Annotated in this window: 58 protein-coding genes, 1 pseudogene and 3 riboswitches (2 of these 62 cut by a window edge); of the genes and pseudogenes, 20 read left to right on the top strand and 39 right to left on the bottom strand. The window is 65.6% G+C overall.

Annotation, left to right across the window (positions count from 1 at the left end):
- The 3 genes in view from ACTTAI_RS13940 to ACTTAI_RS13950 are tightly spaced (at most 2 nt apart) and all read right to left on the bottom strand, a layout consistent with a single transcriptional unit that may run on beyond the window.
- A protein-coding gene (locus tag ACTTAI_RS13940; RefSeq protein WP_444455774.1) for a metal ABC transporter permease crosses the window boundary here: on the bottom strand, positions 1–746 show its 5' portion. 46 nt of this gene lie to the left of the window's left edge; only the first 746 of its 792 coding nucleotides appear in the window; it begins with the start codon at positions 744–746; its stop codon lies beyond the left edge, outside the window.
- Entirely contained in the window at positions 739–1,560 is an 822-nt protein-coding gene (locus ACTTAI_RS13945) for an ATP-binding cassette domain-containing protein (RefSeq protein WP_444452137.1), read from the bottom strand. Before ACTTAI_RS13945 ends, ACTTAI_RS13940 begins: the two co-directional genes overlap by 8 nt.
- Before the next feature lie 2 nt (positions 1,561–1,562).
- Positions 1,563–2,066, bottom strand: a complete 504-nt coding sequence (locus ACTTAI_RS13950; protein ID WP_444452138.1) for a Fur family transcriptional regulator — start codon at positions 2,064–2,066, stop codon at positions 1,563–1,565.
- Between the two features lie 83 nt (positions 2,067–2,149).
- Between ACTTAI_RS13950 and ACTTAI_RS13955 the strand changes: the two genes are divergently transcribed.
- The 3 genes from ACTTAI_RS13955 to ACTTAI_RS13965 are packed head-to-tail and all read left to right on the top strand — an operon-like array spanning position 2,150 to position 4,663.
- Positions 2,150–3,091, top strand: a complete 942-nt coding sequence (locus ACTTAI_RS13955; RefSeq protein WP_444452139.1) for a zinc ABC transporter substrate-binding protein — start codon at positions 2,150–2,152, stop codon at positions 3,089–3,091.
- Between the two features lie 53 nt (positions 3,092–3,144).
- Complete coding sequence (locus ACTTAI_RS13960; RefSeq protein ID WP_444452140.1) at positions 3,145–4,143, top strand: aldose epimerase family protein; 999 nt, start codon at positions 3,145–3,147, stop codon at positions 4,141–4,143.
- 10 nt (positions 4,144–4,153) lie between these two features.
- Positions 4,154–4,663 (top strand): GbsR/MarR family transcriptional regulator, encoded by a 510-nt coding sequence (locus ACTTAI_RS13965; protein ID WP_444452141.1) that lies wholly within the window; start codon positions 4,154–4,156, stop codon positions 4,661–4,663.
- Between the two features lie 6 nt (positions 4,664–4,669).
- Here ACTTAI_RS13965 and ACTTAI_RS13970 read toward each other — a convergent pair whose 3' ends face one another.
- The 23 genes from ACTTAI_RS13970 to miaB all read right to left on the bottom strand — a co-directional run bounded on the left by ACTTAI_RS13970 (position 4,670) and on the right by miaB (position 25,361).
- Positions 4,670–5,296, bottom strand: coding sequence for a helix-turn-helix transcriptional regulator (locus ACTTAI_RS13970; protein WP_444452142.1), 627 nt, complete (start codon positions 5,294–5,296; stop codon positions 4,670–4,672).
- Complete coding sequence (locus ACTTAI_RS13975) at positions 5,293–5,712, bottom strand: hypothetical protein (protein ID WP_444452143.1); 420 nt, start codon at positions 5,710–5,712, stop codon at positions 5,293–5,295. The genes ACTTAI_RS13970 and ACTTAI_RS13975 overlap by 4 nt, the downstream gene beginning before the upstream one ends.
- 71 nt (positions 5,713–5,783) lie before the next feature.
- The gene (locus tag ACTTAI_RS13980; RefSeq protein ID WP_444452144.1) at positions 5,784–6,464 is read right to left on the bottom strand and encodes a hypothetical protein; all 681 of its coding nucleotides are present in this window, start codon (positions 6,462–6,464) and stop codon (positions 5,784–5,786) included.
- Between the two features lie 197 nt (positions 6,465–6,661).
- Positions 6,662–7,285: a helix-turn-helix transcriptional regulator gene (locus ACTTAI_RS13985; protein ID WP_444452145.1), complete on the bottom strand. Its 624-nt coding sequence runs from the start codon at positions 7,283–7,285 to the stop codon at positions 6,662–6,664.
- 6 nt (positions 7,286–7,291) lie between these two features.
- Complete coding sequence (locus ACTTAI_RS13990; RefSeq protein WP_444452146.1) at positions 7,292–7,816, bottom strand: hypothetical protein; 525 nt, start codon at positions 7,814–7,816, stop codon at positions 7,292–7,294.
- Between the two features lie 437 nt (positions 7,817–8,253).
- Complete coding sequence (trpB, locus tag ACTTAI_RS13995) at positions 8,254–9,486, bottom strand: tryptophan synthase subunit beta (protein ID WP_444452147.1); 1,233 nt, start codon at positions 9,484–9,486, stop codon at positions 8,254–8,256.
- Positions 9,487–9,603: 117 nt separating this feature from the next.
- Positions 9,604–10,275 carry a phosphoribosylanthranilate isomerase gene (locus ACTTAI_RS14000; RefSeq protein WP_444452148.1) on the bottom strand — a complete coding sequence of 224 codons (672 nt, stop codon included), beginning with the start codon at positions 10,273–10,275 and terminating at the stop codon, positions 9,604–9,606.
- Between the two features lie 7 nt (positions 10,276–10,282).
- Positions 10,283–10,639, bottom strand: coding sequence for a lipopolysaccharide assembly protein LapA domain-containing protein (locus ACTTAI_RS14005; protein ID WP_444452149.1), 357 nt, complete (start codon positions 10,637–10,639; stop codon positions 10,283–10,285).
- A gap of 6 nt (positions 10,640–10,645) precedes the next feature.
- Positions 10,646–10,933 (bottom strand): integration host factor subunit beta, encoded by a 288-nt coding sequence (ihfB, locus tag ACTTAI_RS14010; RefSeq protein WP_110805943.1) that lies wholly within the window; start codon positions 10,931–10,933, stop codon positions 10,646–10,648.
- Between the two features lie 275 nt (positions 10,934–11,208).
- Positions 11,209–12,888: a 30S ribosomal protein S1 gene (gene rpsA / locus ACTTAI_RS14015; protein WP_110805942.1), complete on the bottom strand. Its 1,680-nt coding sequence runs from the start codon at positions 12,886–12,888 to the stop codon at positions 11,209–11,211.
- Between the two features lie 159 nt (positions 12,889–13,047).
- Positions 13,048–13,680 (bottom strand): NAD(P)H-dependent oxidoreductase, encoded by a 633-nt coding sequence (locus ACTTAI_RS14020; RefSeq protein WP_444452150.1) that lies wholly within the window; start codon positions 13,678–13,680, stop codon positions 13,048–13,050.
- Between the two features lie 78 nt (positions 13,681–13,758).
- The gene (locus ACTTAI_RS14025) at positions 13,759–14,346 is read right to left on the bottom strand and encodes a (d)CMP kinase (RefSeq protein WP_444452151.1); all 588 of its coding nucleotides are present in this window, start codon (positions 14,344–14,346) and stop codon (positions 13,759–13,761) included.
- A 94-nt stretch (positions 14,347–14,440) separates the two neighbouring features.
- Positions 14,441–15,784 carry a 3-phosphoshikimate 1-carboxyvinyltransferase gene (gene aroA, locus ACTTAI_RS14030; RefSeq protein ID WP_444452152.1) on the bottom strand — a complete coding sequence of 448 codons (1,344 nt, stop codon included), beginning with the start codon at positions 15,782–15,784 and terminating at the stop codon, positions 14,441–14,443.
- A 93-nt stretch (positions 15,785–15,877) separates the two neighbouring features.
- Entirely contained in the window at positions 15,878–16,603 is a 726-nt protein-coding gene (gene trmB, locus ACTTAI_RS14035; RefSeq protein ID WP_444452153.1) for a tRNA (guanosine(46)-N7)-methyltransferase TrmB, read from the bottom strand.
- Between the two features lie 159 nt (positions 16,604–16,762).
- Positions 16,763–17,215 carry a GNAT family N-acetyltransferase gene (locus tag ACTTAI_RS14040; RefSeq protein WP_444452154.1) on the bottom strand — a complete coding sequence of 151 codons (453 nt, stop codon included), beginning with the start codon at positions 17,213–17,215 and terminating at the stop codon, positions 16,763–16,765.
- A 290-nt stretch (positions 17,216–17,505) separates the two neighbouring features.
- Complete coding sequence (metK, locus tag ACTTAI_RS14045) at positions 17,506–18,672, bottom strand: methionine adenosyltransferase (RefSeq protein WP_110805936.1); 1,167 nt, start codon at positions 18,670–18,672, stop codon at positions 17,506–17,508.
- Between the two features lie 7 nt (positions 18,673–18,679).
- Positions 18,680–18,728: riboswitch (SAM-SAH riboswitch) on the bottom strand.
- Between the two features lie 7 nt (positions 18,729–18,735).
- Entirely contained in the window at positions 18,736–20,271 is a 1,536-nt protein-coding gene (gene lnt / locus ACTTAI_RS14050; protein ID WP_444452155.1) for an apolipoprotein N-acyltransferase, read from the bottom strand.
- A 16-nt stretch (positions 20,272–20,287) separates the two neighbouring features.
- Positions 20,288–21,193 (bottom strand): transporter associated domain-containing protein, encoded by a 906-nt coding sequence (locus ACTTAI_RS14055; RefSeq protein WP_444452156.1) that lies wholly within the window; start codon positions 21,191–21,193, stop codon positions 20,288–20,290.
- A gap of 29 nt (positions 21,194–21,222) precedes the next feature.
- Positions 21,223–21,735 (bottom strand): rRNA maturation RNase YbeY, encoded by a 513-nt coding sequence (gene ybeY, locus ACTTAI_RS14060; protein WP_444452157.1) that lies wholly within the window; start codon positions 21,733–21,735, stop codon positions 21,223–21,225.
- A complete protein-coding gene (locus ACTTAI_RS14065) occupies positions 21,716–22,735 on the bottom strand; it encodes a PhoH family protein (RefSeq protein ID WP_444452158.1) in 1,020 nt (339 codons plus the stop codon). The genes ybeY and ACTTAI_RS14065 overlap by 20 nt, the downstream gene beginning before the upstream one ends.
- Before the next feature lie 182 nt (positions 22,736–22,917).
- Entirely contained in the window at positions 22,918–23,250 is a 333-nt protein-coding gene (locus ACTTAI_RS14070) for a hypothetical protein (RefSeq protein WP_444452159.1), read from the bottom strand.
- Between the two features lie 11 nt (positions 23,251–23,261).
- A complete protein-coding gene (locus ACTTAI_RS14075) occupies positions 23,262–23,819 on the bottom strand; it encodes an OmpA family protein (protein ID WP_444452160.1) in 558 nt (185 codons plus the stop codon).
- Between the two features lie 222 nt (positions 23,820–24,041).
- On the bottom strand, positions 24,042–25,361 hold the full coding sequence (gene miaB, locus ACTTAI_RS14080) for a tRNA (N6-isopentenyl adenosine(37)-C2)-methylthiotransferase MiaB (RefSeq protein ID WP_444452161.1): 1,320 nt from the start codon (positions 25,359–25,361) through the stop codon (positions 24,042–24,044).
- Positions 25,362–25,488: 127 nt separating this feature from the next.
- Between miaB and ACTTAI_RS14085 the strand changes: the two genes are divergently transcribed.
- Together ACTTAI_RS14085 and ACTTAI_RS14090 are read left to right on the top strand one after the other, a co-directional pair.
- The gene (locus tag ACTTAI_RS14085) at positions 25,489–26,706 is read left to right on the top strand and encodes a hypothetical protein (protein ID WP_444452162.1); all 1,218 of its coding nucleotides are present in this window, start codon (positions 25,489–25,491) and stop codon (positions 26,704–26,706) included.
- Positions 26,707–26,770: 64 nt separating this feature from the next.
- Positions 26,771–27,643 (top strand): hypothetical protein, encoded by an 873-nt coding sequence (locus ACTTAI_RS14090; protein ID WP_444452163.1) that lies wholly within the window; start codon positions 26,771–26,773, stop codon positions 27,641–27,643.
- Between the two features lie 253 nt (positions 27,644–27,896).
- Here the strand turns inward: ACTTAI_RS14090 and ACTTAI_RS14095 are convergent, their stop codons facing one another.
- The 5 genes from ACTTAI_RS14095 to ACTTAI_RS14115 all read right to left on the bottom strand — a co-directional run bounded on the left by ACTTAI_RS14095 (position 27,897) and on the right by ACTTAI_RS14115 (position 34,390).
- Entirely contained in the window at positions 27,897–28,310 is a 414-nt protein-coding gene (locus ACTTAI_RS14095; protein ID WP_444452164.1) for a hypothetical protein, read from the bottom strand.
- Positions 28,307–29,578: a beta-ketoacyl-ACP synthase II gene (fabF, locus tag ACTTAI_RS14100; protein ID WP_444452165.1), complete on the bottom strand. Its 1,272-nt coding sequence runs from the start codon at positions 29,576–29,578 to the stop codon at positions 28,307–28,309. The genes ACTTAI_RS14095 and fabF overlap by 4 nt, the downstream gene beginning before the upstream one ends.
- A gap of 76 nt (positions 29,579–29,654) precedes the next feature.
- Positions 29,655–30,074 carry a MarR family winged helix-turn-helix transcriptional regulator gene (locus ACTTAI_RS14105; protein ID WP_444452167.1) on the bottom strand — a complete coding sequence of 140 codons (420 nt, stop codon included), beginning with the start codon at positions 30,072–30,074 and terminating at the stop codon, positions 29,655–29,657.
- Positions 30,075–30,164: 90 nt separating this feature from the next.
- The gene (locus ACTTAI_RS14110) at positions 30,165–33,281 is read right to left on the bottom strand and encodes an efflux RND transporter permease subunit (RefSeq protein WP_444452168.1); all 3,117 of its coding nucleotides are present in this window, start codon (positions 33,279–33,281) and stop codon (positions 30,165–30,167) included.
- Entirely contained in the window at positions 33,278–34,390 is a 1,113-nt protein-coding gene (locus ACTTAI_RS14115; protein ID WP_444452169.1) for an efflux RND transporter periplasmic adaptor subunit, read from the bottom strand. Before ACTTAI_RS14115 ends, ACTTAI_RS14110 begins: the two co-directional genes overlap by 4 nt.
- A gap of 82 nt (positions 34,391–34,472) precedes the next feature.
- Here ACTTAI_RS14115 and ACTTAI_RS14120 point away from each other — a divergent pair.
- The 4 genes and pseudogenes from ACTTAI_RS14120 to ACTTAI_RS14135 form a co-directional block, all read left to right on the top strand.
- A pseudogene (locus tag ACTTAI_RS14120) lies at positions 34,473–34,631 on the top strand (TetR/AcrR family transcriptional regulator); the annotation flags it as partial.
- A 595-nt stretch (positions 34,632–35,226) separates the two neighbouring features.
- Positions 35,227–35,559: a PaaI family thioesterase gene (locus ACTTAI_RS14125; protein ID WP_444452170.1), complete on the top strand. Its 333-nt coding sequence runs from the start codon at positions 35,227–35,229 to the stop codon at positions 35,557–35,559.
- A 97-nt stretch (positions 35,560–35,656) separates the two neighbouring features.
- Positions 35,657–36,472, top strand: a complete 816-nt coding sequence (locus ACTTAI_RS14130; protein WP_444452171.1) for an oxidoreductase — start codon at positions 35,657–35,659, stop codon at positions 36,470–36,472.
- Positions 36,473–36,517: 45 nt separating this feature from the next.
- Entirely contained in the window at positions 36,518–37,897 is a 1,380-nt protein-coding gene (locus tag ACTTAI_RS14135; RefSeq protein WP_444452172.1) for an MATE family efflux transporter, read from the top strand.
- A 207-nt stretch (positions 37,898–38,104) separates the two neighbouring features.
- Here ACTTAI_RS14135 and ACTTAI_RS14140 read toward each other — a convergent pair whose 3' ends face one another.
- Complete coding sequence (locus ACTTAI_RS14140) at positions 38,105–39,115, bottom strand: NADP-dependent oxidoreductase (RefSeq protein WP_444452173.1); 1,011 nt, start codon at positions 39,113–39,115, stop codon at positions 38,105–38,107.
- Positions 39,116–39,140: 25 nt separating this feature from the next.
- Positions 39,141–39,917: an SDR family NAD(P)-dependent oxidoreductase gene (locus ACTTAI_RS14145; RefSeq protein WP_444452174.1), complete on the bottom strand. Its 777-nt coding sequence runs from the start codon at positions 39,915–39,917 to the stop codon at positions 39,141–39,143.
- A 110-nt stretch (positions 39,918–40,027) separates the two neighbouring features.
- On the opposite strand from ACTTAI_RS14145, the gene ACTTAI_RS14150 reads away from it, so the two are divergent.
- The 5 genes from ACTTAI_RS14150 (at position 40,028) to ACTTAI_RS14170 (ending at position 43,814) form a co-directional block, all read left to right on the top strand.
- Positions 40,028–40,576 carry a TetR/AcrR family transcriptional regulator gene (locus tag ACTTAI_RS14150; protein WP_444452175.1) on the top strand — a complete coding sequence of 183 codons (549 nt, stop codon included), beginning with the start codon at positions 40,028–40,030 and terminating at the stop codon, positions 40,574–40,576.
- A gap of 102 nt (positions 40,577–40,678) precedes the next feature.
- Positions 40,679–41,137 (top strand): MarR family winged helix-turn-helix transcriptional regulator, encoded by a 459-nt coding sequence (locus ACTTAI_RS14155; RefSeq protein ID WP_444452176.1) that lies wholly within the window; start codon positions 40,679–40,681, stop codon positions 41,135–41,137.
- Entirely contained in the window at positions 41,134–41,583 is a 450-nt protein-coding gene (locus tag ACTTAI_RS14160; protein WP_444452177.1) for a MaoC family dehydratase, read from the top strand. Before ACTTAI_RS14155 ends, ACTTAI_RS14160 begins: the two co-directional genes overlap by 4 nt.
- A 72-nt stretch (positions 41,584–41,655) precedes the next feature.
- Positions 41,656–42,954, top strand: coding sequence for an MFS transporter (locus tag ACTTAI_RS14165; protein ID WP_444452178.1), 1,299 nt, complete (start codon positions 41,656–41,658; stop codon positions 42,952–42,954).
- A gap of 401 nt (positions 42,955–43,355) precedes the next feature.
- Positions 43,356–43,814: a hypothetical protein gene (locus ACTTAI_RS14170; protein WP_444452179.1), complete on the top strand. Its 459-nt coding sequence runs from the start codon at positions 43,356–43,358 to the stop codon at positions 43,812–43,814.
- 20 nt (positions 43,815–43,834) lie between these two features.
- Here the strand turns inward: ACTTAI_RS14170 and ACTTAI_RS14175 are convergent, their stop codons facing one another.
- The 3 genes from ACTTAI_RS14175 to ACTTAI_RS14185 all read right to left on the bottom strand — a co-directional run bounded on the left by ACTTAI_RS14175 (position 43,835) and on the right by ACTTAI_RS14185 (position 45,638).
- The gene (locus tag ACTTAI_RS14175) at positions 43,835–44,575 is read right to left on the bottom strand and encodes a hypothetical protein (protein WP_444452180.1); all 741 of its coding nucleotides are present in this window, start codon (positions 44,573–44,575) and stop codon (positions 43,835–43,837) included.
- Complete coding sequence (locus ACTTAI_RS14180; RefSeq protein WP_444452181.1) at positions 44,572–45,198, bottom strand: RNA ligase family protein; 627 nt, start codon at positions 45,196–45,198, stop codon at positions 44,572–44,574. The genes ACTTAI_RS14175 and ACTTAI_RS14180 overlap by 4 nt, the downstream gene beginning before the upstream one ends.
- A 68-nt stretch (positions 45,199–45,266) precedes the next feature.
- Positions 45,267–45,638 carry a hypothetical protein gene (locus tag ACTTAI_RS14185; RefSeq protein WP_444452182.1) on the bottom strand — a complete coding sequence of 124 codons (372 nt, stop codon included), beginning with the start codon at positions 45,636–45,638 and terminating at the stop codon, positions 45,267–45,269.
- 158 nt (positions 45,639–45,796) lie between these two features.
- On the opposite strand from ACTTAI_RS14185, the gene ACTTAI_RS14190 reads away from it, so the two are divergent.
- On the top strand, positions 45,797–46,006 hold the full coding sequence (locus tag ACTTAI_RS14190) for a hypothetical protein (RefSeq protein WP_444452183.1): 210 nt from the start codon (positions 45,797–45,799) through the stop codon (positions 46,004–46,006).
- A 158-nt stretch (positions 46,007–46,164) separates the two neighbouring features.
- Complete coding sequence (locus ACTTAI_RS14195) at positions 46,165–46,611, top strand: hypothetical protein (protein ID WP_444452184.1); 447 nt, start codon at positions 46,165–46,167, stop codon at positions 46,609–46,611.
- 65 nt (positions 46,612–46,676) lie between these two features.
- Here the strand turns inward: ACTTAI_RS14195 and cbbR are convergent, their stop codons facing one another.
- Positions 46,677–47,618, bottom strand: coding sequence for a LysR family regulator CbbR (cbbR, locus tag ACTTAI_RS14200; protein WP_444452185.1), 942 nt, complete (start codon positions 47,616–47,618; stop codon positions 46,677–46,679).
- 23 nt (positions 47,619–47,641) lie between these two features.
- Positions 47,642–48,784 (bottom strand): hypothetical protein, encoded by a 1,143-nt coding sequence (locus tag ACTTAI_RS14205; RefSeq protein WP_444452186.1) that lies wholly within the window; start codon positions 48,782–48,784, stop codon positions 47,642–47,644.
- Positions 48,785–48,869: 85 nt separating this feature from the next.
- A riboswitch (cobalamin riboswitch) is annotated at positions 48,870–49,073 on the bottom strand.
- Positions 49,074–49,257: 184 nt separating this feature from the next.
- A riboswitch (cobalamin riboswitch) is annotated at positions 49,258–49,445 on the top strand.
- A gap of 96 nt (positions 49,446–49,541) precedes the next feature.
- Between ACTTAI_RS14205 and ACTTAI_RS14210 the strand changes: the two genes are divergently transcribed.
- Genes ACTTAI_RS14210 through ACTTAI_RS14220 form a run of 3 tightly spaced genes read left to right on the top strand, consistent with a single transcriptional unit; the run spans position 49,542 to position 52,388 of the window.
- Entirely contained in the window at positions 49,542–51,572 is a 2,031-nt protein-coding gene (locus ACTTAI_RS14210) for a ribonucleoside triphosphate reductase (RefSeq protein WP_444452187.1), read from the top strand.
- Positions 51,573–51,589: 17 nt separating this feature from the next.
- Positions 51,590–51,778 carry an anaerobic ribonucleoside-triphosphate reductase gene (gene nrdD, locus ACTTAI_RS14215; protein ID WP_444452188.1) on the top strand — a complete coding sequence of 63 codons (189 nt, stop codon included), beginning with the start codon at positions 51,590–51,592 and terminating at the stop codon, positions 51,776–51,778.
- Positions 51,771–52,388, top strand: a complete 618-nt coding sequence (locus tag ACTTAI_RS14220; RefSeq protein WP_444452189.1) for an anaerobic ribonucleoside-triphosphate reductase activating protein — start codon at positions 51,771–51,773, stop codon at positions 52,386–52,388. Before nrdD ends, ACTTAI_RS14220 begins: the two co-directional genes overlap by 8 nt.
- A 12-nt stretch (positions 52,389–52,400) precedes the next feature.
- Here ACTTAI_RS14220 and ACTTAI_RS14225 read toward each other — a convergent pair whose 3' ends face one another.
- Entirely contained in the window at positions 52,401–53,783 is a 1,383-nt protein-coding gene (locus ACTTAI_RS14225; protein ID WP_444452190.1) for a short-chain fatty acyl-CoA regulator family protein, read from the bottom strand.
- A gap of 116 nt (positions 53,784–53,899) precedes the next feature.
- Between ACTTAI_RS14225 and ACTTAI_RS14230 the strand changes: the two genes are divergently transcribed.
- Positions 53,900–54,173: the 5' portion of an acyl-CoA thioesterase gene (locus ACTTAI_RS14230; RefSeq protein WP_444452191.1), read on the top strand. It continues 110 nt past the right edge of the window; only the first 274 of its 384 coding nucleotides appear in the window; it begins with the start codon at positions 53,900–53,902; the stop codon falls past the right edge of the window.

Consider the following 54,173-nt stretch of genomic DNA (forward strand, 5'->3'; position numbering starts at 1 on the left):
GCCGCTGCCACCGCCACGATCGACGGGCCTGCGGGCGTGTCCCAGGTGAGCGAGGCCTGCAACCCGCCCAGCACCGCCAAGGCACCGATCGCGGTGGCGCCCAGCGCCATCGTCTCGGGGCCGCGGGCCAGTTGCCGGGCCGCCGCGGCGGGCACGATCAGCAGCGCCGCGATCAGAAGCGCGCCGACAATCTTGATCGCCACCGCCACCGTCAGCGCCAGCGCCACCGTCAGCACCAGCCGCTCGGCCCGCGGGTTCAGGCCCGAGGCCTGCGCCAGTTCCTCGTTCACGGTCGCGGTCAAAAGCCCCTGCCAGCGCCAGATCAGCACGGCCGCCACCACCCCCGCGCCGCCCCAGATCACGGCAAGATCGGCACGGCTGACCGCCAGAATGTCGCCAAAGAGAAAGGCCGAGAGATCGACCCTGAGCCCCGAAAAGAACGAGGCCGCAACCAGACCGAAGGCCAGCGCCGAATGGGCGAGCACACCCAGAACCGTATCCATCGCATGGCCGCGGCCCGAGAGGCTCGCCACCGTCAGCGCCATGGCGAGCGCCACCGTGAGCGTGCCAAGATAGACCGAGACGCCAAAGCCATAGGCCAGCGCGACGCCAAGGATCGCCGCATGCGCCGTGGCATCGCCGAAATAGGCCATCCGGCGCCAGATCACGAATGACCCCAAAGGCCCGGTGGCCAGTGTCAGCCCCACGCCCCCCAGAGCGGCGCGGATCAGGAAATCGTCAAGCATCGTGGCGGCACTCCGGTCCATGCACATGCGCGTGCGTGCCATGCGGATGCGCCCCGTGCGGATGCGCCCGGTGCGGCGCGGCGGGATCGTGACCGTGGCCCTCGTCGCCCTCGTGGTCATGGTCGTGGATATGACGGTAAAGCGCGAAGGCCCCGCCGGTGCCCAGCCCGAAAAGCGCGCGATATTCCGGCGCGGCGGACACCACCTTGGGCGTGCCCTCGCAGCAGACATGACCATTGAGGCAGACCACCCGATCCGAAGCCGCCATCACCACATGCAGATCGTGGCTGACCATCAGCACTGCGGCGCCGGTCTCGGCCCGGACCTCGTCGATCAGGCGGTAAAAGGCGGCGGTACCGGGTTGATCAAGCCCCTGCGTCGGCTCGTCAAGGATCAGCACCTGCGGAGCGCCCAAGAGCGCGCGTGCCAGCAGAACGCGCTGGAACTGCCCGCCCGACAGCCGGGCCAGCGGGCGCGCCCCCAGACCCGGAACGCCGACGCGGGCCAGCGCCGCCTCGGCCTGCGCATCGCTGACGCGCTTGGGCAGCGACAGGAACCGGCGCACAGTCATCGGCAGACCGGCATCGATGTGAAGCTTCTGCGGCACGTAGCCGATGCGCAGGCCCGTCGCGCGGGTCACCTGGCCCGTCGCGGCGGGCTCAAGCCCGATCAGCGCCCGAATGAGCGTCGATTTCCCCGAGCCATTCGGCCCGACGACTGTGACGATCTCGCCCGGGGCAAGGGTGAAATCCACCCCCGCCAGCACCACCGCCTCGCCATGCCGCACCGACAGATTTTCAGCCGTAATCAGCATGTTCAAGCTCGACCTTCAGCGCGCGCCCGGCAGGCGGGGCACAGGCCCACCGCCTCGAAACTGGCGCGCTCGATGGCAAAGCCAAGCGCCCCCGCGACCTCGTCCAGAGCCGAGCGCACCGGCGCGGCCGCCGCCTCGGCCACGGCATCGCAGTCGCGGCAGATCAGGAAGACCGGCGCATGGACCTCGCCCGGATGCATGCAGGCGGCAAAGGCATTCAGCCCCTGCACCCGATGCGCCAGCCCCGCCTCGACCAAAAATTCCAGCGCGCGATAGGCCACGGGCGGCTGATTGCCGAAGCCCTCGGCCGAGAGCCGGTCGAGCACCTCATAGGCCCCCATCGCCCGATGCGCCTCGAGCAGGATCTGCAGCACCCGCTTGCGCACCGGAGTAAAGCGCAGCCCGCGCCGCGCGGTTTCCGCCTCGGCCCGCGCCAGCGTATCTCCCGCACAATGCGCATGGTCATGATGCGCAAAGGCGCAGCCCGGATCTTTCTCGCCGCCCATGTTACTCTATCACATTTTGCTTGACTTGTTATCTCATAACATAGAGAACCACCTCCCGACCCGCAAGCCTTGCCGAGGACATGATGAAGACACCCGCTATTGCCGCCCTGCTGCTGCTCCCCCTGCCCGCCCTGGCCGAGGTGCCGACGGTGGTGACCGACATTCCGCCGGTGCAATCTCTGGCGGCGATGGTGATGGGCGATCTGGGCAGCCCCTCGGTCCTGCTCGAACAGGGCGGGAATGCGCATTCCTATCAGCTCAAGCCCAGTCAGGCGGCGGCGCTACAAGACGCCGATCTGGTGCTTTGGGTCGGCCCCGAGATGACGCCCTGGCTCGATCGCGCGATCGACGGGCTGCAGGACCGCGGCACGGCGGTGACGCTGCTTGATGCGCCCGGAACGCTGCTGCAGGACTTTGGCGGCAAGCCGCATGTCGGCGGGCATGGGCATGATCATGCGCATGACGACCACGATGAAGGCGAAGGCGAGGAGCACCACCACCACGAGGGCCTTGACCCCCATGCCTGGCTCGCGCCCGCGAATGCCGAAACCTGGCTCACGCTGATCGGCGCGGAACTGGCGCGGCGCGACCCCGAACATGCCACCACTTACATCACCAACGCGGCGCAGGCGCGGATGCGGATCGCGATGCTCGATGCGAAGCTGATGGCAGATCTGGCGCCGCTGAAGGGCCGCCCCTTCGTCACCTTCCACGATGCCTATGGCTATTTTACTGCCCATTACGGGCTGAGCGCGGCCGGTGCCGTGTCGATGGGCGATGCCGCCGATCCGGGTGCCGCGCATCTGGCTGAGCTGCGGGACGGGCTCGCCGCCAAATCGATCGTCTGCGCCTTTCCCGAGGCGAACCACGATCCGAAACAGATCGACATCCTGCTGGAGGGCACCGGGGTGAGCCGCGGCGCGCCGCTCGATCCCGAGGGGTCGACCCTGACCTATGGGCCTGCGCTTTACGAAGATGTGCTGGCGGGACTTGCCCAAGCGATGCACGACTGTCTGGCACCGTAATCCCTTGTTCTTTTGGGCCTTCCGTGCTGGAGTATCGCCACGCGGGAGGCCCCATGACATCGACGATCCGCCGTTTCGGCACCACTTCCCTTGGCCAGACGGTCGAGGCGATCACGCTGCGCGCGGGCGAAGTAACCGCCCGCGTTCTGACCCTTGGCGCGACGCTGCAGGATCTGCGGCTGGCGGGCACGCCCTGGCCGCTGGTGCTGGGCTCGGACCTGCTTGGCGCCTATGAGCAGCGCCTGCATTGGTGCGGCGCGGTCGTCGGGCCGGTGGCGAACCGGCTGTTCCGGGCGCAGGTGACGCTTGAGGGCCAGCTGTGGCAGGCAGAGCCGAATGACGGCGCAAACCTGCTGCATTCGGGGGCCGAGGGGATCTCGCAGCAGGTCTGGACGATCGAAGACGCTTCCGAGGCGGCGGTGACCCTGCGCCTCGATCTGCCGCATGGCGCGGCGGCGCTGCCCGGCAATCGGGTGATCCGCGCCCTGTTTGCGCTCTCGCCTCCGGCGACGCTCGAGATCACGCTCTCGGCCGAGACCGATGCGCTGACGCTGATGAACCTCGCCCATCACCCCTATTGGAACCTTGACGGCACCGCGACGACGGCGGGGCATCGGCTGCAGGTGATGGCCGATCATGTCCTGCCGACCGATGCCGAGAACCTGCCGCTGCCGCCGGTGCCGGTTGTGCAACTTGACCTTGATCTGCGCAGCCCGCGCGCGCTGCCGGATCTGCCGCCCGTCGATCACAACTTCTGCCTGAGCGGCAGCGGGCTGCGCCCGGCGGCGCGGCTCACCGGCGCGAAAGGCGTGACACTCGATCTGCACACCGACGCGCCGGGGGTGCAGGTCTATGATGGCCGGGCGCTCAATTCCGGCCCCTTCCCCGGGCTGATGGGCGCACCTTACGCCGCCCATGCGGGCGTGGCGCTCGAGCCGCAGCTTTGGCCCGATGCACCCCGGCATGCGGATTTCCCGTCGATCCTGCTTGCGCCCGCAACCCCTTGGCGCCAACGTAGTCTTGTGCATCTGACGCGCGCGCCCGCAGAATGAACGAGGCCCCATGACCGCACCCGTCCCTTCGGAGCTGACGCAGCTCTTTGCCGATCTGGCCACCGCCTTCGGCCTGAGTCGCGCCGCCGGGCAATGCCTCGCCGCGATCTGGCGCGCGACCGACACCCCCTCGGCCGAGGATCTGGCAACGGGGCTGGGCCTCTCGCGCTCGAATGTCTCGGTGGCGCTGAAGGAATTGCGGCAGGCGGGGCTGGTTCAGGTCAGTCGCAAGCCCGGGCTGCGGCGCGACTTCTTTGTCGCCGATCCGAACCCCTGGGCGCTTCTGCGCGCGGGTCTGGCGGAACGGCACCGGCGCGAAATCGCGCCCTTGGTCGATAGGCTGACGACGCTCGCCAATGCCGAAGACGACGCCCGGATGCAGGATCTGGCCGAGACGGCCGGGGCGGCCTCGCAGTGGTTTTCCAAGCTGATCCGACGCGATCCGGCCGAGCTCATGCAGGTGATGGGCGCCGACCGGATCGAGAAAAAAGCGAAGAAAAAGCACAATCGCGAGAAATGAACCGGCTCAGCCCCGTTCGCGCAACCGCGCGACGCGGTCGGCAAAGGGGATCGCCGGCTCGGCCGGGTTGCGGCGCTCGGGCTCTGGCAGGCCGATCAGCAGTTCCTCGATGAACACCGACAGAAGCTGTGCGCGCCCCATCACATCGGCCTTGCGATAGATCGCCGCCGTCTGCGCCTTGACCGTGCCTTCCGAAGTCTTGCGCAGCCCGGCAATCTCGCCCGTGGTGAAGCCCTTGATCACGAACAGCGCCACGTCGCGTTCGGCCGCGGTCAGGCCCCATTCGGTGAAGCGCTCCTGCAGCAACGCCCCGAAATCACCCGCAACGCGGCGCAGCCGAGCCTCGGCCAGATGACGCGAGCGCACCGCATCGGCCAACAACCAGGCCGCAAGCCCAAGTCCGCCCAACAGACCGCAGGCGGCGCCGAGTTCCAGCATCTCGCGCACCGACCAGCTGATCGGGGTCGAGCGGAAATCAAAAAGCGACGACAGCATGTCGACCAGAAAGACGGCGGCACAGACGAGCTGGAACAGGAACAGGGCCAGCGTCCAGATCCAGCGGAGGCGAACCCGCGCAGGCAACCGCGCCGCAGCAAGATTCGGGTCGGCGCTCGGGCCGAAACCGGGGCTCATTCCCCCGCTCCGGTTGTCGATGTGCCGTCCAGACCGGACAGATCCGAGGTGCCAACCGAGGCACCGGCATCAACCGCAGCCGAGGTGCCGACATCGGGCGGGCTGGTCAGGCCGCTGTCCACCGACACCGAGCCAGAGGACGTTGTCCGATCCGATCCGGCATAGCGGCTGTCGCTGTCGGCGGCATCCGTATAGTCGCGCAAGATCTCGCCCGTTTTCGGATTCAAAACTATTTCCCTATGCAGATTAGGAGCTTGCGCCTCAATCTTCACGCGCCCCAGAAAGGTGCGGCTGACGTTGATCTGGCTGAAACCCTGGGCGCGCAGCTGCGCCACGATGTCATCCGCCTCGACCGCAAAAGCCGGCAGCGGCACCAGCAAGATCACGATCAGCATGAAGGATCGGATGCGTCCCATATTTCCCTCCTGCCCCGATCGGGGCTTCGTCGACAGGGGGCCGCACTGGCCCCCTGCGCAGTGTGACAGGATCATTTGCAGTTGCCACGGTCGAAGAACGACTTGCAGCCCTCGCGGCCCCAATCGGCGGCGGCGCCATTACGATGGACCTGAGCCTCGTCCCCCGAGATTGGCCCCGAAGCAACGCCGGTCGTGGTCATGTCCACCTGCGCCCCGCCGGTCATCGTCTGCACCTCGCCCAGCTCCGGATCGACCAGATCGCCCGGCATCGGATCATCGACAACGACATCGGGCGCCGAGGGCTCGTCGACCGGGGTGTCGCTCGGCGCGTCGATCGGGTCATCGATCGAGATCACACCGTCATCAGGAGAGGATCCGTTATCGGGGGGCGCATTGTCGGCGTCGCCCGAACCATCGTCCGAACCGCCATCGCTGCCATCTTCGGAGCCGTCGCCGGTGCCGCCAGCGTCGCCCGAGCCGTCATCGGTCGCCCCGTCGTCGCCATTGCCACCGTCGTCGGTCCCATCAGCGTCTGCCCCGCCATCCGCGCCATCATCCGACCCGCCAGCAGATCCGTCATCGTTCGCATCGCTGGCATCGGCAAGACGCAACAGTCCATCGCTCTCTTGCACCGCGGTCGCACGGGCGGGTTCGGACCAGATCGACACGTCAAGCGTCCGGGCCTCGGCCCGCGCCCCGAGCGCGACCAGCGCAAGGCCGATCGCAACGCTCGTCAGGTAGTCTCTGCGCATGAAACTCTCCGCTTCCATGGGTTGGTATCCGCCCGAACTCCGGCACGCGCCGCCGGGCGCCGAAAGGAGAGACCCAACCAAAGCAGGATAGCCATTTGCCTGCGGTTTATCCCCCTAAACTTCATGCGAAGCGGGGGTATAAACCACAGTTTAGGCAGAAACAGCGGGAAATGCTTGCGAAAACGGGGCGGCTCGGCTCAGCGGCCGCCCTGCACCGCCCGTTTCGGACTTTGCACCTCTGCGGTGCGAACCTCGGTAAAGCGGCTCGTCGGCTCGTCCATCAGATCCTCGATGAAGATCGACACCAGCTGGCTGCGCGTCGACACTCCGGCCTTGCGGTAGATCGAGGCCGTCTGCGCCTTGACCGTGCCTTCCGAAGTGGAGCGCAACCCGGCAATCTCGGCCAGCGTCAGGCCCTTGATCGCGAAAAGCGCCACTTCGCGTTCGGCGGCCGTCAGACGCCATTCGGCAAAGCGTTCGGACAGAAGCTCGGCAAAGGCGGTCGAGGCCCGACGCAGCTTTTCCGTCGCCACATGTGCCTCGTGCCGGGCCGACAATAGCGCCTGAGCCCCAAAGCCAAGGCCAAGCACCAGCCCAAGCGCCGCAGCGATTTCCAGCGCCTCGCGCAGTTTCCAGTTGATCGGCGTGACCTCGATTCCAAGCACCGAAAACACGATATCGGACACGAAGAACAGCGCCGCCACCGCCTGCACAAGGAAGAGCGGAACAAGCGCGACGCGCAGTGTCAGCCACCGCGGGCGCAGCAATCTTGCGGGAGAGGCGGGCGCGCTCGGCTTGTCGGTCGGATCGATCAGGGCCATGCTGGATCAGTTCCTGCCTGCATCGGGACCACCGCGGCCGCCGCCTGGCCCCCCGCCCCCCCCCGGTCCACCCGGATGATCATGCCCGCCGTGACCACCCGGATGGTCACGCCCGCCGGGACCGCCCGGATGATCACGCCCGCCGGGACCGCCCGGATGATCACGCCCGCCGGGACCGCCCGGATGATCACGCCCGTCGGGACCGCCGGGCGGCTCGCGCCCCGGAGATCCGGGGACGCCCTCCGAAACACGGGCCGGGGCGTTCCAGTCGGGCGGAGTCGGGCGGCTGAAGTCGCGCAAAACCTCGCCATTGCGGGGATCGATCACAACCTCGCGCGAGCCCGGGGCCCCCTCACCGACGATCCGCACCCGGCGCAGCCAGGTGGTCGAAACATCAATCGAGTTGTAGCCTTCGGCTTTCATCTGCGCCACGACCTCGTCCTGTGTCTCGGCAAGGCTGGCCGAAGCGGAGCAGACGAGGGCCCCAAGGGCCAGCGGGACAAAGCGGGCAAGACGGCGGGGAGATCGCATGATCCTACTCCGGAAAAAGCGCCCCCGACCCTTCACACGGATCAGGGGCGCGCAAAGTGACGCCTTGGCGCTGGCGCCGACAGCGTAGCAGTATAACGGTCCGATTTTCTCGACAACGGGCCAGATCGCATCGTGAGTGGCGGCTCGGTCCGGGGCCGCGTTCGAGGTCAGTCCGAAGCGGCCATCCGGCACGGGCGAGACGCCCGACACCGGAAGGCCTGCCACGTCTGGGGAACGTGACAGGGAAGAAATCACCCGTCGAAGCGCGAAAAACAATTGAGCGAAAGACATAAACCGTATCGAATTTGCCTGTCTTTTCACGCATAAACTTTGGTGTATGTGCAATTCCAGACGAGTTTTGGTCTGAAACGACAAGGCGGCGCCCTTCCCGGCGCCGCCCCATTCGGTCTTGCGGCAAGTCCTGCCGCGGCGACGGGTCAGACCTTCATCGTCACGCCAAGGTGCTTGGCCACAGTGAAGATGTCCTTGTCGCCGCGCCCCGAAAGGTTGACCACGATGATGTGGTCCTTCGGCAGGGTCGGCGCGATCTTCATCACATGGGCGAGCGCATGGCTGCTTTCCAAGGCCGGAATAATCCCCTCGGTGCGGCAGCAGAACTGGAAGGCGTCGAGCGCCTCCATGTCGGTGATCGACACATATTCCGCGCGCTTGATGTCATGGAGCCAGCTGTGCTCCGGCCCGATCCCCGGGTAATCAAGCCCGGCCGAGATCGAATGACCTTCGAGAATCTGCCCGTCTTCGTCCTGCAGCAGGTAGGTGCGGTTGCCATGCAGCACGCCCGGCCGCCCGCCGGTGAGCGAGGCGCAATGCTGCATCCGGTCGTCAACGCCAAGGCCCCCGGCCTCGACCCCGATGATGCGCACCGAAGCGTCGTCCAGGAACGGATGGAAAAGCCCCATCGCATTCGAGCCACCGCCCACGGCCGCAATGATCGTGTCGGGCAGACGGCCCTCGCCTTCCTGCTCTTCCAGCTGCCAGCGGGTTTCCTTGCCGATGATCGACTGGAAGTCGCGCACCATCGCCGGATAGGGCGCAGGGCCAGCCACCGTGCCGATGCAGTAGAAGGTGTCGCGCACATTGGTCACCCAATCGCGCAGCGCGTCGTTCATCGCGTCCTTCAGCGTGCCGCGCCCCGAGGTGACCGGCACAACTTCAGCGCCGAGCAACTTCATCCGGAACACGTTCGGCGCCTGCCGTTCAACGTCGGTGGCGCCCATGTAAACAATGCATTGCAGCCCGAACTTCGCGCAGACGGTGGCCGTGGCGACGCCATGCTGGCCCGCGCCGGTCTCTGCGATGATCCGGGTCTTGCCCATGCGCCGGGCGAGCAGGATCTGCCCCAGCACGTTGTTGATCTTGTGCGCGCCGGTGTGGTTCAGCTCCTCGCGCTTGAGGTAGACCTTCGCCCCTCCCAGCTCCTCGGTCATCCGCGGCGCGAAATAGAGCGGCGAAGGACGGCCGACGTAATGCTTCCAGAGCGCGTCCATCTCGGCCCAGAAGCTCGGGTCGGTCTTGGCATGCTCATACTGCGCCTCAAGCTCGAGGATCAGCGGCATCAGCGTCTCGGACACGAAGCGCCCGCCGTGAATGCCGAACCGGCCATTGTCATCCGGAGCCGTCCTGAAACTGTTGAGCCGATCTTCCGCCATCGCCATCCCCTTTGTCCGTCGCGCGCCCCCAGCAGATAGCGCGCCCCCCCCTCGGGGTAAAGTTCCTGTTTTTTCTTGGCACAAATACGCTCGGGGCGTGGGGGTGAAGCCCCCACCCTACCCCTGCGCCGCCGCGATAAAGGCGGCAATCCGGGCCGCCTCCTTGACGCCGGGCGCAGCTTCCACCCCCGAAGACACATCGACCTGACGCGCCCCTGTCAGCCGCACCGCCTCGGCCACGTTCTCGGGCGTCAGCCCACCGGCCAGCATCCAAGGCCGGTGCCACACCCGCCCGGCAATCAGCCGCCAGTCGAAGGCAAGCCCGTTGCCGCCCGGCAGCACCGCGCCCTTCGGCGCCTTCGCATCGACAAGGATCTGATCGGCCACGGCTTCATAGTCCGCAATCGCCGCCAGATCCGAGGCCTCGGCCACGCCCACGGCCTTCATCACCGGCAGGCCGAAGCGGGCCTTCACCTCGGCAACACGGGCCGGGCTTTCGCGCCCATGAAGTTGCAGCAGATCGAGCGGCACCGCATCGGTGATCGCCTGCAAGGTCGCATCGTCGGCATCGACGACCAGCGCCACCTTGGCCAGCCCGACCGGCGCCAGCAGCGCCAATTCGCGGGCCTGAACGATGTCCAGATGCCTTGGCGAACGCGGAAAAAAGACAAGGCCGATGTAGCCTGCCCCCGCTTGCGCGGCAGCCTCCACATCGGCCGGTGTCTTCAGCCCGCAGATCTTGCAGCGCACCCCGCCGGGGCGACCGCGATTGACGGCGACAGTGACCACGACGCCCTCAGGCGCGGGGCTTGTCGAGCAGCGCCAGGACCTCGTCCTTCGGGCCCTGCGTCTTTTCCTTCAGACGACCCAACTCGCGCTCCAGCGTCGCTGCCTGCTTGGTCGCCTTGCGGGCGGTCTTGCGGAAGCGATGCTCGCGCAGATATTCCCACACGAAGCCTACCGCCAGCCCCAGCACCATGCCGCCGAAGAAGACGAAGAACAGCGGCACCTTCACGGCCAGATTGAAGCCGACGAAGGCCTCGACCTCGGCGGTGAGCAGGCTCAGCGTCACCACCTCGCGGTTGGACATCGCCAGCGTCACCAGAATGACGATCAGGCAGAGCAGGAATAGGTAGCGGATCGCGCGGAACATCGGGTCTTACTCCTCTACCCCGTTCAGCCGGTCACGCAGAAGCTTGCCGGTCTTGAAAAAGGGCACGTGTTTTTCATCGACCGCGACCGATGTGCCGGTGCGCGGGTTGCGACCGGTTCTAGCGTCCCGTTTCTTCACCGAAAAGGCGCCAAAGCCGCGCAGCTCGACCCGATCACCGCGGGCCATCGCCTCGATGATCTCGTCGAAGATCGTGTTCACGATCTTCTCAACGTCACGCTGAAACAGATGCGGATTCTCTTCGGCGATCTTGGCGATCAATTCAGAGCGGATCATGCGTCATCTCCCCCGACATCCGGCTCGACCCGGACTGGTTCTTGCACCGACTATAGGGGGAAATCTTCACGACACAAACAGCAATGGCTTGGAAAGGCGGGAAATTATCGCTTGCCGTCACGGTTTCGCGACGGTTCTGCGGCGCTCGGACGCAGTCCCCCATCGGCTTACCCTGCGGAAAGCCCCTTGCCCGTGCGGAAATGACCCCTGCGGCGAATCGCACAAACGAAAAGGCCCCGCAAAAGCGGGGCCTTTCGCATCCCTTGCGGGATGGATTATTCGCGGCCCTTGAGGGCGGCGCCGAGGATGTCGCCGAGCGACGCGCCCGAGTCGGACGAACCGTATTGTTCCACGGCTTCCTTCTCTTCGGCGATTTCGCGCGCCTTGATCGACACGCCCAGCTTGCGGGTCTTGCTGTCGATGTTGACGACGCGGACGTCGACGTGATCGCCAACCTGGAAGCGCTCGGGGCGCTGGTCGGCGCGGTCACGGGCCAGATCCGAACGGCGGATGAAGGACTTCATGCCGTTGTATTCGACCTCGATGCCGCCGTCTTCGATCGCGGTGACGTTCACGGTGATGACCGAGCCACGTTTCACGCCATCAACCGCATCCGAGAAGGTGTCGGCATCGAGCGCCTTGATCGAGAGCGAGATGCGTTCCTTGTCGGTGTCGACTTCGGTGACCGCAGCGCGCACGACGTCGCCCTTGCGGTATTCCTGGATCGCTTCTTCGCCGCGCTTGTCCCACGACAGGTCGGACAGGTGCACCATGCCGTCGATGTCGTTTTCGAGGCCGATGAACAGACCGAATTCGGTGATGTTCTTGACTTCACCCTCGATCACGCTGCCGACCGGATGGGCATCCGCAAAGGCTTCCCACGGGTTGCGCAGGCACTGCTTGAGACCGAGCGACACGCGGCGTTTCGCGGTGTCGATCTCGAGCACCATGACGTCGACTTCTTGCGAGGTCGAAACGATCTTGCCGGGGTGCACGTTTTTCTTGGTCCAGGACATTTCCGAGACGTGAACCAGACCCTCGACACCGGCTTCCAGCTCCACGAAGGCGCCGTAATCGGTGATGTTGGTGACGCGGCCCTTGTGCACCGACCCGAGCGAGAACTTGGTCTCGACCGAATCCCACGGGTCGTTCAGCAGCTGTTTCATGCCGAGCGAGATGCGGTGGGTGTCCTTGTTGATCTTGACGACCTGGACCTTGACGGTCTCGCCAATCGTGAGGATCTCCGACGGGTGGTTGACGCGGCGCCAGGCCATGTCGGTGACGTGCAGCAGGCCGTCCACGCCGCCGAGGTCGACGAAGGCACCGTATTCGGTGATGTTCTTCACGACGCCGTCGACGATCTGACCTTCGGTCAGGTTGCCGATGACTTCGGCGCGCTGTTCGGCACGCGATTCTTCAAGGATGGCACGACGCGACACGACGATGTTGCCGCGACGACGGTCCATCTTGAGGATCTGGAACGGCTGCTTGAGACCCATGAGCGGGCCAGCGTCGCGGACCGGACGGACGTCGACTTGCGAGCCCGGCAGGAAGGCCACGGCGCCGCCCAGATCGACGGTGAAGCCGCCCTTGACGCGACCGAAGATGGCGCCATCGACGCGCTCTTCCGAGGCATAGGCTTTTTCGAGACGATCCCAGGCTTCTTCGCGACGGGCTTTCTCACGCGAGATGACGGCTTCGCCACGGGCGTTTTCGACGCGATCGAGGTAAACTTCGACCTCGTCGCCAACGGCGATCGAGGGAGCTTCACCGGGATTCGCGAATTCTTTCAGATCAACGCGGCCTTCCATCTTGTAGCCGACGTCGATGATGGCCTGGCCCGCCTCGATGGCGATGACCTTGCCCTTGACGACAGACCCTTCCTGGGGGGTGTCGATCTCGAAGCTTTCCTTCAGGAGGGCTTCGAATTCTTCCATGCTAGCTTTGGCGCACATGCGGTCTAGTTTCCTTTATGTGGGTTTTCTGGCCATGCGGTTGGCTCCGCCGGTCTTTCGTTGCGTATGTCGAAAGGGGCAGACCTGCGTCTGCCCCCCTCGGACGTGGCCCCTATAGGCGGGAATCGCCTGTGGGGCAAGGGTTTTCGGCCAAAGACCTCAGTCGATGCGGGTCACCAGCTCCGAAAGCGGCTTGCGCACCTTCTTCATGCCGGCGAGCCAGTCGCCCTCATTGGCGCGGTAGCCCAGCGGCATCAGCGTGACCGAGCGCAGGCCCTTGGCGCGCAGGCCGAGGATTTCGTCGACTTGCGCCGGATCGAAGCCTTCCATCGGGGTGGCGTCGACTTCCAGCTCGGCGGCCTGAGCCAGCGCGATCCCGAAGGCGATATAGGCCTGATGCGCGGCGTGGGCGGCGTTCACCTCTTCGGTGCGGGCCAGATACATGCCCTTGAGGTTGTCATAATAGCCCGCCAGCATCTCGCGCGGAATGCCACGTTCGTTGACATGCAGATCGACGACCGCATCAATGCGCTCGGCAGTGTAGTTGTCCCAGGCCGCGAAAACGACCAGATGCGAGGCATCTACGATCTGCGTCTGACCGAAAGCCGCCGCCGAGATCTGGGCGCGCAGGTCCTTGTTGGTGATCACCAGAATCTCGAAGGGCTGCAGCCCCGAGGAGGTCGGCGCCATCTGCGCCGCGGTCAGGATCTTTTCGACCTTGTCTTCGGACACGGTCTTGGCCGGGTCCATCTTCTTCGTCGCATAGCGCCAGTTCAGGGTATCAAGCAGCATCAGAGGCATCCTTTCGCGGTTGAGCGTATGGCGCCAAGATATGCGCACAGCCGCACGAAGCAACGAAAGCTTCTGCGCTTATCTGCACAGCCTTTCGGCCACCACCGCGCAAGCCGCCGCAACCGCCTCGTCAATGCTCAGTTCCGAAGTATCGATCACAACCGCATCCACCGCCGGTTTCAGCGGTGCGTCGGCGCGGTTCATGTCGCGATCGTCGCGTTCCTTCACCTCGGCCAGCACCTTTGCCGCGTCACCACCGACTTCCAGCCAACGGCGATGCGCCCGAACCTCGGGGCTGGCGGTGACGAAAAGCTTCACTTCGGCCGCGGGGCAAATGACGGTGCCGATGTCACGACCATCCAGCACCGCACCGCCTGCGCGCCGGGCAAACTCGCGCTGGAATTCCAGAAGCGCCTGCCGGACCTCGGGGATGACGGCGACCTTCGAGGCCGCCTGCCCGGCTTCCAGCGTGCGCAGATCGTCCCGCGCAAGATCCTCGGGCGTCAGGTTGCGGGCGGCCGCGACCGGATCGCCGCCCTTCACGCCAACGGCGCGATAAAGCGCCCCGGTATCCAGATGCGCAAAGCCGAACCGCGCGGCCACGGCGCGGGAAATCGTGCCCTTGCCGGCGGCAGCAGGCCCGTCGATCGCCACGGTGAACATCATCTTGAACCTCGCGCGGGTGTCAGCGTTGCAGTTGCGTATTTGAGCCAAGAAAAAACGGCGGGCTTTTTCTTGGCTCAAATACGCTCTTTCGTCCTCAGTCTCGGGTGATGGTGGCGCCAAGCTGGCGCATCAGATCCTCGAAGACCGGGAAAGAGGTGGCGATGGGCGAGCCATCATCGACCGAGATCGGCTGTTGCGAGGCAAGTCCAAGGACCAGGAAACTCATCGCGATGCGGTGGTCGATATGGGTGGCGACGGTGGCGCCGCCGGGGACACCCTCGCCACCAAGCCCGTGCACGATCAGCGTGTCGTCGTCTTCCTCGACGCGGACGCCGCAGGCTTCAAGGCCGCGCGCCATCGCCGCGATGCGGTCGCTTTCCTTGACGCGAAGTTCATGCACGCCGCGCATCACGGTGGTGCCGGTGGCGCAGGCGGCCAAAGCGGCCAGCACCGGATATTCGTCGATCTGGGATGCCGCACGTTCGGGCGGAACCTCGATGCCGGTCAGGGCCGAATGACGCACGCGCAGATCGGCGACGGGTTCGCCGCCCTCTTCGCGTTCATTCAGAAACTCGATATCGGCGCCCATCTCGCGGAGCGTCAGGAACAGCCCGTTGCGGGTCGGGTTCTGGCTGACGCCGGGCACAAGGATGTCCGAGCCCGGCACCAGAAGCGCCGCACAAACCGGGAAGGCGGCCGAGGACGGATCCCGCGGCACCGCTACCTTTTGCGCCTTCAGCTCGGGCTGGCCCTGAAGGGTGATCCGGTTGCCCTCGGGCGTGGCTTCCACCGTCACCTCGGCGCCAAAGCCGCGCAGCATCCGTTCAGTGTGATCGCGGGTCGGCGTCTTCTCGATCACCACGGTCTGCCCGGGCGCATTGAGGCCCGCGAGCAGCACCGCCGATTTCACCTGCGCCGAGGCCATCGGCGTCGTGTAGGTCACCGGCACCGGCTCGGCCGCACCGATCACCGTCATCGGCAACCGCCCCCCGGCCCGACCGTAAGAGCGCGCCCCGAAAAGCGCGAGCGGATCGGTCACCCGCCCCATCGGACGCTTCCGGAGCGAGGCATCGCCGGTGAAGGTCGCGGTGATCGGGCTCGTCGCCATGCAGCCCATGATCAGCCGCACGCCCGTGCCCGAGTTGCCGCAATCGATCACGTCGGCGGGTTCCGCAAAGCCGCCCACGCCGACGCCCTCGACCGTCCATTCGCCCTCGTCGGTGCGGGTCACGGTCGCGCCAAAGGCCCGCATCGCCTTGGCGGTATCGAGCACGTCCTGCCCTTCGAGCAGGCCCGAGATCTCGGTCTTGCCCACCGAAAGAGCACCAAGGATCAGCGCGCGATGCGAGATCGACTTGTCGCCCGGCACCTCGGCCCGACCCGAAAGCGGGCCGCCCTTGCGCGACGTCATGCGGATGGGGGAACCGTGACCGGACATGAAAGCCTCCCTGAATGTCAGCGCCCTGTTAGCGCACCGCGACCGAAGCGAAAAGCCCCTGCTTTTTCCTGGCGCAAATACGCCCTTGTGCCCTCAGGGCTTGCGGAAGGTGGCGTAATCGGGCACCCGCCCCTCGCGCAGCGCCTTTTGTTCGTAGCGGGTCGACAGCCAGTCGTCCCAAGGCGTGCCCGTGTGCGCGATCAGGGTGAAGCCCGCCTTCGGCGCCTCGATCAGCGCCTGTTCCATGTAATTCGGGATGTCGGTGGCGACGCGGAATTCGGCGCCCGGCGACAGGATGCGATGCAGCGCCTGCAGATAGCCCGGCGTGACGAAGCGGCGGCGATGGTGGCGGCGCTTGTGCCAGGGGTCGGGGTAATTCAGGAAGGCCTTGGCGATGCAGCCGTCGGGCAACACCTCCATCACGTCGCGCACATCGCCCGGCCAGATCGCGACATTCGAAACGCCCGCGGTGCGGATCTTGCCCAGAAGCATCGCGACGCCATTGATGAAGGGCTCGCAGCCAAGGATATTCACCCCCGGATTGCGGGCGGCCATATGCACCATGTGCTCGCCGCCGCCAAAGCCGACCTCAAGCCACAAAGGCGCGTCATTGCCGAAGATCGTGCCGGGATCGATGATTTCGCGGCCCGGGTTTTCCTCTTTCGAGATGCCCCCCGGCGTGAGCGAGCCCAGATCCTCGCTGATATAGGTCTTTTGCGAGGCCCGCATCGTCTTGCCCGAGCGGCGGCCATAGAAATTGCGCCACTCCGGTTGCGGGGCGGGCGCGGTGGTCTCGGGGGTGTCGGGGCTCTCGGTCATGGGGCTGCGCCTTAGGGCGCAAAGGGGCTCCCGGTCAAGGGGGGATGGGCTGCGATGATGTCGCCTCGGACAAGCCCGAGGCGACCCGCCGGGGGCTCCGCCCCCGGACCCCCGGGATATTTTAGGCAAGGCAAAAGGAGGGCAAACAAGGCCAGCAGACTAACCGCCGAGAGGGCCGCGATACATCGTGATCCGGCGAGAATCCTTGAAACCGAACTTCTCGTAAAATGCCGTAAGGTTCTGATCTCGCTGAGCTTGCGGCGTGATCACCAGAATGACTTCGGTTGCCCCCTGTTCAGAGGCCCAAGCCAGAACCGCCGCCACAAGATGCCGCGCCCAGCCCGCGCCACGCTTTGGGGGGATCACGTAAAGGTCTTCGAGTTCGGCCGCACAGCCGAACTCAACTCCGCGCGTCAGTGTTCCCGACGAAAATCCGATCACATGACCGCCGTCTTCGGCGATGAAGACGGCCGCGCGCGGATCGTCGAGCATGGCCTGCAGGTTTGCACGGATGGCGGCGGGTGGGGTTGCGATGTCATCTTCCTTGAAGAACGCAACGTAAAGGGGAACGAGGCTTTCAATGTCGCTCTGCGTTGCTTTCCGAATGGTCATCAATTTCCCCGAATAACATAGCAATGACTTCAAAGCGCAGGATTGTCGGCGCACCGCTCGTTGTCCAGCAGGGGGTTGTTTGACGCGAGCGAAATTGCGCCCATGGATGGGGATCAAGACCGAACGCGCGTCAGTCTTCCGCCCGAGCCATGTCCGGAGCACCGGGGTCGGGGGGTGCGGGGGGCCGAGCCCCCCGTCGGGTCGTCCCGGCGTAGCCGGGACGAAACACCTCTCCCGGAAAGAAAAAGGGGGCCCAAAGGCCCCCTTCCCTGTCATCTTTCGAAACCGGCTCAGACCGCTTTCTTGATCGCTTCGACCAGATCGGTGCGCTCCCACGAGAAGCCGCCATCGGCTTCCGGGGCGCGGCCGAAGTGGCCATAGGCCGAGGTGCGCGCATAGATCGGGCGGTTCAGATCCAGCTGCGTGCGGATGCCGCGCGGCGTCAGGTCCATGCATTCGGCCACGATGCGTTCGATTTCCGCATCCGGAACCTCGCCCGTGCCATAGGTGTCGGCATAGATCGACAGCGGTTTCGCCACGCCGATCGCATAGGACACCTGAATGAGGCAGCGCTTCGCCAGACCCGCGGCCACCACGTTCTTCGCCAGATAGCGCGCGGCATAAGCGGCCGAGCGGTCCACCTTGGTCGGGTCCTTGCCCGAGAACGCCCCGCCGCCGTGCGGCGCCGCGCCACCATAGGTGTCGACGATGATCTTGCGGCCGGTCAGACCGGCGTCGCCATCCGGGCCGCCGATCACGAAGGTCCCGGTCGGGTTCACCCACCATTCGGTCTTTTCGTCGATCCAGCCCGCCGGCAGCACCGCGCGGATGTGGGGTTCGACGATCGCCCGGATGTCATCCGAGGTCTGGGATTCGTATTTGTGCTGCGTCGAGAGCACGATCGAGGTGACGCCGACCGGCTTGCCATCCTCGTAGCGCACCGAGAGCTGCGATTTCGCATCCGGGCCAAGCGTCGGCTCGGCGCCCGATTTGCGCACCTCGGCCAGACGGCGCAGGATTGCATGGGCATACTGGATCGGCGCGGGCATCAGCTCGGGCGTTTCGTCGGTCGCATAACCGAACATGATCCCCTGGTCGCCAGCCCCGTCCTTGTCGACGCCTTGCGAGATATGCGCCGATTGCGGGTGCAGGTAGTTGGCGAAGTTCAGCGTCGCCCAGTGGAAGGCGTCCTGCTCGTAGCCGATATCCTTGACGCAATCGCGAACGATCCCGTCGATACGGCCCATGAACTCGGCCAGTTTGGCTTTGTCGGAAAGACCCACTTCCCCGCCGACGACCACTTGATTGGTGGTGGCAAAGGTCTCGCAGGCGACGCGGGCATTCGGCTCTTCGGCAAGGAAGGCATCCAGAACGGCATCGGAGATGCGGTCGCAGACCTTGTCGGGGTGACCCTCCGAGACGGACTCGGAAGTGAAGACATAGTTAGAACGTGACATGGGGAAGTGCTCCATTGATGTGTTCCCACCCCGCCAGGAAGCCGTTGGAGTGGTGAGCGGACGCTAGCCCCCGATTCTATGGCGGTCAACGCGCGATTTGCGCCCAAGCCCCCAAACGAGGGCCCCTGCGGCGATAAGACCTGCCAGAAGCGGTCCATCCCCCCAGCGGGCGTAAGGCGGCGTGGGAAGCGAGCCGGGCAGGAGCGCGTCGATCACACCCTGCTGGCCCATGGGCAGGCTTTCAAGCACCTGTCCGCGCGCGTCGATCAGCGCAGAAATCCCGGTATTGGCAGAGCGCGCCAAGGGCAGGCCGAATTCGATGGCGCGGAAGCGTGCTTGCGCCAGATGCTGCACAGGGCCCGACATCTCGCCGAACCAGGCGTCGTTGGTGATCTGCAGCAGCCAGTCGGGGCGGCGATCGGCGTGCATATCTTGCGGGAAAACCGCCTCGTAGCAAATGAGCGGCTGCACGAGACCCGCCTTGCCCAGATCCAGAAGCTTGCGCGTTTCGCCCGCGGAATAGCCGTTGCCCGCGCGCGCGGCAAAGGCGGTGATGCCGAACCGCGCCAGCTGATCGCCAAAGGGGATATATTCGCCAAAGGGCACCAGATGCACCTTGTCATAGACCGGGCCGATCTTGCCCCCGGCCCCGATCATCGCCAGCGAATTGAAATAGCGCGGGCCGTCCTCGCGCTGGATGCCGACGGCGACCGGCACGTCATGGGCCGCCTCGGCGATCATCGTCAGACCATCGCCGGGGCGGTCGAGCAGGAACGGCACCGCGGTTTCGGGCCAGAGGATCAGATCGGGCGCGGGCTTGCCGGGCGCGGGCGGCTGGGCGGTCAGATCAAGGTGGCGGAAGAAGAATTCCTCGGCATATTCGGGGCGCCACTTCAGATCCTGCGGCGCGTTCGGCTGCACGATGCGCAGATTGACCGGCGTGGCCCGGGGTGGAACCGGCTCGGCCAGCCGCAACGAGCCGCCGCCCCAGAGCGCCGCGACAATTGCCACGGAAACGCCCGCCGCAGGCAGACGCCATTTCGCCCGGGGCATAAGCCAGGGCAGCGCGGCGAGCGCCAGCGTCAGCGCGCTCAGCCCCATCGCGCCCACGAAAGCCGCGCCCTGCGCCAGCGGCGTGTCGATCCAGATATGGCCGAAAAGCACCCAGGGCAGCCCGGTGAAGATGTAGCTGCGGGCAAGATCGGCGCCGAAAAGCCCGACCGCTACGCCCGCCGAGCGCGAGATCACAGCCCCGCCCAGACGCGCGCCAAGGCTCATGCCCAGCGCCCAGAAGAGCCCCATGCCCAAAGCCATGAAGATCAGCGCGAAAGGCGCCATCCAGCCATAGACCTCGGGCTCGACGAAGAAGGGTTCGACGATCCAGAACATCGCAAGCGCCGCATAGCCGGTGCCCGCCGCCAGACCGACGCGGAAGGGCGAGGTCGCCTGCCCGAGCACGATCAGCAGCGAGAGCGCGACCAGCGCGATCCACCACAGCCCGAACGGCGCCTGACCCAGCGCCACCCCCAACCCCAGAAGCGCGGCCAGACCCCAGACAAGGAATTTGACCGCAGGATTGTAAAGCGGGGGCACGCGCATAGTATTTCCGTTCTGTTTATTCGGCGGCGACGCCCGGCAGCCGCACCCGCAGCCGCTTGACCCGGCGCGGATCGGCATCGACGACCTCGAATTCGACGCCGTTTTCCGCCACGATCACCTCGCCCCGGGTGGGCACGCGGTCGATCTGCATGAAGACAAGCCCGCCCAAAGTGTCAATCTCGGCGCCCTCTTCGGCATCAGCCAGCTTGACGCCGATCTCCGCCTCGAATTCGGTCAGCGGCGCGCGGGCCTGCACCAGCCATTGGCCGGGCTTTTCGAGCTTCCAGAGGCCGTCTTCTTCCTCGTCATGCTCGTCCTCGATCTCGCCGATCACCTGCTCGATCAGGTCTTCGAGCGTCACAAGGCCATCGACCCCGCCATATTCGTCAATGACCAGCGCCATGTGGATGCGCTGCACCTGCATCTTTTGCAACAGCACGCCAATCGGCATCGAGGGCGGCACATAAAGCAGCGGGCGCAACAGCTTGCGCAGCGAGAACCGGCCCGCGGCAGAGCCGAACCCATGCGCCAGCGCCAGATCCTTGAGCAGGACCAGCCCCATCGGACTGTCGAGCGTATCCTTGAACACCGGCAGGCGGGAATAGCCCTGGGTGCGGAAGACCTCGACCAGCTCGTCGCGGGTGGTGGTGACCGGAACGGCGACGATCTCGGCCTTCGGCACGGCGACATCGCCCACCCGCATCTTGCGCAGGTTGCCCAGCCCCGGCAGGCCCGCGGGGGCTGCGGCAGCGCCGGCAGATTGTGCCTCGGCGGGATCGGCCTCGCCCGGAGAAGCCCCGAGCGCGCCAAAAATGCGCCCGAAAAAGCCTCTAGGCTGAGGTTCGTTGCTACTCTCGCCGACTTCGGGGTCCGAAGCGGGCGCGGCGGCGGCGGAATTGCTTCCGTCTGCGACTTGTCCCATCTGTCCTTTCCAGTTGCGCCCCTGCGGGGCTAGACCTCGTAGGGATTTGCGATCCCCAGAGCGGCCAAGATACGCACTTCAATGCTTTCCATCAACTGCGCGTCTGCGTCGCGCACATGGTCATAGCCCAGAAGATGCAAAACGCCATGTATCACCAGATGTGTGACATGATCGTGAACAGACTTGCCCGAAGCTTCCGCTTCGCGCGCACAGGTCTGGAAGGAAATCGCGATGTCGCCGAGGGAATCGCGCTCGCCCGGCACGAAGGGCTCGGGGAAATACGGCTCGTCGCCATCGTCCTCGGCCGCCAGATCCTGCGCGGGCCAAGAGAGCACATTCGTCGGCGTGGGCTTGCCGCGGAAATCGGCGTTCAGTTCGGCGATGCGGGCATCATCGCAGCCCATCAGACTGATTTCCCAGTCTTTCGCCTCCATCTCCTGATCGGCGAGCACGGCCTGCGCCGCGCGTTCCGAAAGCCCGGCAAGGTCGATCCCCTGCCAGGCCGGTTCCTCGATCAGACAGTCAACCAGCGGTTCCTTCATCCGCCCGTTCATAAGCCCCAATGATCCGCGCCACAAGCGGGTGACGCACCACATCCTCGGCGGTGAAGTAGTTGAAGGAAATCCCCTTCACCCCGGCAAGGATGCGCTCGGCATCGGCCAGACCCGAGGCGGTGCCGCGCGGCAGGTCGATCTGCGTGCGGTCCCCGGTGATCACCATCCGGCTCCCCTGCCCCAGACGGGTCAGGAACATCTTCATCTGCATCGTCGTGGCGTTCTGCGCTTCATCGAGCACGACAAAGGCATTCGAGAGCGTCCGCCCGCGCATGAAGGCGAGGGGCGCGATTTCGATGCGCTTTTCCTCCATCAGCTTCGCCATCTGCTTGGCGGGCAGGAAGTCATTCAGCGCGTCGTAAAGCGGCTGCATGTAGGGATCGACCTTGTCCTTCATGTCGCCCGGCAGAAAGCCCAGACGCTCGCCCGCCTCGACCGCGGGACGCGACAGGATGATCTTGTCGACCAGCCCACCGATCAACATCGTCACGCCGACAGCGACGGCCAGATAGGTTTTCCCGGTGCCCGCCGGACCGATGCCGAAGGCCATCTCGTTTTCAAACAGCGCGCGCACATAGGCCTTTTGCGCATCCGTCCGCGGCTCAACCTGTTTCTTGCGGGTGCGGATTTCGTATTTGCCCGCCGCAAACATTTCGAGTTGCTCATCGACCGAGACCCCGTCATGGCCCAGATCCGACATCCGGATGGCCGCGTCGATCTCGCCCGCATCGATCGCCTTGCCCGCCTCAAGCCGCGCGTAAAGCGCATTCAACACCGAGGCCGCCTGCCCCTGCGCCTCGGCCGTGCCCACCACCGCCAGCTGATTGCCGCGGCGGATGATATGGACCGACAGCTTGTGCTCGATCTGGGCGAGGTTACGGTCGAATTCTCCGCAAAGATCGATCAGCAACCGGTTGTCAGGATATTCGAGAAGCGTCTCGTAAGCGTCCTGAGTGCGAGGCGGGGGTGTGATCGCGCTGAAGCCCAATAACGTCTCCCTTGGCTGGCGTGGGTCAAAGATATGGTGCACCCCACCCCCGGGCGACGCAAGCGCTGGTTTGCATCAAACGACGGCGGCGATAAAAAATTCATCTGAGTGACATGAAAGCAGCCGCGCAGTGCACCGCGCGGCTGCTTTGCTTAAAAATTAAGCAGGTGCTGCCTTCCCGATCAGAGGTAGTCGGGAACCGGCGAGCCTTCCTTGAACGGGCCGACGGCCGTGTTCGGCGGCGCCGCGCCCGAACAGATCGGCTTGCCGTAATCATCGACGCGCTCGGACATGTAGCCTTCGACGCCGTCATCGATGATCCAGTGATCGCAGCCCTCGGGATCAACCCAGATCCCGGCCTTGAGCGTGCTCAGATGGTGGGCGTTGATGCCGCGGTCGATCGACTTGTCGGGACCATAGCTGCCGGTGATCGGGCTGGCATATCCGCCAGCCTCTTCGCATCCGGCCAGCGCCAGAGCAGCCACTCCCAGAAGCAGAAGTTTCGTTCCGTTCATTCTCTGGCCCCTCACTTCACACAGATCACTTCGACGCGGCGGTTCTGCGCCATGCCCGCGGCCGTGGCATTGGTGGCTTTGGGCCAACGCTCGCCATACCAGTTCACCGCCAGCACCGGCGCCCCGATCGACTGCGCCACACCGGCAACAGCCTCGGCGCGACCTTTCGACAGGCGCATGTTGTATTCGTCCGAGGCGCGGCTGTCGGTATGACCGGTGATGATGAAGCTGCGCGCCTGCGCGGTGGAGAAGAACTGCCGCAGGTAGCTGCGCCCCGAGGCAGTCAGTTTCGCGCTGTCGGTGGCAAAAAGCGTGTCGGTCTGCAGCACGCCACAGACGTTGCGGTGACAGACCGGGCGGCCGTCGCGGGTCTTGCGCGCGTCCATATAGCCTTCGGTGCCGTCATCCATCGCCCAGTGTTCACAGCCATCGGGGTCGATCCAGATCGCCGGGATATAGGTTTCGGACCTTTGTTGCGCCGCAACGGGCCCCATCGACGCCGCAAGAGCGAGGGTCACCGCCCCAAGACCAGCCGCCACCGGTTTCAATCCTCGGGTCAATCTTGTCATCCCCACACAAGCCTCCTCGAATGGAACCACACCGGCGAACCGGCGCGTTAATGAATTTGGCACAGAGTAACAAACCCTTGAGACAAGGAAAGGGTTTTCACCCCGTTATTGTGGCGGAACCAAGAACAAACAGGGCGATAAATCGCGCGAATGGCCGGGGCATTGCCATAATTTCCCGAAGTTCGGGACTGCCCGAAGAGGTTTTCGCCCTGACCCAACGGGTCAGAGCAATTCGCCCGCCAGCGAGTTCGGCGCCGAGGCGGTGATTCTCACCTGCGCGAGCGTGCCCGGTCCGATCCCCTCGCCTTTCACATGCACGGCATGCAGGTAATCGGATTTGCCGACCCATTGCCCGGGCAGGCGGCCGGGTTTCTCGAACAGAACGCCAACGGTGCGGCCGACCATCGAGAGCTGGGTGGCCTTCTGCTGGGCGGTGATCAGCGCCTGTAATTCCTGCAGCCGGGCATCGGCCACTTCGGACGCGACGCCTTCGCGACCCGCCGCAGGCGTGCCCGGACGCGGGGAATATTTGAACGAGAACGCGGCGCCAAAGCCCACGGCGCGGATCAGATCAAGGCTCGCTTGATGATCGGCATCGGTCTCGCCGGGGAAACCGACGATGAAATCCGAAGAAATCAGGATGTCGGGCCGCGCGGCGCGGATGCGCTCGATCAGCCGCAGATAATCCTTGGCAGTATGCTTGCGGTTCATCGCCTTGAGCACCGGATCGGCGCCCGATTGCACCGGCAGATGCAGGTAGGGCATCAGCTTCGGCTCTTCGCCATGCGCGGCGATCAGGTCGTCGGCCATGTCGTTCGGGTGGCTCGTGGTGTAGCGGATGCGCTCGAGCCCCTCGATCCGGGCGAGTTCGCGCACCAGACGGCCAAGACCCCAGACCCCGCCCTGCCCTTCGCCGTGGTAACCGTTCACATTCTGCCCGAGCAGGGTGATTTCCTTCACGCCTTTCGCAACCAGCTTTTCCGCCTCGGTCAGGATGCGGGCCACGGGGCGCGAGTTTTCGGCGCCGCGCGTATAGGGGACGACGCAGAAGGCACAGAACTTGTCGCAGCCCTCCTGCACGGTCAGAAAGGCGGTCGGGCGCGCCTGCACCGGGCGCTCGGGCAGCTTGTCGAACTTGTCCTCGGCCGGGAATTCGGTGTCGACCGGACGCTCGCCGCGCGCTACCGCCGCCACCATCTCGGGCAGACGGTGGTAATTCTGCGAGCCCACGACCAGATCGACGAGCGGCATCCGCCGCATGATTTCCTCGCCCTCGGCCTGCGCGACGCAGCCCGCGACACCGATGGTCAGACCCGGCTTCGCCTCCTTAAAGGGGCGCAGACGACCCAGATCGGAATAGACCTTTTCGGCGGCCTTTTCGCGGATGTGGCAAGTGTTGAGCAGCACCATGTCCGCCTCGGCCGGATCATCGGTCAGGGTATAGCCCTGCACGCCCATCGCCTCGGCCATGCGCTCGCTGTCATAGACGTTCATCTGACAGCCATAGGTCTTGATATGCAGCTTTTTCGGCGCGTCGGACATGGGGGCCTCCCGGGGTTGGCGCCCGATACCGCAAACGGGCCGATGCCGCAAGTTTTGCGGGCTTGCGGGGCGGGATTTCGCGCGACAGGATGAGGGCCAGTGCAGTCCCCCCTTGCGTGGATCTCTGATGCTGACCCCGGAAGAGTTTTTGAAAGCCGACACGCCGCCCCGTTTCGAGATTGCGGTGGACAAGCTGCGCATTCGTGATCGCGACGTGGGGGCGGCCCGTATTCCGGTCAGCTATGACGCGGACTGGACCCCGGTCTTTCATCTGGGGGAGTTCGTCGAGTGGAGGGAGGCGTTCAATGTCGACGGCAACACCGACTTCAGTTTCGAGTGCGGCGGATACATCACCACGCTGTTTTTGAAGCGCTGCACCTTCCCTTTCCATGGCGAACCAAGCACAGTGGAAGCCCGGGCAAGGCGAATACCGATCCACCTTGGACAGGCGGCAATCTGCAGCAGCTTTTCCGCCGTCCTGCTGTCACCACCCGAGTTCCTCTCCCGCACTATCCGCCTTGTCCAGCCCGAAGGTGTAATCTTCGAAATCGTCCCATCCGGGGTTATGGGAAACCCCTGCCTGATTTCTTCAACGCTTGGGACAGGCTCAGATGATGTGGTTTCAGACATGGGGTGCCTTCACGGTTTCCTGACCTTCGTAAAAGGGAGCCATTGCGGGGTTGGCAATCTGATCGCGCATGACGCCAACGGCGCCGTTGCCTTCAGCCTGCTTGGCTTCACGCCGAACGACTCTGGCAAGATCGAACCGAACTGGCTTGATCGGGGCCTGCAGCAGGACTTGCCAACGATTTTCCTGGCCTTCTGCAGTGCTCATGCTGACAACCTCACCCGACGCGCACTGCTTCAAGGGATAGAGTATTATCGTGCGTCGAATGTTCTGCGATCGGCCTCGATCGAAATGGCGATCATCGCGGCCCACACCGCGCTTGAGGCGTTGGTGAACTACATTCTGGAACATCGCGCCGGATGGTCGAAAAGTCTGATGGCCGAAAAAGGGATCAAGTTCAGCGACAAGATGCGCGCGGCGGCAACCTTCCTGCGCATCGACTGTGATCTGCTCGAACAAAGCCCCGAACTGAGGGCGCTGTCAAAATCACGCAACAACATGGATGCCTTTGACCTGATCTCGTTCATCCGCAACAAGCTCGTGCATCAGGACGCCGCCTACCAGCCGCAGGGCCTTCAGATGCACGAAGCCTGGCTTCTGGCCCAATGGCTGGTCGAGGTGCTTATCTTCGGCATCATCGGATACCGGGGCAAGATCCGGGACCGACGCCTCTACAAAGGCTGGGGTGGTACGATGGAGCTTCCCTTCAAAGCGTGACAGAAAGGCCCCGCTTGCATTTGCCCGACCGTTCCGCGACGTTGCGCAAAAAGGGGCAGCAGGCATGGATTACGCGTCGCAGACCGAGTTCCTGAGCGTGGCAAAAGAGGTGCTGGCCAAGGCGCCGGTGGCGGTGATCCTGGTCGAGGATCTGGTCGAGGTCGACAGCACGATCCGCCATCATCTGAAGCTTGGCTTTCGCACCGTTCTGGTCTGCGCCCCCCCGACGCTCGAGCCGCCCGCCGATCTTGCCCCGCTGATCCACCGCATTCCCTGGATTGCCAATGGCCCCGAGGCTTTCCTTGATGCAGTGAACCCGCTGATTGCCGCTGCGCCGCCCGGCACCTGGATGTATTACGGCTTCAACGCCGAATATCTCTTCTACCCCTTTTGCGAGACCCGCTCGGTGCGCGAACTGCTGGCCTTCCACAGCGAGGAACGCCGCTTCGGGATGCTGAGCTATGTGATCGATCTTTATGCGGCTGATCTGGGCAAGAACCCCGACGGGGTGAACCTCGCCGAGGCGATGCTGGACCGCGCGGGCTATTATGCGCTTGGCCGCCCCGATCCGGCGAACCACAACCACCCGCGCGAGCGGCAACTGGATTTCTTTGGCGGGTTGCGCTGGCGCTTTGAAGAACACATCCCCCCGGCGCGACGCAAGATCGACCGGATCGCGCTTTTTCGCACCGCGCCGGGGCTGATGCTGCGGGCCAATCACACGCTTTCGGACGAGGAGATGAACACCTACGCTTGTCCCTGGCACCACAATCTGACGGCGGCCATCGCCTCGTTCCGGGTGGCCAAGGCGCTCAAGCGCAATCCGGGCTCGACCTATGACATTGCGACCTTCCGGTGGCACAATTCGGTGCCCTTCGCGTGGTCGAGCCGACAGCTGCTCGATCTGGGTCTGATGGAGCCGGGGCAGTGGTTCTGAGGGGCACGGGGTTTGATATTGAGCTGTGCCATTGAGACTTGCCGCAATGACAACGAAACGCCGCAAAATTGACACTTGCAGCTTCCGCAAGTGCGTCGAGAGGGTTTCTTGAGCCATATCCCCCGGTTTTGAAGCGGTTTTGGCCAAAGTACCTCGCCTGATCCGATCCTTCGGGCCCCTGACTTTCAGGATCGCTGCCCCGACGTTTTCAAGGCAAAGCAAGGAACCCAGAATTCCTCGCCGAACCCTGCCTTCAGCCCTTCCCCGCCTCCCCCTCAGGTTCGACCCCGCACCCGGCGAAGCGCCGGTCTCGTATCTGTCGCGCCTCGCCATGCGGAATGGCACAAATCTCGAAAGCTTTGCTGCCCTGATCCGGCTGGACCTTGGCCCGCTGACCCGCATCGAAGGTGCGGTCTTGTCCGATCTGGTCGATCATCACCTCCGCCTCGCCAAGGCGAAGATAACAAAATCCTTCCTCCGCGCGCTCATAGACGCAGTCGAAACCGAGCACGTCACAGTAAAACGACTTCGATTTATGAAGCGAACTGCGGGCGACAGCCCGTTCGCGCCACGCTGCAGCGCGTGAGAGGATGATGCCAATGTCGCGGCATGCGTGTTCGGTCAATGACGGACGTTCGGCGAGCGCGCGCAGAAAAGAAGATGTCACACCTCGACCCGACTGAAGACCAAGGCTGCATTGACCCCGCCAAAGCCGAAGGCATTCGACAGAACATGGCTCACCTCGGAGGCTCGCGCCTTGCCGCGCACCAGGTCAAAACCGGCGGCGGCCTGCATCGGATCCGCGATGTTGAGCCCGGCCGGCAACAATTGATCGCGCAGCGCCAGGACGGAGAATACCGCCTCGATCGCCCCGGCGGCCCCCAGCATGTGCCCGGTCGCCGATTTCGTCGAGCTGACCGGCACACCGCCGCCGTTCTGGCCGAAGACCTTCGTCAGCGCCGCGAGTTCCGCCGCGTCTCCCACCGGCGTCGAGGTGGCATGGGCATTCACATAACCGATCTGCTCCGGCTTCAGCCCGGCCATCGCCAGCGCCATCTCGATCGCGCGGGCGGCCTCACGACCGTCCTCCCAGCCGGCGGTGACGTGATGCGCGTCGGTGCTGGTGCCATAGCCGGAGAGCACGGCAAGCGGGGTCGCGCCGCGGGCCGTTGCATGGCTCAACCGCTCGATCACCAGCATCGCGGCCCCTTCGGACAGAACAAATCCGTCATGCGCCGTATCGAAGGGGCGCGAAGCCCGTGCGGGATCGTCATTGAAGCCGAAAGACAGCGCCCGCGCGGCCGTGAACCCGCCGATTGCGACCGGATCCACGCAGGCCTCGGCGCCGCCGCAAAGCGCAATATCGGCTTCGCCGCTGCGGATCAGGCGCATGGCATCGCCGATCGCCTGAGCCGAGGCGGCACAGGCCGTGACGGGCGCGCCCGAGGGCCCGTGGAAGCCGTAGCGGATGGCGACCTGTCCCGCCGCGAGGTTGGGCAGGAAAGACGGCACGACAAAAGGCGAAAGCCTGCGCACCCCTGCGGTCCGGATGGTTTCGGTGGCGCCGGTAATCGCGGGAATGCCCCCGACCCCGGTGCCGATCAGCGTCGCCGTGCGCGAGCGGGCCGTCTGATCCTGCGGGGCCCATCCCGCCTGACGCAGCGCCTCATCGGCGGCGGCCATGGCGTAATGGATGAACAGATCGGTCTTGCGCAGGTCCTGCGGTGACATCGCCGCCTCCGGGTCGAAGCCATCTTCCCGTTCGGCCTTTGACGGCACCTGCCCGGCGATCCGGCATTTCCAACCCTCGGTCTCGAAGCGGCGATTGCGCCGGATCCCGCTTTCGCCTGCCAGCAGACGCCGCCAAGTGGCTTCAACGCCGCAAGCAAGCGGCGTGACAGCCCCAAGACCGGTGACAACAATCGGATCCATCATGGCGAGCGCCCTTTTATGTGCATCTGCACAGTGCATATACACATAATTTGGTCGACACAACAGGTCTGTGTCGGCATCACTCCTCGGAAAGCGCTTTGGCCACGCGCAGATAGGTATCTGCATCGGCCTTTGTCACCCGAGTGAACATCTCCTCCTGCGCCGCCAGCCATTCGCCCTGCAACACCTCAAGCAACGCGCTTCCGGCCTCGGTCAGGGCGCAAAGTCGGGCATTGCCACTGCCCGCCACCCGGCCCACAAGGCCCTTCTTCTCCAGCAGATCGAGACTGCGGGTCAGGCTGGTGCGATCCAGCGCCACCTTTTGCGCGAAGGCCGCCACAGGTTCGGAGGGGGTATGCCTGATCGCGGCGAGCAGGGCGAATTGCTGCACCGTCACGCCATGGGGCTTCAGCCGCTGGTCATACCGGCGCAACAGCACGCGGGCGGCCGAGACGGTGTTCAGAACGAGGCATTTCGAAAGGGTATCGTCGCTGTCCATGGCGCCGGACCATGAAGAGCGACGGGGCCCCCGTCAAGAATGGAAGATCCTGCCGCTGAGAGACGGGGCACCGCAAGCCGGTGTGCCGCGTTACTCTGCGGCGAGGGGATCATGGACCTGCCGTTCTTCATCTTGCATCGGCGTCCCCCCGACAGATTGCGGGACAGGCCCGATGCGGAACCAGGCGGCATAAAGCGCGGGCAGGAACAGCAAGATCAGCACGGTTCCGGCCGCCGTCCCGCCGATCAAGGTATAGGCCATCGAGCCCCAGAACACCGAATGCGTCAGCGGGATGAAGGCCAGCACCGCGGCAAGGGCCGTCAGGATCACCGGCCTTGTGCGCTGCACCGTGGCTTCGATGACGGCCTGATAGGCGTCAAGGCCTGCGGCCCGGTTCTCCTTGATCTGTTCGGTCAGGATCAGCGTGTTGCGCATCAGGATGCCCGCCAAGCCGATCAGGCCAAGGATCGCGTTGAACCCGAACGGCTGGTTGAAGGCAAGCAGCGCGGGCACGGCGCCGACAAGGCCGAGCGGCGCGGTCAGCAGCACCATCGCCATCATCGAGAAGGACCGCACCTGCACCATCACGATGATGAGCGTCGCCGCGATCATCGCCGGAAAGATCTTGGCCAAGGCGGCATTGGCCTTGCCAGCTTCCTCGATCGATCCGCCCATCTCGATGCGATACCCGGCCGGAAGCGCGGCGATCAGCGGCGCAAGGGCCGTCATGACCTGCGTCGACACCTCCGGCGGCTGCATGGTCTCGTCGATGTCCGATCGCACGGTGATGACCGACATGCGGTCCCGGCGCTTCAGGATCGGTTCTTCCAGCCGGATCTCCGCATGCCCGATCTGGTCGAGCGGGATCTGCCGACCCTCGCGGCTGATCAGCGAGAAATCCCCCAGCCGCGCCGGATCCAGCCGCTCGGGCCCGGCGCTGCGGGCCACGACAGGGACGTTGCGGATGTCTTCGCGGACCTCGGTCACGGGAATGCCGGAGAGAAGGAACTGGAGTTGCTGGCTCACCTCTGCCGGAGACAGTCCAAGAAGGCTCAGCCGGTCCTGATCGGGCACGAAGCGCAGCACGGGCGCACGGTTGCCCCAGTCGCGGTTCGCGTCCCGCACCTCGGGGATCGTCCGCATGAGGTCGAGCGCCTGCCCGGAAAGCGCGTAAAGCTGCGCCGGATCCGGCCCGATGATCCGGAACTCGACCGGAAAGACCGAGGGCGGACCGAAGACGAACTGGGTGGCGCGGACATGGGCCTCGGGCGCCAGCCCCTCTGCCACGGCCGCGCGCAGTCGCAGCTTGAGCGCGTCGCGCGCGGCGGCATCGGGTGTCAGCACCACGATCTTGGCAAAGGCGGGATCGGGCAGTTCCGGGGACAGCGCCAGATAGAACCGCGGCGCCCCCTGACCGATATAGCTGGTGACGATCTGCGCTTCGGCCTGCCGATCCAGCCAGTGTTCGATCTTTTCAACCGCCGCAGTCGTCGCCGCGATGCTGGTCCCTTCGGGCATGCGGACTTCGACGAGGACCTCTGGGCGGTCGGATGTCGGGAAGAACTGCTGCTTGACACCGCCGAGGCCGACAACCGAAGCGGCAAATGCGAGCCCGATCACCGCACAGGTCAGGAATTTGTGGCGCACGGCCAGAACGATGAGCCGCCGCAGGCGCCGGTAGTTCGGGGTGTCGTAGATCGCGGCATGACCACCCGCGACCGGCCTGATCTCGGGCAGCAGCTTCACCCCGACATAGGGCGTGAAGACCACCGCGACCACCCAGGACACGATCAGCGCAAAGCCCACGACCCAGAAGATGTTGCCCGCATATTCCCCCGCCGTCGAGGGCGCAAAGCCGACCGGCAGGAAGCCCGCGACCGTCACCAGCGTGCCCGAGAGCATCGGCGCCGCGGTGTGGCTCCACGCATAGGCCGCGGCCTTCACCCGGTCCATGCCCTCTTCCATCTTCACCACCATCACCTCGATGGCGATGATCGCATCGTCGACAAGCAGCCCAAGCGCAAGGATCAGCGCGCCCAGCGTGATCCGGTCGAAGAACCGCCCCGTCTCCAGCATCACGAAGAACACCGCGGCGAGCGTCAACGGGACCGCCGCCGCCACGACGATGCCGACGCGCCATCCCATGCTGACAAGGCTCACCAGCAGCACGACCCCCAGCGCCATGGCGAATTTCAGCATGAACTCGTCCACGGCCGTGTGGATGTTCACCGCCTGATCGGTGACCTTCTCGAGCGACATCCCAAGCGGCAGGGCCGCGGCGATGGTCCCGGTCCGGGCTTCCAGCGCCTCGCCGAGCGTGAGACCGTTCCAGCCGTCCTGCATCACCGCCGCCAGCATCAGCACAGGCGCGCCCTGATGCCGGATCAAATAGGTGGGCGGATCCTCATACCCGCGGCGCAGCTCGGCGATGTCGGACAGCTTCAGCACCCGCCCGCCTGCGGCGATCGGCGTATCGGCGATCGTCTGCAAGCTGTCATAGGCGCCGTCCATCCGGATGAAGACCTGCGGGCCACGCGTCTCGATCGACCCGGCAGAGGTGACGTTGTTCTGTCGTTGCAGCGCCGAAACGATGTCCTGCACCGAGATGCCAAGGGTCGCCAGCCGCGCAAACGAGAACTCGACAAAGATCTGTTCCGGGCGCTCGCCCAGAATATTGACCTTCTTCACGCCGGGCACATGCAGCAGATCCTGTCGGATGACCTCGGCCTGCCGGGCCAGATCCCGCATCGGCAATCCCTTGGCCTTGAGCGCATAAAGCGCGAAACTGACATCGGCATATTCGTCGTTGATGAACGGGCCATGTACACCCGGCGGCAGGCTGCGGGCCTCGTCGCCCAGCTTCTTGCGCGCCTGATAGAACTGCTCCTGCACCTCCGAGGGCGGCGTGTCGTCCTTCAGCGCCAGCGTCATCAGCGCCAGACCCGGGCGCGAGGTGGTATCGACCCGGTCGTACCAAGTCAGCTCCTGCAGCCGTTTTTCGAGCGGTTCGGCGACAAGATCCTGCATCTCGCGCGCCGTCGCGCCCGGCCAGACCACCGTGAGCGTCAGGGTCTTGATGGTGAAGCTCGGATCTTCGGCCCGCCCGAGATTGAGAAAGGCAAAGACCCCGGCGGCCACGATCAGGCAGATGAAGAACAGGGTGACGGCGCGTTCGCGCACCGCAAGGGCGGAGAGATTGAGGCTCATGGCGTGACGCCCTTGCCGAAGGCGGGGACGACGGCCGCGCCGTCCCGCAGCAGATGGGCGCCAAGCGCCACCACCGGCTCCCCGGGGGCGAGACCCGACACGACTGCGGTTTCGCCGTCCAGACCGACCAGCGTGACGGGCCGCAGATGCACGGTCGAGCTGGCGCGATCCAGACCCCAGACCCCGGTTTGCGTTCCGTCATCCAGCACCGCCCCAAGCGGCACGGCAACCTCGGATGTGCCGGGATCAAGGGGGATCCGGACGGTGACCGTCGCGCCAAGGGGCGCAGAGGCCGCCGGACCGTCCATCACGAAGCGCGCCTCGTAGGTGCGGGTCTGTGGGTCAGCTGCGTCGGAGAGTTGCCGCAGATGCGCCGTCTGGCGGCGATCCCCGTCCCCGAAGACCGAGACCTCTGCCCGTTGACCGATCCGGGGCCGTACCGTCTCGGGCAGCGCGACCACCGCCTCCCGCGGGCCGGAGCGGGCGATGCGAACAACCGGCTGACCGGCCGAAACGACCTGCCCGGGCTCACCCAGCGTCTCGATCACCGTGCCTTCTGCATCGGCGGTCAGGACGGAATAGGCGGTTTCGTTTCCGGCAAAGCGCGCGTCCGCTTCGGCGGCGGCAAGATTGGCCAAGGCGGCATCACGGGCGGACCGGGCCTGTTCGTAGCGCTGCCGGGTGACCCAGCCCGCCGCGAGCAATTCGGCGTAACGCTTTTCATCGGGCGCAAGCTGCGCGACGGCGGCCCGTGCGGCCTTGACGGCATTCTGCCGTGCCGCAAGTGCAAGGCGCAGGTCGGTGTCGTCGATCCGCATCAGAGGTTGGTCGGCGCGGACCTGCTGGCCGATATCGACCAGCCGTTCGGTGATCTTGCCCGCAACGCGAAACCCCAGATCGCTTTGCACCCGCGCCCCGATGACGCCGGTAAAGCGCCGCTCGCGCCCCTGCACTGGCGCGGCCTGCGCAATCAGGACGCGCGGCGGGCTCTGCCTCGGGTCGGCTGGCGCCTCGGCACCCTGAGGTGCGGGCAGGAAGGTCGCCAGGGCCGCCACGCCCGAGGCGGTGACAAGCCCCCCCGCCACCAGCACGGCGCGTCTGATTTTCATGCCTGACCCCTCCAATTTGGATTGCACTCGAACGCTATCTAGCGTATTTAGATTTCATCTGCAATCCAAATGGAGGCCCTCAATGCGTGTGAGCCGTGTGCAAGCCGAACAGAACCGCCAGTCCGTGATCACGGCGGCCAGCCGCCTGTTTCGCGAACACGGGTTTGACGGGATTGGCCTGAAAGACCTGATGAAGGGCGCGGGGCTGACCCAGGGGGCGTTCTACAAGCAGTTCGACTCCAAGGAGGATCTTGAGGCGCAGGCCTCTCGTCGTGCTTTCGAGAGCGCCGCGCAGCGGTGGCGGGGGGCGATCGGGGCGTATCCCGATGACCCGCTCGGGGCGGTGCTGTCGCACTATCTCAGCATGGAACATTGCGCGCAGACGATGGACGGTTGCCCGATCGTGGCGCTTGCGGCGGATGCGGCGCGGCAGGGGGAAACCGTCAAGGCCGAGTTCGAAGCGGGCATCCGGGCGAGCCTTGCAGCAGTTGGCGACCTGCTATCGGGGGTGCGCGCGGCGCCGCGCGACACCGAGGCGATGGCGGCGCTTTCGATGATGGTGGGGGCGATGCTGTTGTCGCGTGCGGTCAACGACCGGGAGCTGTCGCGCCAGATCCTGACGGCGGCGGCCGACGGCGTGCGGAGCCTGTCCGCAGCCGATCAGACCGACGGGGGGCCCCGTGCAATGACCGCGGAGGCACGGACAGAAGCCGGGGACGCAGGCCCCCGGATCGCGGATCTCTCCGGTTTCGAGATCGTTTCGGCGCTGGCGGCGGGGCGGTTGCCACCCCCGCCGATGGCGCAGATCCTTCCCCTTCACCCTCTTGCCGCCGGACATGGGCCGGGTGGAGTTGATCGCCCTGCCAGAGGCGCGGTTCCTGAACCCCGCGCAAACCCTTCATGGCGGCTGGATCATGACCCTGCTCGACACCGCCATGGCGCTGGCGGCGCAAACCACCTTGCCGCCCGGAGAAATCTGCCCCTCGCACGAGAGCTCGGCCAAGTTCGTCCGTCCGATCACGGTGCAATCCGGCCGGATGCACATCCATGGCCATGTGCTGTCGCGCGGCCGGACGGTGATCACGCTGGAGGGCCGGATCGAAGACGACAGCGGCAGGCTGCATGCCCATGGCACATCGACCTGCCTGATCCTGCGCCGAAGCGCCTGAGCGCCTGGGCCGCGCCGCAAATGCCCCTTTTGCCCCGTGCCGCCGCAGACTGCGGTGCGGCCGGACCCACACCGCGCCTGCACGAAGGAGAAACGACATGTCCGACACATCCCCCAGGGTTGCCCTGATCACCGGCGCCTCCTCCGGCATCGGCAGGGCTGCGGCCCTGGCCCTCGCCAAACAGGGGTTTCGCGTCTTCGGGACCAGCCGCCGCCCGGACGCGCCCGCGCTTCCGGGGGTCACGATGCGCAGCTGCGACGTCACCGACGACGCCTCGGTGGCGGATCTGGTCAGCGGCCTTCTCGCCGAGGCCGGTCGCATCGACCTTCTTGTCAACAATGCGGGGGTCGGCCTTTTCGGCGCCGCAGAGGAGACGTCGCTGGAGCAGGCAAAAGCGCTGTTCGAGGTGAACCTCTTTGGCGTGATCCGCATGACCAATGCGGTCTTGCCCACCATGCGCCAGCAGCGACAGGGCAGGATCATCAACCTGAGCTCGGTCATGGGGTTTGTTCCGGCGCCGTTTTCCACGCTTTATGCGGCCAGCAAACATGCCGTGGAGGGCTATTCCCAATCGCTGGATCATGAACTCCGCACCCTGGGGATCCGGGTCAGTCTGGTTGAGCCGGGCTTCACCCGGACCGCTTTCGAAGAGAATCTGATCCGGTCGGACCGGCCGATCGCGCAATACGCGCCCGCGCGCTCCGAGGTTGAAGCGGCCACCGCCCAAGGGTTGCAAACCGGCGATGCGCCGGAGATCGTTGCGGACTGCATCGTCCGGGTGGCCACCGCCGCAAAGCCCCGGCTGCGGTATCCCGCCGGGGGCACGGCTCGCCGGGTCGATCTGCTGCGCCGCTTTGCCCCCGTCGCGGCCTTCGACGCGAACCTGCGCAAGATGTTCCGCCTGCCGGTCTGAGCACCGCGCCTGCATCCAAGATGCCCTTTCGAGAAGGATGGTCCCATGACCTCCCCAACCCGCGCGCCGCTTTCTCGCGGCCCTGCATCGGAGCGCAAGCTGTCCGTCCTGCTGTCAGGGCCGATCCTTCCGACCCTGCTGCGTCTCGCGGTGCCGACCGTTCTGGTGCTGCTCGTCCAGACCTTCGTGGGGGTGGCCGAGACCTATTTCGTCAGTTTTCTCGGAACGGAGGCGCTTGCCGGGGTGACCCTGGTGTTTCCGGTGCTGATGCTGATGCAGATGATGGCGAACGGCGGGATCGGCGGCGGGGTCAGCGCGGCCATCGCCCGGGCCGTGGGGGCTGGCCGCAGGCGCGAGGCCGATGCCCTGCTCTGGCATGCGCTGGTGCTGGCCTGCGGGTTGGGAGCCGTCTTCATGGTCATCGCCCTGCTTTGGGGCCCGGCCCTTTATCGCGCGATGGGCGGCACGGGGGAGGCGCTGACAGCCGCCATAGCCTATTCGGGCGTCGTGTTCGCGGGGGCGATCCCGATCTGGATCACGGCGCTGCTGGCCTCGGCCTTGCGCGGCGCGGGGAACACGACGGTGCCGGCCCTTGTCGTGCTCGGCGCAACCGCCATTCTGCTGCCGCTGTCACCCGCGCTGATCTTCGGATGGGGGCCCTTGCCGCGGCTCGGCGCCGCGGGCGGCGGGGCTGCCGTGCTCGTCTATTATGCCATCGCGATGCTTGCGTTCATCGGCTATCTGCGATCCCCGCGCAGCCCCCTCACGCTCCGCGCCGCCCCGCTGCAGGCCGATCATTTCAAGGACATTCTCGGCGTCGGGCTGCTGTCCGCGGTGGGCACGGTGCAGGCCAATCTCACGATCCTCCTGATTACCGTCGCGGTGGGCCATTTTGGCACCGATGCCATCGCAGGCTACGGCATCGCCTCCCGGCTTGATACCCTCCAGATCCCGCTCCTGTTCGGCCTTGGAACCGCAGTCGTGACGATGGTCGGGATCAACATCGGCGCCGGAAACGCCGCGCGGGCGCGCCGTGTCGCCTGGGCGGGCGCGTTTCTCGCCCTTGCTCTGAGCGAGATCATCGGCCTCGCTGCGGCGCTCTTTCCGCAGCTCTGGATCGGTCTGTTCAGCAAGGATCCCGAGGTGATCCGGTTGGGGGCGCTTTATCTTCACATCGTTGCGCCGACCTATGGGGCGGCCGGGCTGGGTCTCGTTCTCTACTTTGCGAGCCAGGGGGCGAACCATGTCCTGTTTCCCGTTCTGGCGGGCACGGCGCGCATGATCATTGCCGCCTTGGTGGGCTGGTCGGCGGTCATCCTGTTCGGCGCGCCGCTTCATGCCCTGTTCGCGATCGTGGCCCTTTCGGCTTTGGTCTACGGCGCCCTTACGGCCGCAGCGATGCAGGGCACCTGGGGAAAGGCATGATTTCAGCAGGATCCGCTGGTGGCCGCCTCGCAGCACGGCAGGGACCCGAACAGCCCCGGGAAAGTCACACCCATACTGATTGAAAGGTTTCTCCGGTGCCCCGTCGCGCTGGCAAAACCCCTCTCGGGGTGCCAGACGCGACCTGAGAAACCCTGACGCCGACAGGGCCGAACGGTGCTTATTGCAGGCGATTCTTGCCGTTCCGGTTTACCGCCCGGGTTGAAGGTCGACAACGACCTTACCCTTCGCCCGCCCGGTCTCGAGATAGGCGAAAGCCTCGTTCGTCTGGTCGAACGGAAAGATGCGGTCCATCACCGGGCGGATGGCACCCGCCTCGATCAACGCGCCGAGTTGTGCCAACTGCCCGCCATCGGCGCGCATGAACATGAAATCATAGCGGATACCTTTTGCCCGCGCCCTCCGGCGGATGCCGAGGCTCAAGACCCGCATCACCTGCTGCAGGACCCAGTTCAGCCCCTGCGCCCTGGCAAATTCGACCGTCGGCGGGCCAGAGATCGAGATCAGCCTGCCGCCGGGCTTCAGCACCGTCAACGATCTGGCCAGCGTATCGGCATCCTGACCGCAGATGACAAGGTCGTAGTCGGAAAGGATCGTCTCGAACCTCTGGCTACGGTAGTCGATGACCACGTCGGCCCCAAGCGCGCGCACCATGTCGGTACTGGCGCCGCTTGCCGTTGTGGCCACAGTTGCACCCAGATGCTTGGCCAGCTGGATTGCCACGCTGCCAAATCCGCCCGAACCGGCATGGATGAGCACCTTCGCGCCCGGCTGCACGGCGGCCAGTTCGACCAGCGCCTGCCATGCGGTCAGCGCGACAAGCGGCATCCCGGCGGCCTCGGCCATGGTCAGGCCGACGGGTTTGAGGGCAAGATCGGCCTCGTCCACCGCGATGCGCTCTGCCAAGGTGCCGATGCGGCCGTCGCGGGGCCGGGCGAAGACAGCATCGCCGGGGGCAAAGCGGGTGACCGCGCTGCCGACGGCCTCGACCACACCGGCCAGATCGTGACCGAGGATCAGGGGCGGCTTGTAAGGCAGCAGCGGTCTGAAGGCGCCGTTGCGGATCTTGCTGTCGAGCAGGTTCAGCCCTGCCGCATGGATCCGCACCAGCACGTCGCGCGGGCCGGGCTGCGGGTCGGGCAGGTCTGCAAAGCGTAGCTTTGTGCCCTTGCCATAGGCGTCAAGAAGGAAGGCTTTCATCGCGATGTCCTCGGGCGCGATGGGGTCAGGCGCGATAGCGCGCAGCGGGTCGGGTATTGCCAAACTCGGGCAGCATGGCGCGGCGGGCGGCCTGATAGGCGTCCCACAGACCCGCGTCGCGCAGAGCGGGGATGGTGATCGCCTCGCGCGCGTCAAACCCAGCGAGGGCCGCATCGACCAGATCGCCCACCTCCATCATCGGCGGCAGCTCGGCAGCTTCTGCGCCCGCGCGTTCCCAGATCTCGGTCCGGGTCGCGGCGGGCAGAACCGCCTGCACATAAACCCCTTTGGGACCAAGCTCGAAGGCCAGACCCTGCGACAGGAAGATCGCAAAGGCCTTTGTGGCGCCATAGGCGGTCTGGCCGAACTCGGGCACCAGCCCCACGACCGAAGCGATGTTGATGATCGCGCCAGCTCCTTCGCGGGCAAATCGGGCCGCGGCGGCATGGGCCAGCAGGGCAAGGCTGGTGGTGTTCAGGGCGATCAGCCGGGCCACGTCGGCACTGTCCTGTTCGGCATAGGCCCCCTTCAGCGCCGCCCCGGCGTTGTTCACAAGGATGCTGATGTCGGCGTCGTCGCGCAGCCGGGCAGCGACCTTGGCCACATCGGTCTCCCGCGTCAGATCGGCGGGCAGGATCTCGATCGCCACGCCTGTTTCGGACCGCAGCCGGGCGGCCAGCGTCTCCATCCGGGCGGCATCGCGCGCCACCAGCACCAGATCGTGCCCGCGCCGGGCAAGCCGATCTGCATAGGTGGCGCCGATGCCCGATGAGGCGCCGGTGATCAGGGTTTTCGGGGTCATCTGCTTGTTCTCCTGCCAGATGTCGCTATTATCATGATGGCCGTCATCATTGCTGTGGATATATGATGGCCATCATGATTGAGTCAAGCCCCCGGGCATGAGGTGCAGAAATGAAGGTTTCGCGTGAGCAAATGGCCGAAAACCGCGGTCGTATCCTGTCCGAAGCGGCGCGGCTGTTTCGCGACAAGGGGTTCGAGGCGGTCTCGGTGGCCGAGGTGATGAAGGCCGCCGGTCTGACGCATGGCGGCTTTTACGGGCATTTCGCGTCAAAGGATGACCTGATTGCACAGACGCTGGCCCATGCGCTTGCCGATGACCGGAGCACGGGCGATCTTGACGCCTTCCTGTCGGCCTATCTGTCGCCCGCCCACCGCGATGCACCGGCGACGGGGTGCCCGACGGCGGCCTTCGCTTCGGATGCGCGCCGTCAGACGCCCGAGGCGCGGGCCGCGATGGCCGCAGGGCTTGCGGCGCAGATTGACCGGCTGACGGCGACCCTGCAAAGCGAGGGCGTGCCGGAGGCCCGAGGCGCCGCCATCGGGTGCTGGTCTGCGGCGGTGGGCGCGATGATCCTGGCGCGTGCGGTCGAGGATCCGGCGCTGTCGGACGACATTCTGGCCCAGACCAAGACCTGGATATCGGCGTCTTTGAAGCCCTGACGCGCGCGACCGGATGTCTGGCAAAAGATGTATATGCATCACGTTCGCAATGATGCATATACATCTAAAGCCTGATTCCTTCTTTCGCCGACAGGACGCCGCATGCCAACCGACAGCGACCGCCATCGCATCCTGTGCGCGGGCACCAATCTGAAGATCGCCGCCCGCGCGACGGGGCGGCTTTATGACCGCGCGTTTGCGCCGTTCGACCTCAACACCATGCAATACGCGATCCTTGCCAATATCGCGCGAGCGGGCAGCATCCCGACCATGGCGCTGTCGGACAAGCTTTCGATCGAGCGCACGGCCCTTTACCGCGCGCTGGCCGTGCTGGAACGGCGCGGTCTGATCCGCACCGAGGCCGGGCGGGGGCGAGAGCAGATCCTGTCCCTGACCGACACGGGCGATGCCCTGCGCCTGCGGGCGAAGGCCGCATGGGCGCTCACGCAGGAGGCCTTCGTGGAGGCGTTCGGTGAGGACTGGCCAAAGTTTCTGGGGATGCTGGAGCGCGCCCGGGCGATTTCGGAGCGCCTGAGCGAGCAAGGGGAGTGTGCGCCATGAGAAATGCCTATCTTGAGGACCTGTCGGTTGGCCAGCGCTTCGGCTCCGGCACTGTCCGGGTCAGCGCAGAAGACATCGTCCGCTTTGCCCAAGACTTCGATCCGCAGCCCTTCCACCTCGACCCCGCCTTGGCAGGGCAGACCCTGTTCGGCGGTCTCGCGGCCAGCGGATGGCACACCGCCGCACTGACCATGCGCCTTCTGGTCGACGGAGAGTTCGTGCCTGCAGGTGGGTTCATCGGCGCGGGCTTCGACGAACTGGCCTGGCCCGTTCCGGTGCGCCCGGGCGACGAGTTGCATGTGACGTCCGAGATTCTGGCGCTGCGCCGATCCCAAAGCCGCCCGATGCAAGGCGTGATCAAGGTGCGCAATCTGACGATCAACCAAAACGGCGAGACGGTCCAGCGCGCGGTCGGCAATCTGATCGTCCAGGCGCGCTCGGCCTAATCCTGAAACAGGGCCGCGACCGGTTGCGGCCTGTTGCCAAGCACTGATTTCCGCCCCACGAAAGGCCGCCCCATGCTTTCCGACCGCCTCGCCCAAAACCTGGCCTCTCGAAACATCCATTACGGCTGGCTGATGGCGGCCGTCACCTTCCTGACGATGCTCGCAACGGCGGGCGTCATGGGGTCTGCAGGCGTCCTCATGGGACCGCTGGAACAGGAATTCGGCTGGACGACGGAACAGATTTCCAGCGCCATCGCCATTCGCCTGGTCTTCTACGGTGTCTTCGCCCCCTTCGCCGCGGCATTCATGAATTATTGGGGCGTGCGCAAAGTGACGCTTTGCGCCCTGGTGATGATCCTTGTCGGCATTGTCGCCTCGTATTTCATGACGGAACTCTGGCATCTTGTCGCGCTGTGGGGCGTCATCATCGGCATGGGCACAGGGATGACCGCGCTGGTGCTGGGGGCCACGGTCGCCACCCGCTGGTTCGCGGCGCGGCGCGGACTCGTCGTGGGCTTCATGACGGCTGCCAACGCAACGGGATCCTTGCTCTTCCTGCCGCTGCTGGCACGCCTGGCCGAGACCTTCGGTTGGCGATCCGCCCTGATCCTGCTGATCTGCGTGCTGGTGTTCACTTTGCTGTTGATCCTGATGCTTATGCGCGACCGTCCGGCGGACGTTGGCCTGCCCCGCTTTGGTGAAGATCAAATCGCTCCCACACCGCCGCGCGCCGCCAATGTCGGCAAGTTGCTCGTGCAACCGCTGCAGACCTTGCGGGCCGCTGCGACCGAACCGGTGTTCTGGATCCTGTTCGGAACGTTCTTCATCTGCGGCTTCAGCACCAACGGGTTGATCCAGATGCACTGGGTCTCGATCTGTGGCGACTTTGGCATCGCGGCGGTAACGGCTGCCAGCATTCTCGCGCTGATCGGCGTGTTCGACCTGGTGGGCACCATCGGGTCGGGCTGGTTGTCGGACCGCTTCGACAATCGCCACTTGTTGTTCGTCTTCTATGCCCTGCGCGGCCTCTCGTTGATGTATCTGCCGTTCAGCACCTTCTCGATCTATGAACTGTCGGTGTTTGCGATCTTCTATGGGCTGGATTGGGTGGCCACAGTGCCGCCGACAGTGAAACTGGCGGCCGAGAAGTTCGGGGCCGAACGCGCGCCGATGGTGTTTGGCTGGGTGTTCATGGGCCACCAGATCGGGGCGGCGCTGGCGGCTTACTTTGCGGGTGCGGTCCGGACAGGGCTCGACACATACATGCCAGCGCTCTTCACGGCCGGGGTGTTGTGCATCATGGCTGCGCTGTCCGTTCTGGCCATCGGACCGAGGCCAATCAAATCCTCAAGCGCGACGACGCTGGCTTGAAGGCCGCAAAGTGTCCGGCCTTGCGGCTCTGCTAAACCCGATAATGCAGGCCCCTTATTCGCGAGACTTGCAGCAAGGCCGCTCAGCTTTCTGCTCACGCCAAACGGGTTCGCCGCCATGCCGCCGGAGATCGGATTCGGTCTTTTTCCAAGGGATCGTGACGCGGCGGGACCCGGGCGCTATGGAAGGTCGTGTTACCTTTGCGCGGCGGAGGCCCGAACCCGATGCAGTGGATCTTGCAGCCCTTCGACGACATGGAGAAACTGGCCCACGCGCTACCGAAAGCGGCTTGAACCTGCTAGAGACGAATTGCATCAATGCGGCCGGGTTATATGCGGCCGATGTGATGAAGCTGGCGGCGGCGATCGACGCGCTTGGCTGAGCGGTCCGGGAGGGGCGAGATGAGCTTTGTCTTGCGGCATCTGCTGCTGTTCTTCCTGCCGATCGCGCTTGGGTTTGCGCTCCATTTCGCCACTTTCCCGCTCAGGGCCGAGTTTCATCGGCAGTCGGCCGAGTTTTTGGGCGCCTTTCTCTCCGGCGATCCGGAAGATGCACGGGTGGGCCTGCGCCGGGTGTTTGAAAGCGCCGCGACCTTGCCGGGCGGTCTGGACTGGATGTCGAGGGCCACGGTTGCGGCGGGCCTTGGCAGTTTTTCGCTACTCATCCCCAAAACGGCGCCGCAACAGCGCGCTGTCCATCTGTTGACGACACTTTGCGTCGGGTTCGGCTTCGCAAAGACGCTTGGCCTCTTTTTCGGACTTGATTGGGCGGACTTCGCCCTTTGCCTGATCGTCGGGCTGTTTCTTGTCATCGTGGTTCTGAGCCTGCGGCTGAAATCGCTGGCGAAGCCCGAGAGCTGAGCACAAGCGGCAAACGGGCCTCACAACTGGATGTGGATGTGATCGTCATGCCGGGCGGCGGCGCAGCCCTGAAAGCGGATCTTGAACGCGCCCGCGCCGAATTTCGCCGCCAGATGCGGTTCCAGGAAGATCTTGCCGATCCGGGGATCGCGCGAAAGCAACCGCAGTGCAAGGCGCATCCGGTCGGGGTCTGGCGCGTAATCGGGCCAGAGCGGTTGCGCCCAAGTCAGATCCCAGCGCAGGGTCGGAAAGCGCGGCGGACAGGCGCTTGGCCCCGGCTCGAAGGCGAAATAGCCCAAGGGCGACCGGGTCTGCCCGGGCAGGTAGCGGCCGTGATCCGCATAATAAAGCGCAAGGTCAAGCTTGCGGCCGTCCTTGTGCGACAGATGCGGCAGAAGCGGAAAGCCGTTCAGAAACGGGAAGTTGCCATCAAGCGCAAGGGTCACGGTGCCGGGATGGGTCCGGGCCATTTCGGTCGCCATGTCTTCGGCGGCGGCTTTGAGCTCGGGGGCGACGTAATTGCGGTTCGCAAGGCAGAAGACCCAGGACCGCATCACCAGCGGCCCCTCGCCGTAACAGGCGATCGGCACCCGTCCAAGCTGCGGCGCGATCATCAGCGCCCCCAGCCAAAGCCCGGCATAAAGCAGCGCAAAGGCGAAAAGCTTGCGCCGAAACAGCCGACTGAGCAGCCACGCCAGCCCGCCCAGCTGCGTCAGCACGGCAGCCAGCGCCAGATGCAGGGCGGCGCGTCCGAGGCTCATGCGCCCCTCAGCCCGTTCGGCACAAGGGGGGCGTGCATCCAGTGCGTCTCGCTTTGCACATGGCCCGCGCGGACATATTTGCCCATCCGGCGCGGCATCTCGGCCAGGGCGAAGGCCGCGGCCACGCGCGCGACGAAGCCCTCCTGCCGGTCGGGGTCAAGCCCCGCCGCGATGGTCTCGAAGAGCCCCGGCCGGAACGGTCCGCGCCAGAGCACCGGCACCGGGGTGATGCCCAGCTCTTCGAACCGCAAGAGCGTCAGATCCCAGGGCTGCACCTCGTCGCCCAATATCCAGGCAAAGCCCAGAAACCACGCGGGCAGCGCGTCGTAGCCCACCGAATGGCGGGCATAAAGGTTCTCGCCGACGATCCGTTCGCCCTCGGCCAGCTGCGGCGTGATGCCCGCCGCAAAGGCCTTGAGCCAATCGCGCGAAGGGTGGTTGCGGCTGTCGGGGCTGCGCGCATGGCAGCCGCCGTGGTGGAGCGTGGTGTTCTCGCCGTCCATCTTCTCAGAAATCACCAGATCGTCGACGGCCAGCCCTTCGAGGGAGGTCATGATCTTGTCGTCGCTGGTGGCACCGGGAGAGATCGGCAGATGAAAGGTGCGGGGATATTTCTTCGTCATGCGGCCAGACTATCCGGGCCCTGTGCGGGGGGAAAGGGGCGTCAAAGCGACAGGCGGCGCCGGGGCGGTCACAGCATCCGGAGCGCGGCAAAGGCGGTTGCGCCGCCAAGCGTCCAAAGGTCAAAGGCAAGCATCGGAGAGAGGGTGAAAATTGGCCAAGCCGGCACGAAGCGGGGCGTGGCGCCCTCGGCAGCGATGAGGCGGCGGATGCGCCAGCCGCACCAGAGCCCGACCGCCGCGGGCAGGATGAGAAGCACCGGGCGATGGAACACCACGAAGGCGGCCATCGCCGGGAAGATCAGGAAGAGATGCGGGATCAGGCGCCGGAGATCCGCTTCGGGCAGCTTGCCAAAAGGCCGGTAAAGGGGCGGAAATCCGCCCAAGAGCTGGAGGGAAAGGATCAGGACCATCATCCCGAACATCAGGGCCGTTCCGAACATCGCACGCCTTTTCAATCCGGTACAGTTCGTGAAACCTCCTACGCCCCGCGCCAAAGTGCAATGCGGCTGATGCGATCGCGGATTGGCTTGTGGCCCGACCCTGCGGAGGGTCGGGCCTCCGGGACGTTTCACAGGCCATTGTGCAAAGAAACCGAGCGATGACACATTACGCCGCCTGTCTGCTCTCGACGTTTTTAGACCCCTATGGCTGGGCGTCTTTCCTGATCGGCCTGGCCTTTGCTGTCGGATTGGCCAGACGCGGCAGAGGGACGCTTTCGCTGATCTCGGTGCTTCTCGGGGCCGTCGTAGGGGCGTTGCTTGCAGCATTTCATTACAATCTCAACTGCGTGGAACTGTATCCCGGTTAGGGGCAAGCCCGGCTTCGGTCGCTTTGCACGAAGGCGCGCTCGTGCTGCCGCAGACAGCGCGCGGTTTGGAAACTGCTTGTCGCGCAGGCAGGATCGGGTGATCCTCGCGTCCATCAGAACGCCCTGTGCGGCACGTGATTTCAACAGGTCTTTTTGCAATGTCCCCCGCGCCCCTGTTCTGGATCGTCGCCCTGTGCCTGCTGTCGGGCCTGCTCGGCCTTTCGATAGCGGGCTGGCGCCATGCAAAGGCGGTGCAACAGATCGTGCTTGGCAGCACCGGGCTTCTGGGCGTGTTGCTGAGCCTGACGTTCTTCCTGGCCCCGCTTGGCCTGCCGATGGCAGCCTGTGCGTCGGTCACTTATGTCGCCTGCCGCTTCGTCGCGGGGCTGGCCTCGCTTCCCACGCGGCTTGTGGCGGCACTGGTTGCCTTTGGCCTGATCACGGCCCCCTTCGCCGACCGGATCGGCTTCGAGATCCGCACCGCAAGCGAGCGCGCGGCCCATGCGCGGGGCTGGCCGAGGGGCGGATCACCGCCTTCGACAGGGTGCCGTCTTTCCGGTTCGGACGCCGGTTCAGCTATGCGGTCTATGCACCCGAAGATCTGATCGCGCTGCGCATTGCACAAGAGAGGCTTGCGGAACCGGTTGGGGGGCGCTGATCCTTCCGGCGGTCAAAACGCATCGGAGGGCGGAATCGTGGGCAGAAACCGCCCCTCGAGCGCGGTGATCGTCTGCCAGACGCGCAGTGCAACCGGGCGGGGCGCTTCTCCCTCGGGACGGACCATGAACCAATGACGCACGATCGGCAGGCCGGGGGCGTCCAGCGCCACCAGCCTGCCCAGAGTCAACTCATCCGTCACCGTATGCTGACTGAGAAAGGCCATCCCCAGCCCCGCAATCACCGCCTGCTTGATCGTCTCGTTGCTGTCCATCTCGAGCCGGGCGCAGGCATGGCCGTCGAGCACGCGATCAAGCCAACGCTCCATCAAGATCCGGGTGCCCGAGCCCGGTTCCCGGGTCAGAAACCGCTCGCTGCGCAGCGCCTCCATGGCAATCTGGCCCCCCGCAAGCCGGTGATCGGGCGCAGCCACCAGAAGATGCGGATGCGGGCCCAGCGGCTCGGCCACCACCGCAGGCCGCCGCGGCGGCCGACCGGTGATCGCCAGATCGAACGCCCCGCGGTCCAGCCCGTCCATGATCTCCGCCCGGTTGCCGACGCGCAGGGCGATCTCGATTTCGGGATGGGTATCGCCGAGCATCTTGACCAGCCGTGGCGCGAAATACTTGCCGGTGGACACGACGCCGAGCGTGACCTGCCCCGATTTGCCGCGCGACAACGCCTCCAGATCGGCTTCGACCCGACCGAGCACCGCCTCGATACGGTGCGCGGCCTCGACCATGGCCTGCCCGGCCTCGGTCAGTTCCGACCCGCTGCCATCGCTGGCGCGTTGCAGCATGCGCGTCTCGAAAACGTCTTCGAGCCCCCGGATCTGGGTGTGGATCGCGGGCGTGGTCAGGCCGAGCGCCTGTCCCGCCGCCGTCAGCGATCCGCCCTGCGCCACCGCCCGAAGCGCGCGCAACTGCTTGAACGTGATGCTGTCGCGTCTGAACATGCGCGGCCCCGCACCCGGTCCGGTCAACTGAAGATGCAGGATGCGCCGCCCTGCGGCCCCGCCTCGATCAGGGTCGAGAGGCTGCCCATCGCCGCCCAGTCGATGCCCCGCAGCGGCACCAGCCCGGCCCGATGGCGAAACAGCGCCAACCTTTCCGCACATTCGCCCAGCGGCCCGGAGGAGAGACCACCTTGCAGGATCAGCCGATCGGGAAACGCCCGCTGCAACGCCTCGACAAGCCGCGTGGCCCGCCCGCCAGACGTTTCGGCACGTATCCTCGGGCCAGAGACGATCACCGGCGCGTCGGCCTCGTGCCGCAGGCTTTCCAGGATGTCACCTGTCTCTGCGTCAAGGATCACCCGCACCGAAAGCCCCGCGAGGCGCAACAGATCCGCCGTCACGATCGTGCCGATCATCTCGGTCTCGCCCGGCGGCAGCACGATGCAGACGCGCCCGCGCGGATGCAGCGGCTGCGACGGTCGCCCCGCCCGCTGCAGCAGGCTGTTGAGACGGGTCTGCGCCAGAGCCACCTCGGCAAGGCCGATCACCGCGGCGTCCTGCATCTGACCAAGCCGCTGCAGGCAGGCCTCGGCAAACCCGGCCCGCGCCTGCAGATCGTCGCGGGCTGTCACGGGCAAGGTCGGCTCCGCGTCACACTCCAGCAGCCGTTCGACGAAATCGGGCACCCGGTGCAACAGATCGGATTGCGCAAAAGATCCCAAGGCATGGTCTTGCGCCAGATCGTCGAAGACGCGCTGCGCCAGAGCCAGCAGATCTTGCTCCGACCGCCACGCCGTCCCGGCGCGCAGGCGGGCCTCCTGCCGATGCAGGACGGCCTGCCGCAGCGGCCAGCGGCCAAACCGGCGCCCGTCGGTCCAGCCGACCGAAAGCAGCCGTGCCTCGGCCAGCCGGGGGTCGGGCGCGATCTGCGCCATCGCGGCGCAAAGCTGCGGGCCCGGCCCTTCGATCCAGTGCAGCCAGCCGTCGTCGACCGCGACCGTCGCGCCGCACAGATCAAGCGCGCCCGGCAGGGCCGCAAGATCGTGCCGGATCGGGGCACCGGTCTGCGGCGGGTCCGCCGCGCACGCCGCGCCGATCAGAACCAGGCGCAACAGCCGTTGCCTGCCGAGCAAAGAAGTTTCCATCGCGTCCATTCTCACCGCCATGCGCGCATCCCTGAACAGGGGCGGGAAAACGGCGACACGAACCAAGGCTGCTGCCTTTCGCTTCACGTCCACCCGGTTCACCCCGCCCGAAACGTCTGCGATGGCAGGTCTCCTGGCTTGCGGGTCATCGCGCCCCCGGACCTTCCCGGGCGCGGGCCCAGTGGCATTTCCGGCGGAGCTCGTCGCTCACAGTTGCGGGGGCAGCCGCGGCCTTGCCCCGAAAGGCGCACCGCATTCCCTTTTCAGGCGCAGCCCCGAAGACCGCGCCACCATCGCCGCAAGGATGAAAGCAACCGGCGGCGCTGTAAAGCGGGTTTGCGCCCCCGAAGGGCCGCTGCGCGGCACTCGGTCGCAGGCGGCACCGGCCACTCGCCTGTCTGCATGGGCTCCGGCGGGCCTTGGGCGGGGCGGCGGTGGCAGGTCGGAGGCCGCGAAAGGGAAACTACATATTGACAGGAAGCGGCAATTGATTGCTATATCGTGACGCTCTGGGTCTTGCGGTTGTGCCGCGAGCCAAGAGGGAAGCCGGTGCAAATCCGGCGCTGCCCCCGCAACTGTAAGCGGCGAGCGCGGCTGATCATGCCACTGGGCCTTGGCCCGGGAAGGCCAGCCAAGCTGTGACCCGCAAAGCCAGGAGACCTGCCCGGACTCTGTTTGACCACCGCTGGCGGAGGGCCTGGCGGGGCGCTTTCGGACCCGCATCCGCGGGGCCGTCCGGCGTTCCCATCCCTGCAAAGGCCCGAGAACGAGGACTGCGATGCCGATCGCCGTGAAGACTCTGACCGTCCCTGCCGGTTTCGAAACCGTGCGCACCCGAGATGGCCGCACGGTGCCATTCGAGGCGCGCCGCATCGCGCTCGCGCTGGCGCGTGCCGGGGAGGCCAGCGGCGAATTCGGCACCGCAGAGGCGCTGCGCCTGACGCAGGCGGTCCTGGATCGACTGGCGCTGTTGTCCCTGCTGGCCACCCCGGATGTCGAGACGATCCAGAACACGGTCGAGGCGGTTCTGGCCGATACCGCCCATGTCGCCACCGCCCGCGCCTATGCGGTCTATCGCGACCAGCACGCCCGCCTGCGCGAGGACAACCGGGTGCTGATCGATGTCGAACGCTCGGTCAGCGAATATCTGGAACGCTCCGACTGGCGGGTGAATGCCAATGCCAATCAGGGCTATTCTCTGGGCGGGATGATCCTGAACATCTCGGGCAAGGTGACGGCGAATTACTGGCTGAGCCATGTCTATCCGCCCGAAGTGGGCGTGGCGCATCGGGAAGGCGACATCCATATCCACGATCTGGATATGTTCGCGGGCTATTGCGCGGGCTGGTCGCTGCGCACGCTTCTGCACGAGGGGCTGAACGGCGTGCCGGGCGCGATCGAATCCGCCCCGCCCGCGCATCTGTCCAGCGCGCTTGGCCAGATCGTCAACTTTCTGGGCACGTTGCAGAACGAATGGGCGGGCGCGCAGGCGTTTTCCTCCTTCGACACCTATCTGGCGCCCTATGTGCGGCTGGACGGGCTAAGCTACGCGCAGGTGCGTCAGGCGATGCAGGAATTCATCTACAACCTGAATGTCCCCTCGCGCTGGGGCACGCAGACGCCCTTCACCAACCTGACCTTTGACTGGACCTGCCCCGAGGATCTGCGCGATCAGGTGCCCGTGGTGCAGGGCCGCGAGCTGGGCTTCACCTATGGCGATCTGCAGGCCGAGATGGACCTGATCAACCGCGCCTATATCGAGGTGATGACCGCGGGCGATGCCAAGGGCCGGGTTTTCACCTTCCCGATCCCGACCTACAACATCACCCCCGACTTTCCCTGGGAAAGCGAAAACGCCGAGGCGCTGTTCGAGATGACGGCGAAATACGGCCTGCCCTATTTCCAGAATTTCGTGAATTCGGAATTGCAGCCGCATATGGTGCGCTCGATGTGCTGCCGGTTGCAGCTGGACCTGACCGAGCTGCTCAAGCGCGGCAACGGGTTGTTCGGCTCGGCGGAGCAGACCGGCTCGCTCGGCGTCGTCACGCTGAACTGTGCGCGGCTCGGTCATCTGCACCGCGGCGACGAGGGCGAACTGATAGTGGCGCTTGACCATCTGGCGCGGCTCGCGCGCACCAGCCTTGAGATCAAGCGCAAGGTGATCCAGCGCCATATCGACGCCGGGCTGTTCCCCTATACCAAGCGCTACCTTGGCACGCTCAGGAACCATTTCTCGACGCTCGGCGTGAACGGGCTGAACGAGATGGTGCGCAATTTCACCGCCGACGCCGAGGATATCACCACCGAAGCGGGCAAGGCGCTGGCCTTGCGGTTGCTCGACCGGCTGCGGGCGCAGATGGTGGCGTTTCAGGAGGAAACCGGCCATCTTTACAACCTTGAAGCCACCCCGGCCGAGGGCACGACCTATCGCTTTGCCCGCGAAGATCGCAAGCGCTTCCCCGGCATCCTGCAGGCAGGCACGGCCGAACAGCCCTATTACACCAATTCCTCGCAGCTACCGGTGGGCTTCACCGATGACCCGTTCGAAGCGCTTGCGCATCAGGAGGCGTTGCAGGCGAAATACACCGGCGGCACGGTGCTGCATCTTTACATGGGCAGCCGGATTTCCTCGGCCGCGGCCTGCCGCAAGCTGGTGCGCCGGGCGTTGACTAACTTCCGCCTGCCCTATATCACCGTCACCCCCACCTTCTCGATCTGCCCGAAACACGGCTACATCGCGGGCGAACACGAATTCTGCCCGAAATGCGATGCCGAACTGATCGCGCAGAAACGCGCCTGCACCTGCTGACCCCGAAGGAGAAACCGATGAACAAGCCGCTGGACCTGACCGAGCTGGACACCGCGATGGTGCTGGACGATGCCGAACGCACCCGTTGCGAGATCTGGACGCGGGTGATGGGCTATCACCGGCCGATGGCGTCTTTCAATACCGGCAAGAAGGGCGAGGCCGCCGAGCGGGTCTATTTTTCCGAAGCGCGGGTGCATCTTGGCTGAGCTGGCGGTCTCGGGCCTGGTGCGGCACTCGGCCTGCGACTGGCCGGGGGAGCTGGTGGCGGTGCTCTTCACCCAGGGCTGCCCCTGGTCCTGCCGCTATTGCCACAACCCCGACCTGATCCCGGCCGGGCCCGGAACCCTGCCCTGGTCCGAGGTGCGGGCCTTTCTGGAAAGCCGCCGCGGGCTTCTGGACGGGGTGGTGATCTCGGGCGGCGAGCCGACCTTGCAGGCCGCCCTGCCCGCCGCGCTGGCCGAGATCCGTTCGATGGGCTTTCGCATCGGGCTGCACAGCGCGGGCCCCTACCCCGAGCGGCTGGCGCGCGTGCTGCCGCTTCTGGACTGGGTGGGCTTTGACGTGAAGGCGCCCTTTGCCGATTATCCGCGCATCACCGGCGTGCCCGGGTCAGGGCTGCGGGCCCATGAAAGCCTGCGGCTCCTGCAAGTAAGCAGCGTCGCTTATGCGCTGCGCACGACGGTGCATCCGCTTTTGCTGGGCGCCGCGGATCTGGACCGGATCGGCGCCGATCTGGCCGAGCTGGGCCTGCCGATGGCAGAGCTGCAACCCTTCCGCGCCGAGGGCTGCATCGACACCGAGCTTTGCGCGACCTGACCGCTTCGCCCCTCACTCCGAGCCGGAATAGGGGGCGAAGCGGGTTTCCTCGGGGCGCAGCCGCAAGGGCTTGCCCAGCGTCGGAAAGGCGCGCTGCGGGCAATCGGCGCGCTCGCAGAGCTTGCAGCCCGGGCCGATCTTCGTCGCCAGATCGGGCGCGCGCAGGTTCAGCCCGCGCGCATAGACAAGCCGGTCGGCATGCGCCAGATCGCAGCCAAGCGCCACGGCGAAGCGCTTTTCCGCGGCGCCGAACCCGCCGCCGCCCTGCCGCAGCTGCCGCGCGATCCACAGATAGCTGCGGCCATCGGGCATCTGCGCCACCTGCCGCAAGATCTCGTCCGGGCGGGAAAACGCCTCGTAGATGTTCCAAAGCGGGCAAGAGCCGCCGATGCGGGAAAAGTGGAAATCGGTGGCCGATTGCCGCTTCGAGATGTTCCCCGCCCGATCCACCCGGATGAAAAAGAACGGCACGCCGCGCGCCTCGGGCCGTTGCAGGGTCGAAAGCCGGTGGCAGACGGTTTCGAAGCCGACGCCGAAGCGGTGCGCCAGAAGCTCGATGTCATATGACAGCGCTTCGGCCGAGGCCAGAAAGGCGCGGTACGGCATGATCAGCGCCCCGGCAAAATAGTTCGCCAGCCCCACCCGCAAGAGCGCCTGCGCCTCGGGGTCAAGCTGCGTCGTCGCGCAAAGCCGCGCCATCAACCCGCCCTGCTCCAGAAGCGCCAGCTGCGTCGCGATCTGAAAAGCCTGCTGACCGGGCGTCAGATGCGCGCCCAGATGCAACAGCCCCGCCCCGGGCTCGAACCGGCGCAGGGTGCCGCCCTCGACATGGACGATGCGGATGCCGTGCAGCGTGGCCAGACGCTCGGCCAGCGGCTGCGCCATCCTTCCTGCGGGCAGATCCGCCCCCACCGCCTCGGCCGCGGTATCCAGATCGGGGACATGATTGCGCCGTTCGTAAAACCAGTCCCGCACCGCCTCGAAGGCGGCGGGGGTCGAGGTGGTGGGCGTGCTGATCTGCCCCGCCAGTGCATCGGCGCGATCCGCGAGATCACGCAGCCGCGCCTGCATCGCCACGATCGTGCGCGCGACGGCGGGCATGTTCGCCGCGATCTCCCGCACCTCAGCCAGGCTTGCCCCCGCGCCCTGATCGGCCAGCGCCCCGCGCAACTCGGCAATCAGCCGCGCCTCGTCGGCGTCTGAAAACAGCTGCACATCCAGCCCGAAGGCCGCGTTGAGCTTGAGCAGCACCGGCACCGTCAAGGGCCGCTGGTTGTTCTCGATCTGATTGAGATAGCTCGGCGAGATTTCCAGCGCGCGGGCGAGGTCCGCTTGCGTGATGCCGCGATCCTCGCGCAGGCGTTTCAGCCGCACCCCCATGAATGTCTTTGCCATCTTCGCAACCTTCGCAATTCGCCGCGCCAGCCTTCACAATATAACGCATTATCAATACTTTATCGAAATGCCGAAAGCAAGGAAAGCTGCCTTTGCCAATCTTGCAAAGGTTTCCCATGTCCCTCTCCTCTGCCCCGCCCACCGTTCTGGTCGAGATGATCTTTCCCGATCAGGCAAACCATTACGGCACGCTGTTTGGCGGCAATGCGCTGGCGCTGATGGCGCGGGCGGCCTTTGTCGCCGCCTGCCGCCGCGCCGCGGGGCCGGTGGTGATGGCGCGCTCGGAACGGGTCGACTTTACCACCCCGATCCGCGTCGGCGAGATGCTGGAGCTGCGCGCCGAAATCCTGCGCGAGGGACGCAGCTCGCTGACCGTGGGGGTGCAGGGCA

The organism is Rhodobacter capsulatus (genome assembly GCF_052363175.1).
GTDB lineage: Bacteria > Pseudomonadota > Alphaproteobacteria > Rhodobacterales > Rhodobacteraceae > Rhodobacter > Rhodobacter capsulatus_D.

Excerpts from the sequence above, each read along its gene's own strand:
- ACTTAI_RS13945 (WP_444452137.1), bottom strand. The coding sequence starts at position 1,560 with ATGCTGATTACGGCTGAAAATCTGTCGGTGCGGCATGGCGAGGCGGTG.
- ACTTAI_RS13950 (WP_444452138.1), bottom strand. The coding sequence starts at position 2,066 with ATGGGCGGCGAGAAAGATCCGGGCTGCGCCTTTGCGCATCATGACCAT.
- ACTTAI_RS13955 (WP_444452139.1), top strand. The coding sequence starts at position 2,150 with ATGAAGACACCCGCTATTGCCGCCCTGCTGCTGCTCCCCCTGCCCGCC.
- ACTTAI_RS13960 (WP_444452140.1), top strand. The coding sequence starts at position 3,145 with ATGACATCGACGATCCGCCGTTTCGGCACCACTTCCCTTGGCCAGACG.
- ACTTAI_RS13965 (WP_444452141.1), top strand. The coding sequence starts at position 4,154 with ATGACCGCACCCGTCCCTTCGGAGCTGACGCAGCTCTTTGCCGATCTG.
- ACTTAI_RS13970 (WP_444452142.1), bottom strand. The coding sequence starts at position 5,296 with ATGAGCCCCGGTTTCGGCCCGAGCGCCGACCCGAATCTTGCTGCGGCG.
- ACTTAI_RS13975 (WP_444452143.1), bottom strand. The coding sequence starts at position 5,712 with ATGGGACGCATCCGATCCTTCATGCTGATCGTGATCTTGCTGGTGCCG.
- ACTTAI_RS13980 (WP_444452144.1), bottom strand. The coding sequence starts at position 6,464 with ATGCGCAGAGACTACCTGACGAGCGTTGCGATCGGCCTTGCGCTGGTC.
- ACTTAI_RS13985 (WP_444452145.1), bottom strand. The coding sequence starts at position 7,285 with ATGGCCCTGATCGATCCGACCGACAAGCCGAGCGCGCCCGCCTCTCCC.
- ACTTAI_RS13990 (WP_444452146.1), bottom strand. The coding sequence starts at position 7,816 with ATGCGATCTCCCCGCCGTCTTGCCCGCTTTGTCCCGCTGGCCCTTGGG.
- trpB (WP_444452147.1), bottom strand. The coding sequence starts at position 9,486 with ATGGCGGAAGATCGGCTCAACAGTTTCAGGACGGCTCCGGATGACAAT.
- ACTTAI_RS14005 (WP_444452149.1), bottom strand. The coding sequence starts at position 10,639 with ATGTTCCGCGCGATCCGCTACCTATTCCTGCTCTGCCTGATCGTCATT.
- ihfB (WP_110805943.1), bottom strand. The coding sequence starts at position 10,933 with ATGATCCGCTCTGAATTGATCGCCAAGATCGCCGAAGAGAATCCGCAT.
- rpsA (WP_110805942.1), bottom strand. The coding sequence starts at position 12,888 with ATGTGCGCCAAAGCTAGCATGGAAGAATTCGAAGCCCTCCTGAAGGAA.
- ACTTAI_RS14020 (WP_444452150.1), bottom strand. The coding sequence starts at position 13,680 with ATGCTGCTTGATACCCTGAACTGGCGCTATGCGACGAAGAAGATGGAC.
- ACTTAI_RS14025 (WP_444452151.1), bottom strand. The coding sequence starts at position 14,346 with ATGATGTTCACCGTGGCGATCGACGGGCCTGCTGCCGCCGGCAAGGGC.
- aroA (WP_444452152.1), bottom strand. The coding sequence starts at position 15,784 with ATGTCCGGTCACGGTTCCCCCATCCGCATGACGTCGCGCAAGGGCGGC.
- trmB (WP_444452153.1), bottom strand. The coding sequence starts at position 16,603 with ATGACCGAGAGCCCCGACACCCCCGAGACCACCGCGCCCGCCCCGCAA.
- ACTTAI_RS14040 (WP_444452154.1), bottom strand. The coding sequence starts at position 17,215 with ATGACCATTCGGAAAGCAACGCAGAGCGACATTGAAAGCCTCGTTCCC.
- metK (WP_110805936.1), bottom strand. The coding sequence starts at position 18,672 with ATGTCACGTTCTAACTATGTCTTCACTTCCGAGTCCGTCTCGGAGGGT.
- lnt (WP_444452155.1), bottom strand. The coding sequence starts at position 20,271 with ATGCGCGTGCCCCCGCTTTACAATCCTGCGGTCAAATTCCTTGTCTGG.
- ACTTAI_RS14055 (WP_444452156.1), bottom strand. The coding sequence starts at position 21,193 with ATGGGACAAGTCGCAGACGGAAGCAATTCCGCCGCCGCCGCGCCCGCT.
- ybeY (WP_444452157.1), bottom strand. The coding sequence starts at position 21,735 with ATGAAGGAACCGCTGGTTGACTGTCTGATCGAGGAACCGGCCTGGCAG.
- ACTTAI_RS14070 (WP_444452159.1), bottom strand. The coding sequence starts at position 23,250 with ATGAACGGAACGAAACTTCTGCTTCTGGGAGTGGCTGCTCTGGCGCTG.
- ACTTAI_RS14075 (WP_444452160.1), bottom strand. The coding sequence starts at position 23,819 with ATGACAAGATTGACCCGAGGATTGAAACCGGTGGCGGCTGGTCTTGGG.
- miaB (WP_444452161.1), bottom strand. The coding sequence starts at position 25,361 with ATGTCCGACGCGCCGAAAAAGCTGCATATCAAGACCTATGGCTGTCAG.
- ACTTAI_RS14085 (WP_444452162.1), top strand. The coding sequence starts at position 25,489 with ATGCTGACCCCGGAAGAGTTTTTGAAAGCCGACACGCCGCCCCGTTTC.
- ACTTAI_RS14090 (WP_444452163.1), top strand. The coding sequence starts at position 26,771 with ATGGATTACGCGTCGCAGACCGAGTTCCTGAGCGTGGCAAAAGAGGTG.
- fabF (WP_444452165.1), bottom strand. The coding sequence starts at position 29,578 with ATGATGGATCCGATTGTTGTCACCGGTCTTGGGGCTGTCACGCCGCTT.
- ACTTAI_RS14105 (WP_444452167.1), bottom strand. The coding sequence starts at position 30,074 with ATGGACAGCGACGATACCCTTTCGAAATGCCTCGTTCTGAACACCGTC.
- ACTTAI_RS14110 (WP_444452168.1), bottom strand. The coding sequence starts at position 33,281 with ATGAGCCTCAATCTCTCCGCCCTTGCGGTGCGCGAACGCGCCGTCACC.
- ACTTAI_RS14115 (WP_444452169.1), bottom strand. The coding sequence starts at position 34,390 with ATGAAAATCAGACGCGCCGTGCTGGTGGCGGGGGGGCTTGTCACCGCC.
- ACTTAI_RS14125 (WP_444452170.1), top strand. The coding sequence starts at position 35,227 with ATGGGCCGGGTGGAGTTGATCGCCCTGCCAGAGGCGCGGTTCCTGAAC.
- ACTTAI_RS14130 (WP_444452171.1), top strand. The coding sequence starts at position 35,657 with ATGTCCGACACATCCCCCAGGGTTGCCCTGATCACCGGCGCCTCCTCC.
- ACTTAI_RS14135 (WP_444452172.1), top strand. The coding sequence starts at position 36,518 with ATGACCTCCCCAACCCGCGCGCCGCTTTCTCGCGGCCCTGCATCGGAG.
- ACTTAI_RS14140 (WP_444452173.1), bottom strand. The coding sequence starts at position 39,115 with ATGAAAGCCTTCCTTCTTGACGCCTATGGCAAGGGCACAAAGCTACGC.
- ACTTAI_RS14145 (WP_444452174.1), bottom strand. The coding sequence starts at position 39,917 with ATGACCCCGAAAACCCTGATCACCGGCGCCTCATCGGGCATCGGCGCC.
- ACTTAI_RS14150 (WP_444452175.1), top strand. The coding sequence starts at position 40,028 with ATGAAGGTTTCGCGTGAGCAAATGGCCGAAAACCGCGGTCGTATCCTG.
- ACTTAI_RS14155 (WP_444452176.1), top strand. The coding sequence starts at position 40,679 with ATGCCAACCGACAGCGACCGCCATCGCATCCTGTGCGCGGGCACCAAT.
- ACTTAI_RS14160 (WP_444452177.1), top strand. The coding sequence starts at position 41,134 with ATGAGAAATGCCTATCTTGAGGACCTGTCGGTTGGCCAGCGCTTCGGC.
- ACTTAI_RS14165 (WP_444452178.1), top strand. The coding sequence starts at position 41,656 with ATGCTTTCCGACCGCCTCGCCCAAAACCTGGCCTCTCGAAACATCCAT.
- ACTTAI_RS14170 (WP_444452179.1), top strand. The coding sequence starts at position 43,356 with ATGAGCTTTGTCTTGCGGCATCTGCTGCTGTTCTTCCTGCCGATCGCG.
- ACTTAI_RS14175 (WP_444452180.1), bottom strand. The coding sequence starts at position 44,575 with ATGAGCCTCGGACGCGCCGCCCTGCATCTGGCGCTGGCTGCCGTGCTG.
- ACTTAI_RS14180 (WP_444452181.1), bottom strand. The coding sequence starts at position 45,198 with ATGACGAAGAAATATCCCCGCACCTTTCATCTGCCGATCTCTCCCGGT.
- ACTTAI_RS14185 (WP_444452182.1), bottom strand. The coding sequence starts at position 45,638 with ATGTTCGGAACGGCCCTGATGTTCGGGATGATGGTCCTGATCCTTTCC.
- ACTTAI_RS14190 (WP_444452183.1), top strand. The coding sequence starts at position 45,797 with ATGACACATTACGCCGCCTGTCTGCTCTCGACGTTTTTAGACCCCTAT.
- ACTTAI_RS14195 (WP_444452184.1), top strand. The coding sequence starts at position 46,165 with ATGTCCCCCGCGCCCCTGTTCTGGATCGTCGCCCTGTGCCTGCTGTCG.
- cbbR (WP_444452185.1), bottom strand. The coding sequence starts at position 47,618 with ATGTTCAGACGCGACAGCATCACGTTCAAGCAGTTGCGCGCGCTTCGG.
- ACTTAI_RS14205 (WP_444452186.1), bottom strand. The coding sequence starts at position 48,784 with ATGGCGGTGAGAATGGACGCGATGGAAACTTCTTTGCTCGGCAGGCAA.
- ACTTAI_RS14210 (WP_444452187.1), top strand. The coding sequence starts at position 49,542 with ATGCCGATCGCCGTGAAGACTCTGACCGTCCCTGCCGGTTTCGAAACC.
- nrdD (WP_444452188.1), top strand. The coding sequence starts at position 51,590 with ATGAACAAGCCGCTGGACCTGACCGAGCTGGACACCGCGATGGTGCTG.
- ACTTAI_RS14225 (WP_444452190.1), bottom strand. The coding sequence starts at position 53,783 with ATGGCAAAGACATTCATGGGGGTGCGGCTGAAACGCCTGCGCGAGGAT.